The sequence below is a fragment of the Brevibacillus parabrevis genome (genome assembly GCF_022701015.1).
Lineage (GTDB): Bacteria > Bacillota > Bacilli > Brevibacillales > Brevibacillaceae > Brevibacillus > Brevibacillus parabrevis.
The window spans coordinates 1,281,200-1,338,870 of sequence record NZ_CP064090.1 but is presented as its reverse complement, the minus strand read 5'-3'; the positions used below and the strand labels follow the sequence as shown (position 1 = coordinate 1,338,870).

Sequence of the window (57,671 nt, the reverse complement as noted above, 5' to 3'; positions counted from 1 at the left end):
GGGCAATCAATACTTTGTTCAGCTCATCGACATTTGCATTTTCGGCCAGTTTCAACTGATACGTACGTTTGTCTGTGGTCAAATCGCCGAGCGGAATTTTTTCATTTTCCTGTTTGACGGCCATCATTACCTGGCCCCACGTAATTCCGAACTGGCTGAGCTTTTGCGTATCGACCTCGATGCGAACCTCTTGCTTCGGCAAGCCTTCCACCTGGACATCTGCCACGTTCGGAATGGTCCGCAGTTGTTCTTTCCACGATTTGAACATGTCACGCATGCTGTACAGCTGCTCCTGCGTATCCGCTGTAACGGCAAACGTCTGGACAAATGTGCGATTCAAGTCGTCGTTGATGATCGGCTGTTTGGCGTCCGCCGGAAGATCCGCCTCAGCGTCCTTTACCTTTTTGCGCAGCTCATCCCATTTTTGCTTCGGGTCAACGTCGCTTTTCGCTTCCACGATGATAAAAGAAACGCCAAGCGAAGAAGTCGAGGATACGTAGTTCAAGCCTTGAAGCTCGTTGATTTTTTCTTCCAGCTTTTTGGTGACGGTCTGCTCCACCTTTTCCGGCGAAGCTCCCGGGTAAATCGTCGTCACTGTAGCAAGATTGACGATAATATCAGGTGACTCTTGCTTGGGAAGCTGGAAAAAGCTGAGGAAGCCAACCAGCACCACCATAATGAAAAACAGCAGGGTGATCTTGCGCTTCGCAACGATGTACTTGATCACGGCTGCTTCCCTCCTGTCGCCTCAATCGGGTCTCCATCAAACAAACGGTCGACACCTTTGACGATCAGTTGGTCCCCCTCTTTCAGCCCGCTCTTGATTTCCAGTTTGTCGCTTGCAATCTGTCCGATTTCCACTTTTGTTTTCAGTGCCTTCCCAGCAGCATCGACAAACACATGGGCGTCGTCTTTTCCTCTGCTGATGACTGACTCTACCGGAACATAGATGCCGACCTGTCCTTTGATCGTCTTGGTCGCCTTCACCACTTGCCCGGCAAACCAGTCATGCGCAGGGTTGGCAATTTGCACTTCTACACCGATTGTTCCCGTGCTCTGATTCGTAGCGGGGAAAATTTTCGTGACTTTGCCATCCCGTTTCTGGTCGTACAAGTCCAGCGAAACGACCTCGCCTTCCTTCCAGGTAGCTATCTCGCGGTCTGGTACGGGCAGCACGACTTTTAACGTATCGATATTGCCCACTTTATAAACCGGGGTGCCGGAGCCGACCAGGTTTCCGGCGGAAGTGAACTTGGCGATGATCGTTCCATTGATCGGGGAACGAAGCTGTGTTTTGGCCAGTGTGCTGGCGGCTGCTTCCTTGGCAATCACAGCCTGGTTGTATGTAGCGCGGCTCAGTTCCTTGTCTTCCGAACGAGCGCCCTGTGTGACCAGCGAGTACGCCTGCTGGGCATTTTGCAAATCTTTTTGCGCGATCGTCAGTCCGTTTTGAGCCGTCTCAAACTCGCTTTGCGAGATTGCTTTTTGCTGATAGAGCTGTTCAATCCGCTTGAAATCATCCTGCATTTTTTGCAAGGCGACCGTTGCTTTTTCCACCAGCAAGCGCGCCTGAGTCACTTCCTGCTCTCTGGCTCCGTTGTTCACTTTGCTCAAAGTGGCCGCGCTCTGTTGTACCGCTGCGTTGGAGGAAGCTACCTGGAGCGAATAATCCTGGGCATTTACGCGGGCCAACACCTCTCCGGCCTTGACCTTGTCGCCTTCGTTTCTGGCCATCTCGACAAGCCGCCCGCCTACCTCAAAAGAAACGACCGCTTCTTCCAAAGGCTCCAATGTTCCGGACAGCTCGGTCACGGTTACTGCTTGCTCCTTTTTGACAGCCGCCACTACGACTTGTTTGACTTCCTTTTCCGGTGCTGCCGCAGGCTGCTGCTCACTGCATGCCGTCGTTGCGAGCAATCCAATCATCATTACAGATACAAGCCATTTTCTCATCATGACTTCCCCCGCTCCTATGTACCATCACACGATTTTGTATGTTTAGACCCTTCTGATTCCTTGCAGCAAAATTTCTGACGCATGTTCATACAATTGCTCTTCGTCGTCGATGATGGGCACATCGAGACCGACCCGATATTTAGCCATGAACGCATAAAAGAACGTCGAGATGAACATCAAGGCTGCCGTGCACGGATCAGACTTGGGCAAATGTCCCTGCTCCTGAAACTCGGTGAGCTTGTTGCCAAGCACTTCCACAGCCGTCATCGGCAGGCTGCTGAACAGCTTGACGACCTCCGGGTGATTATCCGCTTCGACGATGCAAATCATCAATATTTCTTTTCGCTCCACCAGCAAATGATAGTACGTCCTGGCATAAGTAATGAGCATCTCCTTGACGTTGGCAAACTCGCCCTGCAAGCCTTGCTCCAGTTGCTCCCGCACTTCGAGAATGTCTTTAAGAAGCTCCTCCAGTATCGCCACCTTTGTTTTGAAATGGCGAAAAATCGTCACTTCGTTGACTCCGGCCAACTCAGAAATTTTGCGGGTCGTTGCTCCTTTATAACCTTTTTGCGCCATTAACTGGCGGGCGGCAGACAAAATCCGTTCTCGTGTCTCTTGCTCTTCACCCCTCCCTCCAGAAACGTATTCGATATGGGGCTGATCCATAACGCACCTCCAAAGCCATGCAAGCAATTGCTTTCATTTTCCTATTTTTCCACGCACATTATATCCCGATCATGCATGCATGTAAATACTTGCATGCGCTGTTTGAAAAACAATTTGCTGCCGCATCATCCAAACAAAAAACAAGCTCTCCGCAAGCTTGTTTTTTTGGGGGAAAAACGTCCCGACGCATTCCGGGAAAGTGGGGGTGGCCGCTTCCGGCATTACCGTTTTACATGCTGTTTCACCAGAGAGCCTGGATCGAGACGAAAGTCTTCGGAGCTCTCGACCAGATCGATTTCGCAGCCCGGCCCGATCTCCACATTTTTTCCGCGAACGACCTTGGCACGCGTGTACTCCAAATAAATCTCGTCGCCTTCCACACTATCTACAGACAAGGCGAGCGCACTGTTAAAAATGTGTTTCAACAGCTTGTTGAGCGTACTGCTCCCTGCCTTGCGAACCTCGATGTACTCCCCGCCCATTTCTTTGGCCTCACAGCCGCCGTGCAAGTGAACTTCAATTCGTCCGGCATTCAGCAAGCCTCCGACTGTAAAAGCGCCTTTTGCGGAAAATACCTCCGCTTCGCAGTCACCTGTCGTCTTCAGCATCCCGCGCACTTTCACTTCTTCTCCCGTCATGCTGCCGTGGATTTTCGTGTTTCCATCGACCTTGAGCCTGGTAAAAGCCAAGTCTCCATTCACGTCGAGCTGACCGTATACTTCGATCGTGTCCAGCTCAGCCTTGCCGCTGATCGACGCGTTTCCCTCCACCTTTGCCGAAGCTCCCCGGACATTCCCTGTAATGCTGAGATGCCCTGCACAATGCAGTGTCTCGCACTCCACATCCCCTTTGATTTTGCCAAAGCCTTGGACATCCACTTTGTTATATACGCCACCCGATGCATTCACGGAACCGTGAATGACGAGATCCGGTTTGTTTTCGTTCATCGTCTTCATCCCCTATTCTGCTACATTTTTGCTTTCAACTCTTCGATACATGCAGCCAAATTCAGTCGGGACACGATTTTCACGCCGCTGTCAAAGTGTACCTCTGTAGCACCAGGCACCAGCACAAACGTCGAAATCCCCATTTTTCGCACAAAAATCAATTCGCAAGGCTTGCCCTCAAAGCTCGGATAGTGATCGCACAGCACTTGCAAAAGCCCGCCGCTCTCATCCAGACTCATTTCGCCTGTAATCAGCAGCCGATTCAGCACGTAGACGTATAACACTTGTTCAAAAGAGAACACTTCCGGCTTGCCCTGATACTTCGTATACAACTCCAATGTGTTAGCAGAAACAATGTTTCGCTCCACTAGCTCGTCATAACTGAGCTTCGTCCCCGCCAAATGAGGGGAGAACATGTCTGCCAGCTCATCCAAAGACAGATCGTCTTTCATGTGAACGATTTTGGCGATCCTGGACATGATCTGCTCACGCGGGAAAAAAGTTTCCTGCCCCGTAAAAGTGGCGCGCCGGATGAACCAGTCCTCTGGAATCAGGTTTTTCCGTTTCCAGCGGTACAGTTGCCCGTACGATATTCCTGTCAGCTCCAGCAGCTCCTTTTTCGAGATGAGATTAGGGTCCATGTGAAGCACCTCCAAAATCAATGTAACATAACACTGTTACGTTATTCAACTGCCTATTCTTCTGTACGACAAAAAAACCGGCAGGGCGAGTCCTGCCAGCTTCGTTTTCACCCATGTTCCAACTTGCTTTTGCGCTTTGCCGTTTGAATGCCATCGACAACTGCCAGGAGATACAGCAGCTCGCTAGACAAATTCCGCCTGAATCAGTCGCTTCATATCTGCGGGCACTGGCGCTTCCACAACCAGCTCTTTTTCGAGCAAGGGATGGAAAAAGCGCAGGCTTGCCGCGTGCAGAGCCTGTCTTCGCAACAGTCCTCTCGCTCCGCCGTACATCGTGTCGCCTGCCAGCGGGTGACCGAGGTGGGCAAAATGAACCCGGATCTGATGCGTTCGCCCTGTCTCCAGCCAGACCCGGACAAGCGTCATCCCCTCAGACGCCTGCTTGACTTCGTAATGGGTAACCGCATGGTCTCCGTCATTCGTCACGCGCCGTTTGCTCGGGTGGCGCGGATCGCGGCCAATGGGCGCGTCAATCGTCCCAGTTTTCTGCGGCAGTTGCCCGCTAACCACCGCCAAGTATTCGCGCTGCAAGCCCCCTTCGCGCAGCACCCGATCAGCCAGCTGGTGACCGTAGCTGCTTTTTGCCACCAGAATCGCTCCAGATGTGTCTTTATCCAAACGGTGCACCGGATGAATGCTCGCACTCTCCCCGTTTTTCGCAAACCGCTCAACCAGCGAATGCAACAATGTTTCGGTATGCTCCGGCTTGGTTGGGTGCACCAGCAAACCCGCGGGTTTGTTGGCAATCAACAAATGATCGTCTTCATACAAAATTTCGACCGGAACTACGTGGCTGGCAGGTGGCAACGGCGGTGCAGAAAGCTGCGAGGACCGCTCTGCCTGCTCCTGCCGATCGACTACGCGAACAGCGACCACATCCCCGACCTTCACCTGACGCTGCAAAAAGGGCTGTTTACGGTTGAGCAAAATCCCCTTGCTTCTCGTCAGCCGTTGCATCATTCGTCCCGATACGCTCAGTTTTTGCCGGACTATTTGTTCGACGTTCATTCCGCTGTCTTCTTCTTTGACGATGTATTCCATCCAGTCTTTGCGACTCACGGCTAATCCCTCTGTTCCATGCTTTTTTTCCTATTGTAACAAAAGGACGCCCGCCGCGCCCCATTCCCCTCCTCCCTGCTGACGGCGACTCCAAATCCGCGCATAAAAAAACCACCATGCGATTGCACGATGGTTTTCCCGCTCGCTGTTAGCCTTTCAAATTTTCCGGGTTGAGCCCTTGCAGCTCTGGCAGGACAAACAGGCCGTCTTTGCGGATCAGAACGTCGTCAAACCAGATTTCGCCGCCGCCGTACTCAGGACGCTGGATGTTCACCATATCCCAGTGAATTTGGCTGCGGTTGCCGTTATCCGCATTTTCGTAGGCACGGCCAGGCGTGAAGTGGAAGCTGCCCGCAATCTTCTCGTCGAACAAAATGTCGTTCATCGGATTCAAAATGTACGGATGCACCCCGATCGCGAACTCGCCGATATACCGCGCGCCTTCATCGGTGTCAAAAATTTGGTTGAGCTTCTCCGTGTTGTTGGAGATCGCCTCGACGATTTTCCCGTTCTCGAATGTCAGGCTCACATTTTCAAACTTCGTGCCCATATAGCTTGTGGCAGTGTTGAATGTGATTTTGCCGTTTACAGAATCGCGCACAGGCGCCGTGAAGATTTCACCGTCCGGGATGTTGCGCAGTCCGGAGCAAATGACGTTCGGGATATCCTTGATGGAGAAGCGCAAGTCCGTTCCCGGTCCGACCAGGCGTACCTTGTCCGTGCGATCCATCAATTCCTTCAGTGGGAGAAACGCTTCGTGCATCTTTTTATAGTCAAGGGAGCACACATCGAAATAAAAATCCTCGAAAGCTTCCGTCGACATATTGGCGCTTTGGGCCATCGCTGTCGTCGGGTAGTTGAGCAGCGTCCAGCGAACGTTCGTTACGAGGTAATCGTTCAACTCTTGCATGACGCTTTGGTGGGCACGGCGGCGCTCAACCGGAACATCTGCCATTTCGCTGTCATTGGACGGGCCATTGATCACGATGTACGTATCGAGATCTTTGAACATCGGCTCTTCCCATTTTGCCAAATGAGCGGCACGGTCCGCACTTGCTCCCATCATCAGCTCGCGCTGGATTTGCGGGTCCAATACCCGGACAAACGGATAGGCTCCCTTGGCGTACGCTTGCTTGACCAGTTCTTTGGCCAAAGCGTGCCCCTCGCCGCGCACTTCAATCAACAGCGTCTCCTTCTCCTCCAATCGCACGGAATGGCTGAGCAAGTTCTCCGCCAGCTTGACAATTCGAGTATCCAACATGCAATCTCCCCCTTATCGCGATTCCTATAAAAAATATTTTACTGAATGGGCGAAACTTTTTCAATTACGCGCCGACTTCGTTTTCAGCTTCGTGCTTATCATATCATCGGAACAGCTCAAGCGGGTCAAAAAACGACCCGTTTGGTACAATTCCAAAAAAAGCGAAAATTTCTCTTGCCTAAAATCATTTTCGTAGAGTATCCTAGTCAACAAGAGTTTACCTGTTCAAATATTTTGAAAGACGGGAGTTGAGTTCATGGTGTCTTATGTAGTTTTTCTCGCTTAGGTGGGGCCTTTTGATAAGAGGCCGCTGCCTCTTACCGACCCTACCTATCGTTAGAAACTGCAGGATGCCTGAACCGCTTCCGTCTTTTTCCCGATCAGATTGGCGGGTGCCGATATATGGTGCGAGCCTTTGGTTTTTTGTACCCTTCTTTACAGGTGCAAAGCCTATTTGGTTCCCCGGTTTTTCGGCTTACCTACCACCCTGTATCGTTCGATCAAGCGCAAGCGGAAAAGAGCACTGGCTCTGGCTCCGTTTGCGCTTTTTGTTGTGGAAAACATCCTATCCCTCGCTGTTCGTACGTGTGTGCCAAGTCGTGAAAAAGCCGTGCATCGGGAGGTTTAGCCAAAAAGAGCAGCCGCTTTTCTTTTTCGGAAAAAAAGCGCGGTCACGGCACCTGCCTGCAATTTGAACGGAACAATGAATGGAGGAATTTGTGTCATGCAATGGCGTGCGTGGGATTTGAACTTGAAAGTCCGCCTGTTTGGCGAACTGATCACTCATACTTTTTTCTGGATGTACTTTCCGTTTATGGCTTTGTACTTCAGTGACACATTCGGCAAAGACGTAGCCGGGCTGCTGTTGATGGTGCCCCCGCTGCTCGGGATGCTGTCCAATCTGTTCGGCGGCTATTTGGCTGACCGCGTCGGGCGGCGATTTACCATGCTGCTCTCCATCTTTGCCTCGACGTCGATGTTTGCCCTGTTTGCCTTCTCGCCTTCGCCTTGGGTGGACTACATCGCTTTTATCGGCATCGGGATTGCAGGCGCGCTTTACTGGCCCGCCAGCTCTGCCATGGTTGCCGACCTGACGACAGAAGAAAACAGGCGAATTGTCTTCGCCACCTTTTACACAGCCATGAACATCGGGGTAGTAGCCGGCCCTGTCCTCGGCTCCTTCTTTTTCGTGCATTACCGTCATGAGCTGCTGCTCGCCTGTACGGTCATCGAGCTGCTGTTCGGGCTCGCGATCTTTTTCCTGATCAAAGAGACGCTGCCTGATCACATTCGCCAGGAAAAAGCCAAGGAACGCTTCTCGCTGGCCCAGCAATTCAAAAGCTACGCGGTCATTTTCCGGGATAAAGTCTTTGCCCTGTACATCGGTGCCGGGATTTTGGTCGCCATCTCCTTTATGCAGCTCGACATGTACATGGCGCTGTACATCAAAGAACACGTCTTTGACCAAACGCTGTTTGCCTGGAAAGACTGGAAGCTGACTGTCGGCGGCACGAGCGCTTTTGGCTGGCTGATGGGGTTAAACGGTCTGCTCGTCGTCCTGTTCACACTGCCAGTCACACGCTGGTTCGCACACTGGAGCGACCGCAACAGTCTCGTTGTCTCCTCGATCCTGTACGGCTTCGGCATGTTTTTCATGGCGTTTACAACAAACATCTGGCTCTTGTTCGTCTGTATGGGCGTGCTCACCTTGGGAGAGCTGATCCGCACCCCGGTGGCACAAAGCTTCATCAGCAAATATTCGCCGGAGGACGCGCGCGGACAGTACATGGGCGCTTCTTCGCTCCAATTTTCGATCGGGCGCTTTATTGCCCCGATTACAATCGGACTGTCACAATGGCTCTCGCCACTCAGCGTGTTCAGCGTGATTTTAGCGTTTACGTTGGTCAGTGCCTACTTGTACGTCGTCCTGTTCCGCATGATCCCGTCCAAAGAGACGAACTAGCCGTAATAGAAGCCCCTCTCTCGCATATAGTGATTAGTAGAAACGCTTTGCGAGGAGGGAGCAAGCATGAATCAGCCTAAGCCTAAGGCATTCGCCACTTTCCGGGAAGAGCGCGGCCGAAACTACCGCACTTCGACTTATATTCAATGGGGGCCCGCCTCCGTCACCCGCTCGCTGGGCAGTGCTCTGTTGCTCAATCCGGGGTCGGCGGCTCTTTTCCAGGCAAGGCCCGCCGCTGGCCGAAGCATCATGGGCCAGGTCACTCTCGACCCGACCATGCAGCAGTTGGTTCGCTTTACGGAAGCGATTTACCAGAACCGCCCGCTGGAAGGGAGATTTTATATATTCAACTTGTTTTCCTTGCAAAACCCGTCCGCTTCTGACGCTATCGCCTGCTTCGAGCAGCTCGTGGAGAATGGCGAAACTACACTGGAAGCACAGCTCGCTTCCAGAGAAGAACTGCGAAAGCAGCCGTGGATCATGCTCGGATGGGGTTGCTTGCAAAGAAAATCGCGGCCTCATTTTTCCGCACTAAAAGCCATGTGGCAAAAGCAAATCGCCTCGGCCAGCGTGCCTGCTTTTGGGAAACGCTGTTCCAACGGCCAGGACTACTATCATCCGTGTCCGAGGCTGCATGCCATGAAAGAGCCGCTATTGCGCGACCTGGTTGCGCTCTACCAGCAAAATGTACATACTTTGCCTTCCTCTTTCGTGTAGCAAGCTTTGCCTTATGGAAAAAGAGTCTGTCTCCCGTTCTCACAGGGAAACAGACTCTTTTTTTCTGGACGGCTATGGCAACTCGTTGGCTTCAAAATACTCTTCCCGGTCAAAACGTCCGCGCATCCACTTGTACGTGTCATCATAGATGGCGCGCTTGACTGGGTCTGTGCTTTTTACGGAATCAAGCAATGTTTTGGAGCCGTAGTAATAGGCGTGGATGTTGTTTTTGTCCATCCCCAGCTTGTGGGCAGCGACGAGCTGGTTGTAGTAGGTCTGATAAAATTTCGGATCGTTGTACATTTTCCGATCCCCTTCGATCTCTACGCCCATGCCATACTTGTTGACCACATCCAGCACGCTTTCGATCCGGTCGAGCGGCACTGGTTTGTCACTGTAGAAATTCGGCTGCAAAAATGCGTAGTCGAAAGCCAGCGACTTCCACTCTGCCACGCCTGGCGCCCCGAAGTAAGGAATCCAGTAGAAGCGCAGAGCTTCGTTGTGAACCATGCTCGCCATGTCGCGAATAAGCGCGCGCTCTTTTGGAGCACTATCCTCGATCAACTCGTGGAACCAGTAGATGCCCTCCAGCTTCAAGTAAGCGTAGCCTTCCTTATTCCAGCGCTTTTGCAGCTCCTGGAAGTACCATTCCAACGCCGCTTTGCGGTTCAAATACGCCTGTTCTTCCCCGATGCCCACAGGATTGAACGAAAGCGACGGCTTGTTGTCGGCGATTTTGCCAAAGTCCTTTTGATTCGCGTTCGGATACGGCAGGGCGAGCACGACGTTTTCCTGGGTCGGCGTCGTGTACAGCGTGCCGCGCAGGCGATTGTACTCCCGCATCGCCTGGTTCAGTGCGTCGAGCTGCTTGCCTGTGCCGAACAGGTCGTTCATATAGCCGCGCCATCCGTCTTTCGTGACAGGCATGTCCTGATACGGCAGGAAAAGGATCGTGTCGAACATCTGGTCACGCATGTAGCCGTCAGCCGTACGATAACCTACCATTGGCAGAAAATCTTCCTTCGTCCACGTTCCAAGCTCTCCGTATCCCCCGGAATAAGCGAGCAGCATGTTTTCTACACGGCGTCTTGTGTTTTGTTCGCCTGTTCCTTTTGCCGGGCTTGGCGGTGGCAACAGGACCGCTCCCCCTTGCCAATCGCTTGCGCCACTCGCCCATACTTCCAGTTGGCGGGCAAAAACGAACACGGATACCGGGAACGATACCCGGACATAACGCGCGTTCACATCAGGCAAGCTCACGGACAGCGTGCGCAAGACAAGCTGAGTTTCCGCAGCAGGCACGTCGTGGACAGCCCTTCCGGCGTACGACCACGCTTTGCCGTCACGGGATACTTCTACTTCCATGTATTCCGGCATCAAGATGCCAGATGTTTTTTGCTGTTTGAATGTCAAAGATACGCGTTCCAACGGCTTTGCTTCCTGAAGCGCGACCGTCACCTTGCGGCCGAACTGGCGATTGTACCCTGTCCACTCTTCGGAAGGGGCGACCAATCCGCCTACAGGCCCCGGATATTGCTTTTCCACCTGCTGAAAATACGAGTCTGGCGTTCCGAAAGTAGCTACAGATGTGAAGCTGCCCGGAGCGACATTGACGAGGTCGTCCTGCTCAGCCGGCTTGTCGGCTGCCTCCTCTTCTCCCGTTGACTGTGCTGCATCGGCACCAGTCGCTGGCGAAGTCGTCTCTGTAGATGCAGATGTTTTCGGATCGGTTGTTGCATCCTTGCCCTCTTCTGTTTTCGCGCTGTTGCTGTCTGCCACAGAAGTCGCAGGCTCCGTTCCTTTTGGCTGCTCTTCTGTTGTGACAGGCGGCTTGCCTGCGTCCTTGATCTCTATCGGAACGGTTACGGTCTTATAGCCGACTGTTACCGTCAGATTCCCTTTTCCGGGAGTCGGCCCGGCAACGAATGTTCCATCTGCCAGTACCGTGCCCAGCTCAGGGCGGTCAAAAGCAAAGATCGGAGTAAAGGGCAGCTTGTCTCCTTTTGCCTGCTTGACCTCCAACTGCTCGCTCGTCCCCGCCAGCAAGCTCAGTTGGCTCTTGCCCAGCGTGAAATCAACCTGCTCAGCCTGCTGATAGCGCGCATCGAGCACGCGCTCCGCAATGACTGCCGCCTCCGCACGCGTAACAGTGCCAGCAGGATTGAACTTGCCTTGTGCCCCTTGCATCCAGCGTTGATTGCTTACTTCCTCGACTGCCGCCTTGGCGTAGTCGGCGATCTGGGCGGCGTCGCTGTACACGATATTTTGCGACGCGGCTTTGGGGAGGCCGCTGACCTTCATCAGTCTCGCCAAAATTACGGCCAGGTCTTGCCGGGTCAACGGGTCAGCTCCGCCAAGCGTCTGATCGCTTCTGCCGTTGATCACGCCGAGGTCAGCGAGTCCGTAAACAAATGAGGCATACGGACTTTCTTTTGGCACGTCGGCAAAAACAGCCTGCTCCATCTCCGCTGGCTGAAGGCCCACCACTTTTGTCAGCAATACGGCGATATCTTGGCGCGACATCGTATTTTGCGGATAAAAGCGCCCGTCTCCCTGCCCGTTGATCAGCTGCAGCCCTGCCAGTCGCGTGACGGCTTTTTTCGCATAGCTGTTGCCCAAATCGGTAAATTCCACAGTTTCTTGCGCTGTTTTCCCAGGCTGTGCCGCCTGCTCCGGCTCGCTTTTCGCATACAGCGGCGGAACAGCCTGCACGAGCAAGGTCGACAGCAACAAACAGGCGGAGAGCACTTTGCTCCCGAATTTTCTCTTTCTCATTACAACGTTCTCCTCCAATATGCCCCTTTTACACGGCTTGCTCTGTCTACTCTGTCGGGGAAATCATCGGCTGGCGCGGCGGCTTGGGGCCAAAGAACTGATAGTAGTCCACCTTGATGTTTCCGTTGTAGAGTTTGCGTTTTTTGCTCGCCTTGCGCCCGAAGTGCTCCTCAAACAGCTCATCGGAAGTGATGACGTAAAAAGACCATGTATCCATGGCGGCAAAAGTTTTCCCCATTTCCCCGTACATCTTGCTGACCTGTTTCCACTCTCCCAAGCGCTCCCCGTACGGCGGATTGCAAATCAGATAGCCGTATTTCCGCTTCGTCCGTACATCGCGAACATCCATGCGCTGAAAATGGATCGATTCATCCACGCCCGCCTCTGCTGCATTGCGGCGTGCCACCTTCAAGATCTCATCGTCCATGTCGGTGCCGATAATCTCCAGCTTCTGATCGTATCTGGCCAAATCATGCGTCTCAGCGCGCGCCTCTCTCCAGGCTGTTTTCGGAATGATCGGCCACGCTTCCGAGACAAATTCCCGGTTCATTCCCGGCGCGATGTTTTGTCCGATGAGCGCTGCTTCGATCGGAATCGTCCCTGAGCCGCAAAACGGGTCCATGAAGACGCGATCCGGCTTCCAGCGAGACAGCATGATCATCGCCGCCGCCATCGTTTCCTTCAACGGGGCTGTACCGATCAATTCGCGATAGCCACGCTTGTGCAAACCCGGGCCTGATGTGTCGATAGTCAGCGTCGCCACGTCTTTGAGCAGAGCCACTTCGATTTTGTACAGCGGCCCTTTTTCCTCAAACCACTCGCACTTGTACGTCTTTTTCAGACTTTCCACGACCGCTTTTTTCACGATAGCCTGGCAGTCGGGAACACTGAACAAAGTCGATTTGACTGACTTTCCTTCTACGGGAAACGTTGCATCCTCCGTGATCCAATCCGCCCATGGCAAAGCTTTTGTTTGTTCAAACAGCTCGTCAAATGTAGTCGCCTTGAACTCCCCGATTTTTAGACGCACCCGGTCGGCAGTTCGTAACCACAAATTTGTGCGGGGAATCGCAGAAATGTCTGCGGAAAACGTCACCTTCCCGTTTTCTACCTGAACCGGGCCATAGCCGAGCGCTTTTACTTCCTCTGCTACTACCGATTCCAATCCAAAAGTCGCCGTAGCGATCAATTCTACTTTTTGCATATGTAATCTCCTGTCCGTCCATATTGCTTTGGGGCTTACCCTTATACTATATTACCCGATTTGGCAATATCGTTGGTAATCTTGTGCAAAAACAATACGAAAAGACCCGTCGCCATAAAAACAACGGGCTGGGCATGCCAGCTATCCGATCTGGAAATCATAATAGAATGCAGCTTTATAGAGAAAGGAGAAATCGTCATGCCGGAATTGCCTGAAATGGAAACGTACCGCAGGCTGCTCCATGAGCAAATCTGCGGTGCGGTCATCACCTCAACAGCCGTCCAGCGGGAAAAAACCATCAATCTGCCCCCGGCACAGTTCGGACAGCTTTTGCAAAACAATCGCCTGACGCTTATCGAGCGGCGCGGCAAGCACCTCTTGTTTCACTTGCAAAGCGGCCACGTCCTGCTGCTTCACCTGATGCTGGGCGGTTTTCTCTACTTGGGTACAGCCGAGGACAAGCTCGCTCGGACTGCCCAGGTAACTGTCTTTTTGGGAGAACGAGTGCTGTATTTTCACGGATTGCGGCTCGGTTACTTGCACCTGCTCACTCCCGATCAGATCGACGAAAAGCTGGCCCCGCTCGGCCCAGAACCGCTCAACCCGGAGTTCACGCTGACCCACTTTGAAAAGCTGCTGGAAGAAAAGCGCGGAGTTTTAAAAACAGCCATGGTCGACCAACACTGGATCGCAGGCATCGGTAACTGCTATTCCGACGAAATTTGCTTTCACGCGCGCATACTGCCTACGCGCCGCATCCCCGAACTGACTGCGCCAGAGCGAGCCACTCTCTATCATTCCATGCAGGAAGTGCTTGCAGAAGCGATTCGTTTTGGCGGTTACATGAAACAGCCGTTGTATCGCACCGACGAGTTGACAGGCGGGTTCGACGAGCGTTGCCAAGTGTACGATCGCGGCGGAGAGCCATGCCTGCGTTGCGGACAGCCTATCGTAAAAGACGAGCTATCCTCGCGAAAAGTTTTTTTCTGCACTCATTGCCAGCAATAAGCCAATCAGCGATTGCGGAATCCGATCAAGCTGTTATTCTTGCGCCGTCTCCATCTGCTTGACCATGTACACCTGCTCGGTTTCCGATGGCCCGAAGCCTGCTGACTCCAAAATTTCCAGCAGCAAGCCTTCAGAGGCGCGCAAGTTGAAGGTCGACCACTTGCAGTCCGATGCGTATGGCGCGTACACGTGGGCGAGAGCGGCGCTCAAAATGTTGCGGGCATCGCTGTGGCCCGGCTGAGCCACACATTGGCGCAAAACGACGTTGCTCACTTGTCCCGCTTCATTTACCATGCTTTTGTACAAGGCGTACCCGACCGCCTGCCCCGCTCCGTCTTCGACCATTACTGCCTGTGCGTCCCGCAAGCTTTGCCATTGATTTTGCCAGGCGACATCTCCGTCGTAGAACGGCAGCGCAGTCACTTCCTGAGTGACAATCGGCCTGATCCGATACTCTGGCTTGGTCGCCCCACCGAATGCATGCTCAGGCAGCGGGCCGATTCGTTGCCAGAACAAGAGGCGGTCAACCACCTCGTACCCTTTTTGCTCATACAGGGCTATCGCCTTGCTGTTTTGGCTCATCGCCTCCAAGGTAGCCACCTGCACGCCAGCTTCCTTGTACAGCTCAAGCGTCGCATCAATCAACTGCCGCCCCACTCCTTGACGGCGATATTCGGTAGCGACGCCTGTCCCGCCGTTCCAGGCGACTTTTTTCCCGCCGATCGTTCTCAGTCCGCTTGCCACCAGGCCAATCGGCTCTTCTCCATCAAACGCGACGACAGACAAGCCCATGACATACCCTTCGTTCCCCAAACGCTGCACCAGCATCTCTTCCGTCATCACAATCGAAACGAAATAACCTTCAAAACCTCTGTTCCAAGCTTTTGTCACCTCGGCAAACGTACAGTCGCTCATTCGCTTGATGGTAATCATGCCATCACCTTCCATGATTTTTTCGATAAAATTATTTTAATCGAAAATGCCTAAAAATTCAATCTTTTACACGCGACACAACATCTCTTTTTGTCACTCCCGCTTCGCACATGGTAAGATGGAAAAAATCACTTACCGGGGAGGTTCCTATGCGCAAACAGCTTACTGTCGGTTCTTTGATCGCCGGACGCTCTCCCGTACAGCAACCTGTCTACACTCCTGTTCACACCAACTTGCCTGAGTTGGGCAAACAAGCAGACAGCCGGGTTTTTGCCAAGCCAAACAAGCAAAACAGACCAATCCCGACGGCAAAAGCACGACACAAGCAGGTGCAGATCAAGCAAAACTCTCGAACATTCACAATCGGGCAAGCTCCCTGTCAGACGCTGCTGCAAGCCGCACAGACGCAGGGACAATCGCTCTCTTACAAATGCCAGCAAGGGTATTGCGGAAAATGCAGCGTCCTGGTCGTATCAGGCAACGACTTGCTCACCGCTCCGACCCGGCAGGAACACGAGAAGCTGGACAAAAAGCTCGCGGCAGGCTATCGGCTCGCTTGTCAAAGTGCATTTCGCTCTCCTATTTCAGAGTAAAAGGTGGCCACTGACTGCATGAACACTACACGCATCCTACTTTTCGCAGGCGGAAATCTGGGTGACTGGGCCATCCGTTACATACGCGAAGGCGACTGGCTCGTAGGCGTGGATCGCGGCGCGCTGTTTCTCGTTCGCAACGGCCTGTCGCCACGCTTGTCAATCGGCGACTTCGATTCGGTCACCGCAGAAGAGATGGCGGAAATCGAACGCCACAGTCTGGATGTCTCCGCTTGCGATCCCGTCATGAAAGATTTGACGGACACCGAAATGGCGCTGACCTGGGCCATCGGGCAAAAGCCCCGGGAAATTGTCTTGCTCGGAGTGCTCGGCTCCCGCTTCGACCACACTCTCGCCAATGTCCATCTGCTTGGCAAAAGCTTACAGACAGGAGTTTCCTGCCGCATTGTCGATGAACGCAATGAAATCCGCCTGATCAACAGCCACTGCCAGCTTTCGCAGGACCAATTTACCCACGTTTCCCTGCTGCCTTTGACGATGGAAGTCAGCGGAATTACGCTGCGCGGATTCATGTACCCGCTGGAAGACGCCACGCTGCGAATCGGCGACACGCTGGGCATCAGCAACATACTGGTAGAACAAACTGGGACGATTGATGTACGCACAGGCCAACTGCTCGTGATCAAAAGCAAAGACTGAGCCATAGCAAAAAGGATCTGCGCCGTTCGTTGCAAGCAAGCGGCACAGATCCTTTTTTCCATTTATTCTTCTTCCTCTACATGCATCGGCAATTGCCAATCGATCTCTTCCATTCCCTGCGAACGCAGAAACGCATTGGCTCGGGAAAACGGTCGGCTTCCGAAAAATCCGCGATTGGCCGAAAACGGACTTGGATGCGGCGAAGCGATGATGCAATGTTTCTTTTTGTCGATGAAGGCAGCCTTCTCTTGCGCGTGTTTTCCCCACAGGATGAACACAAGCGGCTTTTCGCGCTCATTCAGCAAATGAATGATTTGGTCGGTAAACGTCTCCCAGCCGATGCCTTTGTGCGAATTTGGATTGCTCGCCCGCACCGTCAGCACCGTGTTCAACATCATGACTCCCTGCTTGGCCCAATGGCTCAAGTAGCCATGCTCAGGAATGGCGCAATTCAAATCGCTTTGCAACTCTTTGTAAATATTCACGAGAGATGGCGGCGGTTTGATTCCCGGCTTGACCGAGAAGCTCAAGCCATGGGCTTGTCCCGGCCCGTGATAAGGGTCTTGTCCCAAAATTACTACTTTTGCCTGTTCGTAGCTGGTCAGATGAAGCGCTGTAAAAATGTGATACATATCCGGGTAAATGGTCTGTGTCTGATATTCTTCCTTCAAAGTCTGACGGAGCTTCAAGTAATACGGTTTCTCGAACTCCCCAGCCAATACGGGAGCCCAGTCATTTTGCAAAATAGCCATTTTCCTCACCTTATCCGCTAATCTTTCTATTACCTTACCACAAAGTGACCTTTCACTGAATCATCGTTTCAACCTGTTTGTCCGTCTGGGACCAGGCGCGGCTAGTCCTACCTTTTCTCCCATTCGTAGTCTATGTTTCCTATTACCCTCGTTTGATAGCTTTTCTCCCATGATCTTTGACATAATGTTTTCTGGGAAGATTTAGACAAAGGGAGAGGTTTTTCGACATGAAATGGGACTTGAAATCATTTTTTGGGGGAATTATCGTCGGCTCGGCACTCTTTTCCGGAATCGCAATCGCGGCTCCAGCTTATCCGGATGTGGCTGAAGGCACAAATACGCCTTTTACTTACTACTTCGAAGGCGTGCCAAAGTCTCCGAGCAGCGACGTCCAAGGTATCATGTACAAAAACTCTGTGTACGTACCGATTCGTTTCGTGGCAGAAAACTTGAACAAGCCAGTCATTTACGATGCCAAAACGAAATCGATTTTTATCGGTAAACTGCCAGTTGCCAAAATGTACTCGAAAATGGAAGCGGTTGAACTGGTCAAAAAGAAATATGCAGGCAGCCTTACACCTACACACGTAGTCGAATATGACCACGATGACGAAAAAGGGCACTATGTCATTCAAGTGTACCAAACTGTAGTAAACAATTTCCAGTCCGGAGACAGCTACACCAGCACGTACGGATGGTTCGTCGTGAACCCGAATACCGGAGAAGTGAAGTCGTTGCTGTAAGCATGCACTTATTCTTTTATATAAACAACGAAGGACAGCGGCCTGTAGGGGAGCCGCTGTCTTTTTGCTTTCCAGTAACTGGACAACTTTCGATTGACTTTGAAAATCACTCTCCATACGATGAGTAAAGACAGCAATCAATCAGTGGAAGGGTGTTTGGCTCATGATGGTCGAAATCAAAACATACGTGGTACAGGAAGGCTTCTCCGATGAAATCGTCAAAAGCTTCAGCGAACCAGGCGTGGTAGAAAAAGCTCCGGGCTTTGTGGACTTGAGCATTTTCGTGCAAAAGCCGCGCAAAGACGAAGAAGAAGTCGTAGTCATGATTCGCTGGGAGTCGAAAGAAGCTTGGAAACAGTGGGAATTGAGCGAGCCGCATCTCGAAGGACACCGCAAAGCGCGCGAGCAAAAGCGTCCCGAGTTCATCATCAACTCCAAGAGCGGCCATTACGAACTGAAAGCGATCAAACACCCGGAACAGCAGCAAGTCTAACTGCCTGCCCGACATAAACAAGCCTCGTTTCGCAGAAAACATCTCGAAACAGAGGCTTGTTTTATATATCAAGGTTGTACTTTTCCATCTTCCGGTACAAGGTAGAAAGACTGATTTGCAGCTCGCTGGCAATCGCCGCTTTGTCTTGACGGTACGCGCTGCTCGCCAAATATTTTTTCAGAACAGAGCGCTCATAATCAGCCAAAAGCTGTTCCAGCCCCGCCCCCGCCTCATCTGCTCGCCCCGGCTCTTCCTCCGCAAGCAAATATTCCGGCAAACTCTCATGGTCAATCAGCGATCCATCCGCCATGTTGACCATATATTCCACGGCGTTTTCCAATTGCCGGATGTTTCCCGGCCAATCGTATGCGGCAAGCCTGTGAACGAGCGAAGCGTCAAGCTCCAGCCTGCCCTTTTGCAAAAGTGTCCCGTACCGATGCAAAAAATGCTGCAAGTACAGCGGGATATCTTCCCGGCGCTCGCGCAACGGCTTCAGGCGAAGCGGGATGACATTCAGCCGATAGTATAAATCTTCGCGGAACGTCCCTTCCTTGACCATGCTCTCCAAATCTTTGTGAGTCGCCGCGATGACCCTGACGTCGATCTCCAGCGTCTTCACGCCTCCGACCCGCTCTACCGTTTTTTCCTGGAGAACACGCAAAAGCTTGGGCTGCAAAGACAGCGGGATATCCCCGACCTCGTCGAGGAAGATCGTGCCTTTGTGCGCCAGCTCGAATTTTCCCGGCTTTCCTTCGCGGCGAGAGCCTGTAAACGCTCCGCCCTCATAGCCGAACAGCTCGCTCTCCAGCAGCGTTTCGGGAATCGCCGCGCAATTGATTGCGACGAACGGCTGTCTGCTGCGCGGCCCCTCGCTGTGAATCGCTTTTGCCAGCAATTCTTTGCCCGTACCGCTCTCTCCGCGCAACAAAACAGTAGAGATGCTGCCCGCCACCTTCTTCGCCTTGGCGATCACGTCCCGCAAGCCTGTATCTGCCCCGATCAGTTGGGCGAAGTACACAGGCTTGACGACTGCCTGCGGCATTTCCTCCTGGATGTTGCAGCCTTTTTCCCGTTCGGCATCCAGTTCCAGCAGCTTGTGTTCGATCAGCGAACTCGTGTGCTGCAAAAACGGCATCCACTTTTCCGAGTGGTGCAGCATCTTTTCCTTTTGCTCAGGCGAAAAGCCGATGATGCCGATGACCCCGACCGTCTTTTCCCGCTTGTGTACCGGGAAGCCGATTGTTGCAAGCTCCCTGCATTGCTGCAAAAATTTGCAGTTCATGCACTGGGAGTCGTTCTTTTTCATGTCAAAAATCATGCCTGGCTGTCCAGTCTGCAAAATCATCCGGAAAAACGATCCTTCCGGCGCAGGCAGCCCGATCAAATCCGAATAGTAGCCTGTGCCGCTCACCCGAATCCCTTGTTCATCCAGAATGGTGACATCCAGCCCCAGCACCTTGGAAATATTGTCTGCGTATGATTGAATGAATTTCTCTATCCGGGAAAATTCGGTCATGGTCGATCCTCCTGCCTGTCACGTTCCTTACCCTCTCGCAGCAGCCTCCGCCACAGGGACGCAGCGTAGCGCCTGCTCCAGATCAGCAATGATGTCCGTCGCATCCTCCAGCCCGGTTGAAAGGCGAATCAAACCGTCTGTAATGTTGAACTTCAGACGATCCTCCACCGGAATGGAAGCATGAGTCATCGACGCGGGATGCTGCACGAGTGTTTCCGGGTCTCCTAAGCTAAACGATATCATAGCGAGACGCAGCGCGTTAATGAAAGATTTGGCGGCGTCATACCCTCCCTTGACCTCGAAGGAAACAATTCCGCCCATCCCCGCCATTTGCCGCTTCGCCAGCTCATGCTGCGGATGGGATTCCAGTCCAGGGTAGTAGACGTGCGCGATCGCCGGGTGCTTTTCCAAGTATTCCGCTACAGCTTGCGCATTTTGACAATGTTGGCGGACGCGCAGGCCCAACGTCTTCAATCCGCGCAAAATCAGGAAGGCGTCCCATGCGTTCAAGTTTTGCCCCAGATCGCCCATGATGTTTTTGCGCATGAACTGTATTTGCTCTTTGTTCGCGACAATAAATCCGGCGATAACGTCCCCATGCCCGTTCAAATATTTGGTCGCGCTATGGACAACCACATCGGCTCCCAGCTCCAACGGCCGCTGGAGATAAGGCGTCATGAACGTATTGTCGACAATCACGACGATGCCTCGTGCGTGCGCCAAACGGGACAATGCCGCGATATCGAGGACTGTCAGGCACGGGTTGGAAGGCGTCTCAATGTACAGCACGCGGGTGTTGGCCCGGAAAGCCCGCTCCACTGCCTGCAAATCGGTACAATCGACGAAATCGGTCGCAATGCCGTAACGCGGCGCCATTGTAGTAAGAAACTTGTAGCTGCCTCCGTATACATCCCGCGTACACACCACATGGTCGCCTTGCTGCAAAAAGGCAAGCAGCGCCCCGGAGATCGCTGCCATTCCGCTGGATACGCCCAAAGCGGCCTCCCCGTTTTCCAACGCTGCAATTTTTTGCTCCAACGTCTCGATCGTCGGATTGCCGTACCTGCCGTAATACGTTCCGCCCCGCTCCCCGGCCACGCAGGCAGCAGCGGAATCCGCATCGGGAAACGCATATGCGACCGCAGGCACGACAGCTGCCGTGACCGCCCCCGTTTTCGGGCAAGGCTCTTGAGCCGTATGAATAATAGCAGTGTCCAGCTTCCAGTTGTTCGTTTTCATCATTGTCTCTCCTTTTGGCGATCCTCTCGCTCATCACTGGCAAATCGTAATAGCAAGGAGCGTGCCAACGAAAAAACCGCATGAAACCGCGATATTCTCGCTTTTACGGCTCACGCATTTTCTCATTTTCGCGAAAAGGTTTTGCTTCTATACGAAAAAAAGCCGTCATATAAACCGACGGCTTTTCGCAAATTCGCTAAATCCATTTTGCAATCGTAACAAAATACAGCTACACCAGCATGCCGCCACCGCTCTGCCGATACTTCAAAATGCCCTCGGCTGCCCGGTACGACAGCGCCCCCATCGTGCCCGTCGGATTGTAGCCGCTGTTGTGAGCAAAAGACGATGCGCCGACGACAAACACATTTTCCGCGTCCCACATTTGCAAGTAGTTGTTGACCGCCGAAGTTTCCGGCGATGCCCCCATGATCACTCCGCCTGTATTATGCGTGGATTGGTACGGGGTAATGTCGTAAGGGCCAAGCTTGCCGCGCACCTCGATTTTGTTGGCGCCCATTTCCTTGAGAATGTCCCCGCATTTGTCGGACAAAAAGGCAGCCAACTGCCTGTCCTGCTCCTCGAAGTCGAACGTAATGCGGATCAGCGGATCTCCGAACGCGTCTTTGTACGTCGGATCGAGATCGAGAAAATGGTAACGGAACGGCATGGAGGCCCCTTGCGCCCCGACATTGATCGTGCGGTTGGCGTATTTGAGCGAGGCTGCCTTAAATTCCTTGCCCCAGCTTGGCGTGCCTTCCGGAACCGTATTGTTGGCGATCGGACGTTGCCCGTACTGGGAGACGCTAATGTTGGCGCCATGAATGAAATTCAGGCTGGAGTGGTCAAAGTTGTCGCCGTTGTAGTCATCGAGCACCATGCCGAGCGAGCCGGCACCAGCGTAATTGTTGAACTCCTTTTCCTCGAAAAAGCCCGTGGCTCCGCCTTTCATAACCTGGTAGCAGTAGTTTTTTCCAATCACGCCTTTGCCCGTAGTCGGATCGTACGGTCGCCCCAGCTTGGACATCAGCAGCAAGCGCGAATTGTTGAACACGTAGCTCGTCAACACGACGATGTCAGCAGGCTGTTCAATTTCTTCTCCAGTCGTCACGTCCGTGTACAGCACACCTGTAGCTTTGTTGCCCGTATGTAAAATGCGGCGCACGTGGGAATGGGTGCGGATTTCGAACTTCCCTGTCTTCTTCGCCACAGGGATAACCGTGACAACCGGGTCTGCTTTTGCCCCGTACTCACACCCAAAACGCTCGCAGTAGCCGCAATATTGACAGGCAGCCCGGGAAATTCCGTCCGGATTCGTGTACGCCTCCGACAAATTCGCGGATGGGAGCGGATAAGGATGCAGGTTCAGCTTTTTCGCCGCTTCCTCGAACATCTTCATGCTGGGCGTGCTTTTCATCGGCGGCGTCGGATAAGGCTGGGAACGTTTGCCGCCAAGCGGATTTTCCGAACCCGATATGCCCGCCATCCGCTCGAACTTGTCAAAGTAAGGCTCCAGCTGGTCGTAAGTGATTCCCCAATCCTGAATCGTCATGCCCTCGGGAATTTTCTTTTGCCCGTAGCGCTCGACTGTCTTGCTGTGAATCTCGAAATCATACGGCAAAAACCGGAACGTGTGGCCATTCCAGTGAACGCCCGAGCCGCCAAGCCCTGTTCCCAGCAAAAAAGAACCGTATGAGCGCATCGGCAGCGCCCGCACGTTCGGATTGCTGCGGAAGGTGATCGTTTCCTTGGACAAATCCTGCATCATTTCATAGCGAAGCGCGTAGCGCAGTTCATCGTGCACCATGAAATAGTCTTCTGTTTTCCGCTCTTTGCCGCGCTCCAGTCCGACGACCGTCAGCCCTTGCCTCGTCAGCTCCGAAGCGATCACGCCCCCGCCCCAGCCCACACCGACGATTACCACATCCACTTTGGGCAGTTTTCTGGCCATATGCTTCACCCCGTCTGTCAGTGTTGATGATCCCGCAAGCTGAGCGGCTCCATCTTCACGAATTTGTCTTGTTCGATGATTTGTGTGTAGGCCATTTGATTGCCTGGGTAATTTTTCAATCGCCAGCCATCCATATTTTTATTGCCGCCGTACAGCGGGTCTGAGTAAATTCCTTCGATGGTGCTGGCTCGCAGCATTTTGAAGAAGGCGCTGGCCGAAATCGTCGTCAGTTTGACATCGTCCTTTTCAAAAGCCTTCAACACGGCATCCTGCTGCTCAGCCGTAATCTCGTAAAAGCGCTTGCCATGCGCAGCTTGGCTGTAGTTGTTCAGCTCCTGAATGCCGATGTCGAAAATCTCCCGCCGCTTCAACCTTCCCTGGTAGCCTTGGGTCACCTCTCCCGAATAAAACGGACCTTGCATGTACTCACGAGAGTTGAAGCCCCAATCGCCCGCAAGCTGGTGATCGATGAAGTAGGCTGCACCAAGTGCCTTTGCGCCCGGTCCAAGCTCGTCTTCCGGGAAAATCCGCTCACAGGCGGCATCCACCACTTTGAACTGTTCCGGGCTGAAATACATCAACGCCTGATTGTAATCGGCAGCAGGAGCCGGTGTCGCCCCCGGTTGTGGCGGTGCTTCCGGCTTGCGTAGCAGACTGCCTGCCACTCCGCCCACGACCAGACCACCGAGCACAAGCCCTGTGTTTTTCAGAAAATGTCTCCGTGACACTGGCTGCTCATGTTTGTTGTTGGATTCTGCCAAATCTACCACCTCCAGTTGTCTCTATCCCATGGTTTGCGCATTTTCGCGACAGGCTAAACGCATTTCGCGGAAATTTTCCCAGCATGCTCCACACATAATTTCCAAAACACATTCAAAGGATATGGTTACCAATACAGCAAGCATAATTTGGAGGGATACTGATGAAGCGCTTTGGAACATGGGCAGGCAGAGCCGGAGTAGGCATTGCCCTGCTGCTCACCGCCTGTAACAACCAGGCCGCCCCGCAAGAGCCAGCCAGAACCCAAACTGTACACCCTGCTGGAATGGGCGAGACGGTCATTCCCAGCGTAGACCGGGACAAAAAGCTGACAACCAACTCTCATGGCACGACATTTAGCGGCATGGGCCACGGTCTGTACAGTTCGATCGGAAGCTCGCATTTGCACAGCGGCGGCCCTTCGACCAAGCTGGAGGCGCAACTCGGCGCGGCAGGCGTCCACGGTGTACAAGCGTTAATCGTCGGCGATTGGGTTTTCCTGGCCCCAACCACTGCCAACCAAGCCTCCATCAACTCTATCGACCCGATGCAAGCCCACTTGCTCGGCAGCTATGCGGGCAGCAGCAGCCGAGGAAACGACACGCCGAGCGGGCTGGCTGGACAGCAGGCAAGAAACAACACGACAGGCGTGCTTGGCACCAGCGATCGCTCTGCCTTGTTTGCCCAGGCGCGCACCGTAGTAGAACGTTCGTATGGAACGGACGCGCAAGTCTGGACAGTCAGCTCGAAAAAAGGCATAGAAGCATTGGAAAAAGTCAAAAAGCATTTGCGGGACAAAAAAGGGGACAACAAAATGGCGGACGAGCTGGACAAGCTGTTCCGCGAGGCAAAACGATAGACAAAAGCACAAAAAGAAAAGGGGCAAGCAGATGCTTGTCCCTTTTAGCGATGCAAAAACAGGTTGATTTCATTCACGGTTTCATCCGGATGCGTCACCATTAGCAAATGCAAGGAATTGGCGATCGTCCTCACCTGCGCTTGCGGCACAGCGCTCCGGTATTTGTCGACCGCTTCCCGGAAGAAAGGCCGCTGCGCTTCATCCGGCAAGTGATTTTCATCTGCCAGAAGCAACAGCACCGGACACGTCAGCTGCCGAAACAGCTCATCCAGATCATATGTCGCGTACTGATGAAAGTAGCTGTCAAACGCCTCCCGCGGCAAACGGTAGCCAAAGCCGCCGTCCTCCTTGCGCACAAGCTCTGTGCTCATCCAGCCTGCCGGAAGCTTCCTCCCGCCATACCTTTTGGCAAATTGCCTTTCCGCTTCCTCTACCGTTTGAAACCGGGTTGATGACAAGCGCTCAACTGTAGGATCATGCTCAAAGCCCGGCATCGCTCCCAGGGAGTAGTAACCGCCATCGAGCAACACCAGCGAGGCAATCCGCTGCGGTTCGCGGACCGCGAGCATTTGCGCAGGCACGGCCGAAAACGAAGCCGCCACAATCGTCACTTGGCTCAGCCCTTCCTGCTCCAGCAGACAGGCCAAGTCATCGACGATCCGCTCAAAAGTAAACGGGCCGCGATCCGTAGAGTTGCCATGACCGCGCAAATCGACCGCCACCACCCGGTAATGCTTTGCCAGCTCGGGTAACAGCCAAGCAAACAGGTGCCGCGTATTGCGAATCGCATGCAGCAGCAAAAGCGCCGGAGCATCTGCATGGCCTGACACACTGTACTCTAGTCGCCCGGCTTCGACCTCTACATGTTTGACCTGCTCAACTTTCATGGCTTCCTCCCCTGTCAAATTCGTCCCGGAATGAGGACGCCAATATGCTCGGGATGCACCCGGGCGATGTAAAACAGCGAGGCAACCGCACAGACACCTGCCAACAGCATGACGACCTCCGCCTTTTTCCAGCGCTTGCTGCGGTAAAACCGATGCTGGCTGTTCCTGATCTGAAAGCCTTTGGCATCGAGCGCATTGGCGATCAGCTGCACGCGCTTCAGCGAACTGAAAATGAGCGGAACTAGCAAAAACCCGTATTTTTTGATGCGCTCAAAAACATTGCCTTCCACCGTCGACATCCCTCGCACCATCTGTGCTTCGCGGATCGTCGCCAGATCATTTTTCACCAGCGGAATAAAGCGGAAAATAAGCGACAGCAAGTAACTGACGGAAAACGGGACGCCAAGCCCGCGCAGGCCCATCGCAATCTCTCTCGGCGAAGTGGAGAGCAAATAGTACATCGACAAAAGCGCCACATTCGCCAGGCGCAGCCCCATTCCCAACGCCCAGAGCACGCCGATATCGGTTACTTGCAGCGGGTAATTGATCAATGGAACGCTGCCGCTCCAGTACGCTACGCCTACGTTCGTGAACGGCAGCCATGTAATCGCCGCGAAAACCGCGCCTACTCCGCCCACCAGCGCGTACGCTTTGACCATCGAGCGTTTCCACCCCAGCCTGGCGATCAGCACCAGATTGCACAGCCAGACCACAGCCAGCGCTCTCGGGTCTTGAAACAGAAACGGCAGCAGGCCAAGCAGAAGAAACATCAGCAAAACGAAGCTCGGATGGGCATGCTTCATCGCCATTGCCCACCTCCCGCGATTTTTTGAGTCATTTGTTGCAAAGTGAGCGGAAGCGGCCCTTTCATCCCCGCCGCTTCGCCAAACCGATAAACAGCGGGTGCCTCCACCTGCGCGGATGCCAAAATGTCAGGCGCAGCAAACACGCTTTGCGGATCGCCGTCACACACCAGACTTCCCCGATGCATGACCAGCACACGCTCGGCGTATTCCGCCACCAGACGCATGTCGTGTGTAATGACGATGATCGTGTGACCAGCTGCATGCAAGCGGCGGACAAGCTCCATCATTTCCAGCATCCCCCGATAATCGAGTCCCGTAGTAGGCTCGTCCAGCACGATGACCTGAGGCTTCATCGCCAAAATCGAAGCAACGGCAATCTTTTGCCGCGTGCCTTTGCTGGAAAAGTAAGGCTCTGCCTCGCCCATTCCGCCTAATCCGACGGCTTCAAGCGCCTCGTTCACCGCTTGCTCGATCTTTTCCGCAGGCCAGCCCATATTTTTCGGACCAAAAGACACCTCTGCCGCTATCGTAGAGTGGAAAATTTGATGGTCAGGGTTTTGATAGCAATAGGCTACCGTGCGGGCCAGTTCGGCGGTCGACATCGTTTTCGTGTCGCAGCCGTTCACTTTTACGCTGCCTTTGCTCGGTTTGTACAAACCGTTGCAATGCTTGGCGAGCGTAGTTTTTCCCGAGCCGTTTCCCCCGATGATCGCGACGAACTCTCCTTGCCGTATCTGCAAGGATACTCCGTTCAATACCGGCTTTTCCCGGTCGTATCCGTACCAGACATCGTCCAGTTCAATTACGCTGCTCACACGCTTCCCTCCCGAACAAGCTGTGCCTCTCTGTATCGCGCAGCCAATTCCTCAACCGTAAGCGGCAACGGGCCTGCCGTTTCGGCAAGCACGCCTTCGCGGCAGAGCAGATGGTAGAGGCGGATGACATCAGGGACAAAAATGCCGTGCTGATCGAGCACATCTGTCCGGGCAAAAAAGTCTCTTACAGGCAAGTTGAGCACAATCTGCCCTTTTGCCAGCAGCACCAGACGGTCGCAAAAAGTGGCCAACTCCTCTGTCGCATGAGAGGATACGACGATGGTCATCTGACTTTCCTGCTTCAACCGTTGCAAGAGCGCGAATACTTCTCGCGCTCCCAATGGATCAAGCTCGGATGTCGGTTCGTCCAGAAGCAATACTTGCGGGCCATTCGTCAGGGCAGACGCGATTGCTACACGTTGCTTTTCTCCCCCTGACAATTCAAAAGGAGAGCGATCGGCAAACCCGGGAAGACCGACCAGTTGCAGCACTTCTGTGATTCTTTGCTCGATTTGCTCATCGGAGCACCCGACATTTTCCAGCGAAAACGCAAGCTCTTCTTCAATCGTCAGCCCGATAAACTGTGTCTCCGGGTCTTGGAAGACAACGCCCTGCTGCCCTTGCGCCTGGCGTTTTCCCGCAAACTGGCCTGCGTAATTGGCCGGGATCAACCCCGCAAGCGCCAGCAAAAGCGTCGTCTTTCCCGCTGCCGCCGGGCCAACCACCCCGACTACTTCGCCCGGATACAAGCAAAGACTCACATCCGTAAGCGCCGGGGTCGGAGAATCTTCGTAGTGCCAATGTACCTCTTGCAGTTGCAACAGCGGTTCCTGAATCACTGGGCGATCCTGCTTTCAGGCCCGAGATAGCTGTATTCCTGCAACGGTCGTCCGCGATACAGACCGGAACGCTTCACAAACGGGTACAGCAGCTTCAACAGGATCGGGCCGAGAATCGCCGTCGAGATCGCCTGGTTCAAAAACACAGTAGGAATAAACAGAGAGGCAATCGCCATCGGCGTCAGACCGAGCGCCACATTGACCAAAATCGCGCACGCCACGACAGCAGAGCTGATCAGAACGACGAACACAAAATATTGCAGGAAGCTGCGTTTGGTTTTCAGCGCCGGGTGACTCACCGTGAGAAAGCCGATGAAGCCTCCCAAAAAGTTGGAGAAAAAGCCGACGGCAACCGCATGTGGCGGTGCTCCTCCGGTCAACAGGTCGCTGACCATATTGCCAAAAGCAAGGCCAATGCAACCTGGCAAGCCGAACAGCATGCCGAAAACAGGCTGCAAGGCATTCGCCGGACGAATCGGTACGGAAGGAATGAGCTTGATATTAGCCAGCATGATAATGGCAACTGCATATAATGCCGCTGTAACGACAATCAGCACGTAATCGACTGTCGTCCATTGGCGGCGAAACAATGAAGTCTGCATCAAAATGTACCTCCTTTATGTCAATTGCTAACGTTTGGAATATTGCCTGATGCCAGTTTACTCCACACCTTTTTTGGCGTCTACCAAAAAACCCGCTCCCGCACTTGTTATAGAAAAGTTGAATAAACAAAAGCCTCCCCATGCGCACTCGCAGCACAGGAAGGCTTTCTTCAAGCAAGTATCGTCCTATTCCTCAAACTTCATCAGTTCCAGTTTGGCGCCTTTGATTTTGACCAAATAAAGCAAATACACAAGCCCGACAAACGTCCACAAAAGTCCCAATATCATCGATTTCGCATGGAGACTGCCCCACAAAAATGCGAGAAAGGCTGTCCCGATCAGCGGAGCCAGAAAATACCCCCACCAATCCGTCGCACGCTTTTCTTGTTTTTGTCTCAGGAAGTAGGCAATGACGCTCAGATTGACGAAGCTGAACGCGATCAACGCTCCAAAATTAATAAAGGACGTAGCCGTCAGCAAATCGAGATACAAGGCAGCCAGCATCAGCGTTCCGACCAGCAGCACGTTAAGCAGCGGCGTCTTCAGTCTCGGGTGTATGTAGCCAAACCACTTTTTCGGCAAATAACCATCCCGGCCCATCGCGTACAACAGCCGCGTTACACTCGTCACCGACACCAGACCGGAGGCGAGCGTCGAAGACAAAGCAGCCGCCAAAAAAATCAGCTGAAAGACGGAGCCTCCGATAAACAGGGCGATTTCTGCGGAAGCTGCTTCCGGGTCAGACAATACGGAAACATCGGGAAACAGCGATTGCATGAAATACGAAGCGGTAATGAACAACGCTCCCCCGGCCAGTGCAACCAGCAAAATTCCCCGGGGAATCGTCTTTTTCGCATCTACCGTCTCCTCTGTCAGCGTAGTGACGGCATCAAAGCCTAAAAAGGAAAAGCAGAGGATCGATGCCCCCGACAGCAGAGCGACTACCGACAAATCAGCAGAAAGGAACGGACGAATGTTCAGCACCTGGCCCAGCCCATCTCCATTGATCAAGCCACGGATAGCCAGTCCGGCGAACAAAATAACGACGGCGATCTGAAAAAGCACCAGAAACGAGTTGACGGATGCCGTTACTGTCACGCGAAATACGTTTAATAAAGTAATCAGGACAATAAACCCGATAATCCACCACGTGGTCGGCACATCGGGAAATACGGACGAAAGATACACACCCGTCAGCAAAGCGTTGATCATCGGCAAGAACAAATAATCGAGCAGCGAGGCCCACCCTACCAAAAACCCGGCATACGGATGAATCGTTTGCTGCGTGTACGTATACGCTGTCCCGGCCGACGGGAAGACGCGAACCATTTTCCCGTAGCTCGCCGCGGTAAACAAGATGGCCAGCAAGGTCACTGCGTAAGCGGCAGGAACATGCCCCCCTGTTTCTTCGGCAACGATGCCAAACGTATCAAAAACGGCCATTGGAGCCATATAGCCAAGGCCAATGACGACGATATGCCACAACTTCAAGCTGCGTGTAAGCTCTGCACTCCCATTCACTGTCTGTCCTCCTTCTGTTACACGACACGAATAATTATACACGCGAATGAGAAAAGTTCCACCATTTGCGCACCAAAAAACGCTGTTGCACACGGTTCCCCATGCCGCAACAGCGTTTGGTTTTCAGGCTTGATATGCTTACGCTTTTGGCAGTTCAAACGAGCTTTTCAGCGAAACGATCCGGTTGAAGACCAGTTTGTCCGCCGTCGTATGCTTCGGATCGACATTGAAGTATCCGTGACGGAAAAATTGGTATTTGTCCTGCGGCTGCGTTTCTTTCATGTTCGGCTCGACGAATCCGTTCAGCACTTCCAGCGAATTTGGATTGATGTTGTCCAGGAAGCTTCCTTCCGAATCTTCGTCATCCATAATCAGTGGCTCGTACAGGCGAAATTCAGCCGGAACTGCCTGAGAAGCTTCTACCCAGTGGATTGTTCCTTTTACCTTGCGGCCAGTAAAGCCGCTGCCGCTCTTGGTTTCAGGATCGTAGGTGCAGTGCAGCTCGATGACGTTTCCGTCGGCGTCTTTCACCACATCGTTGCATTTGATGAAGTACGCGTGCTTCAGGCGAACCTCATTTCCCGGGAACAGGCGGAAATACTTGCTCGGCGGGTTTTCCATGAAATCGTCCTGCTCGATGTAGATTTCGCGGGAGAACGGAATTTGGCGATTGCCCATCTCCGGGTTCTCCGGGTTGATCTCGGCTTCGAGCATTTCTACCTGGTCTTCCGGGTAGTTCGTAATGACGACTTTGAGCGGATTCAAAACAGCCATCGTGCGCGGCGCTTTCAGCTTCAAGTCTTCGCGAATGAAATGCTCCAGCATTTTCGCGTCTACCGTGCTGTTGCTGCGCGCTACCCCGATCTCGCGGGCAAACGTGCGAATCGCTTCAGGGGTAAAACCGCGGCGACGGAAGCCGGCAATGGTCGGCATGCGCGGATCGTCCCAGCCATCTACCACTTTCTCGTCCACGAGCTGTTTCAGCTTGCGTTTGCTCATGACGGTGTTGGTCAGGTTCAAACGGGCAAACTCGTACTGGCGCGGAGTATTTTCCATCTCGCACTCGCTGATGACCCAATCGTACAGTGGACGATGGTCTTCAAATTCAAGTGAACAGAGCGAGTGGGTAACGCCTTCAATCGCATCTTCCAGCGGATGGGCGTAGTCGTACATCGGGTAGATGCACCATTTGTCGCCTGTGTTGTGATGGGTCGCATGAGAAATACGATAAATCACCGGATCGCGCATGTTGATGTTCGGAGAGCTCATATCGATTTTCGCACGCAACACTTTTTCCCCGTCCTTGAACTCGCCATTGCGCATGCGAGCAAACAGGTCGAGGTTTTCCTCCACAGAGCGGTTGCGGAACGGGCTGTCTACCCCTGGTTCTGTCAAAGTTCCGCGCAGCTTGCGCATTTCTTCGGCAGGCAAATCATCCACGTAGGCTTTGCCCTTTTGGATCAGCAACACCGCACGCTTGTACATTTCTTCAAAGTAATCCGATGCAAAAAACAGCCCGTCCCATTCAAAGCCGAGCCACTGTACATCTGTTTTGATTGCTTCCACGTACTCTGTGTCTTCTTTCACCGGATTGGTATCGTCAAAACGGAGGTGGGCCTTTCCTTTGAACTCGCTTGCCAGCTCAAAGTTGAGGCAGATGGCTTTTGCATGTCCAATATGAAGATACCCGTTCGGTTCCGGCGGAAAGCGGGTAATGACTTCCTTGACCTTGCCTTCTTGCAAGTCGTCAATCACGATATTGCGGATAAAATTGGATGACGCTACCTTGTTTTCCAATGAAATCAACCTTTCACTTCACCTTTACATTCCATAATACTGATTCTCTTCCCAGAGTTCAACAAAATCGGGCCGTTGTCCGGCCCGCTGTCTCTACCATTCCTGCTCTTTTTGCCATTGGGATTGCGGCTGGCAGTACAACGAAATGATAGAGTCGAGGGAGCGACGCTGCTCGGTTATGCCGCGAATAATTTTCAAATGCTTGGGTCGAACCAGGTGGAGCAGCGGCTGTTCAACATGATTGAACCGGGCGAAAGCTTCAGCTGCGACCTCATCCCACTGCCGGTAATAGCGCAGCAAGTCATCAGGCATCACCCGCGATCGATTCGTCCCCGGCTCCGGCAAGCAATCAAACGGTTCATCCAGATTCAGCGTACCGTAATCATCGGTCAGCTCTTCCCCCGGCAAAATGTCTCTGGCAGCCAGCTCCAAGTCGTACATCGTCGCCACGCAGGTCGCATGGAAGCTGTGGTTCACAAATCGGGCCTTATCCCAGCACAAGATGTATTTTCCAAACTGATTTTTGAAGGAATACTTCTGCACATCCTGCTTTCTCAATGGGTCCAGTTTTTCCACATATGTCGGGTCCAATACCTGATCCAGGTCATCCTGTGCCCAGACAATCGTGCCTTTCGGGATCAATTTTGTCGCAAAAACACCGTACCCGATTTCATCGTTGATATAGCGAAGCTCCGTATCGGGATGCATCATGGCCTTGATTCACTCCTTGGCAAATGTGCGTTTTTACCATCATAAGCAGTTCGGCCAATAGTGGTGTGTGAATGTCGGGAAAAACGCACAACTCCCTGTTCCTCCCTTTTTTTCTAGATTAAAAAAATTTTTCTTATTTACCCCAATCGACAAATAGTCTATATTATTGACAAACGGATGATTAGGAAAATTTTCCTGTAACAATTGAATCAGTTTTCTATTATCAACTGGATGCGTTACCCATTGATATCGAAACGGCAAACCCGGGGAAATCCGGCGACGCAAAGCTAGAGGGGCTACCTCCGCACAAGCGGGCATGCCAGCCAGCTACCGAAGTATTGGTGTAGGACAAGACCAATGATCCTATATCATTGGTCTTTTTTTGCGCAACAATTGTCTATTTTTGTCCATTTATGTATTTATGTGTAAAAATATTCATTTTCAGTTAAGGAGGTGAGGCTGCGAAAAGCTGTCGGATTGTTGGAATCGTTCATCAAACATACAAGGAGGCTTCATACGATGTCATTCTGGAAGAAACTTTCTACTGTCGCATTGACTACTGCAATCGGCCTGGCAACCCTGTCTCCGGTTCAAGCAGCTAATCGGCCAACATCAATGTCGCCAAACGCAATGGTAACAACACCACACTATCTGGCTACAGCAGCAGCCCTGAAAACATTGGAAGACGGCGGCAACGCTGTAGATGCCGCCATCACCGCCGCTTCTACTCTCGCCGTCGTCTACCCGCATTACACAACGATCGGCGGAGATAACTTCTGGCTCATCTACAACGCCAAGACCAAGGAACTGAAAGCGCTGAACGGCAGCGGACGAGCTGGCGAAAAAGCAACGATCGACTACTACAAAGGCAAAGGCTACGAAAAAATTCCTTCCCGCGGCTACGAGTCTGCCAATACGGTGCCAGGCGTTGTTTCTGGCTGGTGGGAAGCGTACAACTACGCGCACAAAAGCATGGGCAACAGCAAGCTTCCGTGGCACAGGCTGCTTGAACCGGCGATCGGATACGCTGAAAATGGATATCCCGTCTCACCAAACCAGGTTTATTGGACAAAATACGCCATCGATCCGAACGATAACGATTTGAAAAACCTCCAGCGCTTTGAAGGGTTCCGCAAAACCTTCCTGAAGCCGAACGGAGAGCCGTATGCGCCTGGCGAAATCCTCAAGCAAAAGGACCTTGCCAAAACTTTGCAAATCATTGCGAAAAAAGGAGCAGACGGATTTTACAAAGGCGAAGTCGCCAAAAAAATCGTAGCGGATATGCAGAAAAACGGCGGGCTGCTCACCTTGAAAGACTTTGAAAAGCACACCTCCACATGGGCAGAACCGATTACAGTCGACTACCGCGGCTACAAGGCTTACAACGTACCGCCCAACTCCCAGGGCATGGCTTCGCTCTCGATCTTGAACGTGTTGAACAACTTCGACCTCAAGAGCATGGGCGAAGGGACGCCGGACTACTACCACACGATTGTAGAAGCCACCAAGCAAGCTTTTGCCGACCGTGACAAATGGCTGACAGACCCTGCTTTCGTCGACATTCCGGTGGACGAGCTGTTGTCCAAGCAACACGGCAAAGATTTGGCTGCACGCATCGATATGAAGCAAGCGGCAAAAGCAGTAGAGCCGCTCGATCCAAAAGGGGACACTACTTGGTTTGGCGTCGTGGACAAGGACGGCAACGCCGTTTCGATCATCCAGAGCCACTATTTTGACTGGGGTTCCGGTATTGTAGCAAAAGATACTGGCGTCCTGTTGCAAAACCGTGGAAGCTACTTCTCTCTCGATCCGAAACACATTAACCACCTGGAGCCTGGAAAGCGCACCTTCCATACGATTAACCCTGCCATGCTCTTCAAAGGGGACAAGCCTTACCTGCTTTACGGAACACAAGGCGGCGAAGGACAGCCACAAACGCAAGCGGCTCTCGTAACGCGTATTGTCGACTTCGGCTTTAGCGTACAGGATGCGATCGAGGCTCCAAGATGGCTGCACGGACGCAACTGGGGCTCCGCCTCCAACAATTTGAAAGTCGAAAGCCGGATTCCGCAGGAAGTGTTGGACGAACTCGTGAAGCGCGGACATCCGGTTGAAAAGCTGGAAGCAGCCTATACAGATGCGATGGGACAATCCGGCGCCATTTTGATCGATCCGCAAACGAACGTGAAGTTCGGCGGCGCAGACCCTCGCGGGGAAGGCGCAGCAATGGGATATTAACCGATGGTCAGGCTGCTGAATCTTCTCAGCAGTCTGGCTGTGTCTACTCTGTGCGGGCAGCGTTCCTTGCCTCGCGCAGTTGAATCAACCACCAATTAGGAGTGGAGAGCCTATGTCTTTTTTCAACAAACTCAGAAATAAAATGATCCTGTGGTTTCTTGCCGTAGCGGTCATCCCGCTTGCTGCCGTTTCCTTTTTTATTACAAACAGCTTTTCAACCATTTTGATCGATAAGCAAAAATCGTCTTATGTGGACCTGACTTCAAGTACAGCTATGGCCATGGACCAGTATCTCGATCGGCGCATGACGGAAATTCAGGTGCTGGCCCGCACCTCTGATATTCAATCTGTCGACGCGGCAGCCAAAAATGAGTTTATCCGCAAGTTTACCGAAGAAATGAAGCTGTACGATGGCAATACGTTTATTTCAAGCGATGGAAAAGTAACCGCTGACACCTTCCCGAAAAGCGTCGGGATCGACCTCGGCGAGCGGCAATTTTTCAAAGACGGCATGCAGGGCAAGCCCAGCTACTCCGATGTCCTCGTCGCCAAAACTACGGGCAATCGCTCGATCATTGTCGCTTCCCCTGTCAAAGGAAAAAACAATGAAGCGCTCGGCGTATTGACCGGACTTGTCAACGTGGATCATTTCGCAGCCACGTTTCTCGCAAATTTGAATGTAGGCAATGACGGCTATCCGATTCTGGTGGACAACAAGCATCAGGTGCAGTACCACCCCAACCAGGAGCTGATCGGAAAGCCGCTTGAGGAATCGGCCCTGCCCCAGCCTTTGCAGGACATCCTGAAAACAGGCGCTGCGGAAAAAGGCTCATACAGCTACACGGATCAAGGCAAGGAGTATGTCGTCACTTACTCTCCGATCCCCAAAACCAACTTTGGCCTGTACTTGCATATTCCTGTTGAATCGATCACCGCTGGCGTCTCTGCTGTCAGCAACAACGTCATGCTGATCGTCTTTGCCGTAGTCGCAGCGGTCATCGCCATTGCCTATGCGATCTCCCGGCAAATCACCCGCCCGATCGTCGAGGTTGCCGCTGTGGCAAACCGGATTTCCGAGGGGGAGCTGACCGTATCCGCCTTGCAAATTCGCTCGCAGGATGAAGTCGGTCAACTGTCTCAATCGGTCAATTCCATGGTCCACAACCTGCGCACGATCATTCAGCAGGTCAATGATACGGCTACTGATCTGGCCTCTTCCGCAGAGGAGTTGTCGGTCAACGCCGAGCATACCAGCAAGGCAACGGAGCAGATCGCCATTACGATCCAGGAAGTCGCGTACGGCGCCGAGAAGCAGGTAAGAAGCGTGGAAGACAGCGTGAACGCCATGCAGGTAGTATCACAGGGCGCGGAAAAAGTCGCCACCAACGCACAGCACGCGGACGAATCCGCATTGAGCGCCTCCCGCATCGCCGTGGAAGGCAATCAAGCTTTGCAAGTCGTGATCAGCCAGATGCAATCGATCGAAAATACGGTCAGCAACATCGCAGACATCGTGAAGCGCTTGGGGAACAGCTCGCAGGAAATCGGACAAATCGTCCAGGTCATTACCGCTATTGCCGAGCAAACCAATCTGCTTGCCTTGAACGCTGCAATCGAAGCCGCCAGAGCAGGCGAGCAAGGACGCGGGTTTGCTGTTGTGGCAGACGAAGTACGCAAATTGGCCGAGCAGTCTGCCCAATCTGCCCAGCAAATCAAAGAACTGATTACGGCGATTCAGGTTGAATCGAATCAAGCCGTCTTGTCGATGGAACAAGGAACAAACGAAGTTGCGATCGGACTGACAGTAGTGAACAATGCTGGCAAGTCTTTCGAGCAAATCCAGGATGCTGTCGCACAAGTCGCCAGCCAAATCCAGGAAGTGAAGACATATTCCGAGCAAATGTCGGCTGGAACCCAGAAGGTAGTAGAGTTGGTCAGCGGCATTGAGGAAGTCGCCGAAAATTCGGCAGACGGAACGCAAAGCGTTTCTGCCGCCACAGAAGAACAGCTGGCTGCCATGGAAGAAGTGAACTCCTCCGCTGCTTCCCTGGCCCGCATCGCCGAAGAACTGCAATCTCACGTAAGCCGCTTCAAAATATAGCGAGGCAATCAAAAAACCGCCGGGCAGCAGCATCCGGCGGTTTTTCTTGCTTCAAAGCGATCAACAAAATCTATGAGCTGCCACTGGTAGCGATAGCGGAGCAAGCTAATAAAAGCACACTCGCGCTTGCGCTTCCACTTTATTCCTGCAATGATGATAGCAGAAAGCTATTCTTATCGCGAAAGGCGGGGAAACGATGAGTTCTTCCGGTCCTATCTCTACTCCTTACTTTTCTTTGCAGCCTGTTGCAGAAGGCGTGTACGCCGCTATTGCTGTCCGTGGCACCGGAGCAATGGCTAATGCCGGAATCATTGATTTAGGCGATCAGGTAGTCGTCTTTGACTCCATGTACACGCCACAGGCAGGCCAAGCATTGCACAATGCGGCTGTCCAGCTATGCGGAAAACCCGTCACGCTTCTGATCAACTCTCATTTTCATCTGGACCACACTGGCGGCAATCAGGCATTTCCAGGTGTTCCGATTCTCTCCACCGCCAAAACGCGTTCGCTCACCTATGAGCGCACGACCCAATTTTTGACCTTTGCCAAAGCGCACCCTGATTACCCGCTGACGGTCAAACAAGCTTTGGAACAAGAAACGGACGCTAAAAAGCGGCAAGAAAAAGAATATGAGCTGGGCGAGCTGCTCGCGATGGACGCTGCCCTTCCGATACTGGTTCCCACTCTCGCTACCTTGACCTTTCACGATTCGATTACATTGCACGGCAGCAAGCGCTCTGCTGTCCTGCGCTCGCTGGGAAACGGTCACAGTCCCTGTGATTCCGCCCTTTTCCTTCCCGATGACGACATCCTGTTTGCCGGAGATTTGCTGTTCACAGGCGCACATCCAAGCATCATGACCGGGAATGTTCCGGAGTGGATCAGCATTTTGGATGCTCTCCTGCAAGACTGCCCAGCGCTGATTGTACCCGGACATGGCCCGGTAGCAGACAAGCAGGCTGTACCCCCTTTTCTCATGCCAAAAGCCGCCGGATATGTCTCCGACGGCTTTTCCTTTTGCCTGGCTTACACAAATTCCAGCATCCGGTCAGGATGGTTGGTGCAAATTTGTACATCAGGATGCCAGGACATGACCTCGCGAATGTGCGCAGGCTCATCCAGCGTCCAGGCAATCACCTTGAAGCCTTTTTCGATGGCGGCTACGGCAAGCTCTTTGTTCAGGAAAGGGTAACCCATGGACAAAATGCTGGCACCTGCCTCCTCCAGTTGCTCCAGCATGAGCACAGGACGGCCGTAGATGATCAGTCCCGTCTCGATTTGCTGATCGAGAGTGCGAACATGACGAATCAGCTCATGGTCAAACGACGTCAAGCAAACTTCCTGCTTCATCCCGTACTGTTCGAGCAGCGCGAGCACTTTTTCGGCAATGCCGGGGTACATGTCGCTCGTCGCCTTCAACTCGATGTTCAGCCTGCAGCGGCCCTTGACCGCAATCAGCGCTTCCTCCAGCGTCGGGATTTTTTCGCCTGCAAACTTTTCGTCGAGCCATTTGCCCGCATCGAGCTGGCGAAGCTCCTCCAATGTGTGGTCCTTGACCAGACCGCTTCCGTTCGTCGTGCGCTCCAGCGTAAAGTCGTGGATCAGCACGGGAACGCCATCGGAAGACAGCTGTACGTCAATCTCCATTGCCTGTATAGCCGGCTCTGCCAACGCCAGTCGAATTGCCGTCATCGTATTTTCCGGGGCTTTGCCTGACCATCCTCGATGCGCCATACATATATTCATGTCGCAAACTCCTCTCTTGTTTGTGCCGCCTTTATTTTTTCAGCAGCTTGCTGCCTTTGTCCGTCGCATTTTGCAGCGCTTCATCAATGGTCGCCTGTCCAAGCATCGCACGTTGCAGCTCTTTTTGAATGACATCCTGCAATTCTTTGTAGCCAGGTGCCATTGGGCGCGGGTAACCGTATTGCAGCTGGTCTACTGCTACTTTGAAGTTCGGATCTTTTTCATAAAATGCCTTCATCTCTGGTGAATCTACGGCAGCGGTCGTCACAGGCATGTAGCCGGATGCGATGGACCATGGTACGGTTTGCTCTGTATCGGTCATCCACTTCATAAATTCCCATGCCGCTTTCTTTTCGGCATCAGAAGACTTCGCCAGCATGACCAGGTTCGCTCCGCCCGTTGGCGTACCGAAGTTTTTGTTTGCTGGCAGGAAGGCTGCTCCCATGTCAAATTTGGCATTTTTCTTCAATTCCGTCAAGGAACCTGTCGTTGTGAAAATCATGCCCACTTTTTGATTGAGGAAATCTTGCTCGGCGACATCCCACGCATTGTAGTTTTCGCCTGGAGGGTTTTTCATCAAGCCTTCCTTGACCATTTTCGTCCAAAGTTCAAGCGGCGCTTTGCCTGACTCGTTGTTCAAGGTCAGCTCCTTGCCGTCTTCGCTCAAAATGTTGCCTCCGCTCTGGAAGACGAGCGCTTCGTAGAACCAAATATCAACAGGGGTCGAGAAGCCGTAGCGCGTGACTTTGTCGCCTTCTTTTTTCACCAGCTTTTGCGAGTAGCTGATCAGCTCATCCCAGGATTTCGGCCCGTTCGGATCGAGACCCGCTGCTTTCAGCATGTCGCGGTTGATGTACAGAAGCGGCGTGGAGCGGTTGAACGGCACGGCGTACAGTTTGTCTTTCCAGTAAGAGTTTTTCATCAGGCCGGGAATGTACTTTTTCTCATCGCCTTGCGAGTACGGAGTCAAATCTTCCAGCACTTTCGCATCAGCGAAGGCAGCGATCGAAGCGATCTCTACCATCGTTACATCAGGGTTGTTTCCGGCGGCAACCGAAGCCAGAACTTTGGAGTGGTTATCCTGATACGCGCCCTGGTACGCCGCTTTTACCTTAATATCTTTATGTGACTCGTTGAACTTTTTGACCATGTCCTCAATCGTCTTGCCGCGAACACCGCCGAGCGCATACCAGAAATCGATCTCGACAGGCCCGTTGCTTGCTGCTGTTTCCGTTGCCGGCTTCGTTGTGTTTCCTGTGCTTGCAGCCTGTTCCTTGCCTGTAGAACCGCACCCGGCAAGCACTCCTGACAAGCCTAGAGCTAGTGCACATAGAATCGTTCCTGTCTTTTTCATCGCCTTCATGATTTGGTTTCCTCCCACATGGTTATCTATTATTTGGATTGATAGACAAACGCTTTGATAATGTGGCGCTGGGCCACGAAGAAAATAACGAGAATCGGCAGGATGAGGATCATGTTCCCCGCCATCATGACGTTCCAGAGAGTGCCTCCGTCCGACATGCGCAAGCTGGAAATCCCGACAGGCAATGTGCGTACTTCGTCGCTGTTGGTCATGATCAGCGGCCAAAAGTAGTCATTCCAGTGATAAATAAAGCTGAAAAGTCCAAATGTGACCAGCACTGGCTTCGCCATCGGCACCATGATCGTCCACATGATTTTCCACTCTGACGCATTATCCAGTCGCGCTGCTTCAATGACTTCGTCCGGCACCTGCATGAACGCCTGGCGAAGCAGGAATATCCCGAATGCGCTGGCTGCGTACGGCAGAATCAGCGACCAGAGCGTATTGACCAGCCCCCAGCCGCTCAGCTGCACGTAGATCGGCAAAAAGATAATGTATCCCGGAATCATCAAGGCCACCAGCACAAGCCCAAACAGCAGGTTGCGGCCGGGAAACTGGTAGCGGGCAAAAGCGTACGCCGCAGGTACGGCGGTCAAAAACTGCAAGATCAAGATCGCCACGGCAACTACAATGCTGTTCACCGTAAACATCAGGAACGGCCCTGACTCCCAGGCTTGGACAAAATTGCCCCACTCCCACGTCTCAGGCAACAAGGTCGGCGGAAACTGTCTGACTTCCGACATGTCCTTGAACGCTGTGGAAGCCATCCACAAAAAAGGAAAGACGAACAGCAGCGCCACAACCAACAGCCCGGCCCATTCCACTGTTTTCAAAGAAATTGCACCCACTCGTTTCATGTTGCTCCTCCTTTCTTTCGGGAATCGTCATCGGTAGTGGACGCGTTTGGACATGAACAGGAAGTACAAGGCAGTCAAAACTCCTACGATGAGCAAAAGAATGACAGAAGCGGCAGCAGCAAATCCCCCGTTGTAGTAGTCCATTCCTTGCTCATAAATGTAGTAGACCAGCATATTGCTGCTGTTGATCGGCCCGCCTTGGGTCATGATGGCAATCGTATCGAAAGCATGGGACGACGAAATCATGTTGATGATGAACAAAAAGAACATGGTGGGCGACAGCATCGGTATGGTAATGCGAGTCAAAGTCCGCCACCACGGCGAACGATCGAGGGCGGCCGCTTCGTAAATATCCCCCGGAATGCTTTGCAGCCCGGCAATGAAAATCAGCGTGTTGTAGCCCACGCCTTTCCAGACGTTCACGAGGATCAGCGACAACAACGCACTGCTCGGGTCTGTCAGCCACGTGTAGCCTGGCAGACCGACCGCTTCGAGTACAGCGTTCAATAGCCCGAATTGCGGGTCCATCAGCCACATCCACAACATGGAGACAGAAACAAACGAAATAATGTGCGGACTGAATACGGTAGCTTGGATGATCCCGTACATTTTCGCCTTTTTGTTGAGCCAGAGAGCGAGCAAAAAGGAGATTCCCAAACTGATGCCCACGGTTGCAAAAGTGAAAACGAGCGTATTTGTCAGCACCTGCTGAAATTCCTGGTCAGCAACCAGCTCCGTGTAATTTTGCAGCCCGACCCATTCCATCGCTTCCAGATTAATCAGCGACCAGTCTTGAAAGCTCAAATAAATGATCGAACCAATCGGGTAAAAAAAGAACAAAATGAAGCAGATCATGGCAGGTGTCAAATACAAGTACGGGCGAAGACGCGTCATCATATCCGGGCGAGATGTTGGCCTGGAAGCTGCTTGTGCCCGCACCTGGCCGGTATCCGGCAGCTCGTGGGCAGTTGCCGCCTTTCGCATCAGTTCACCCCTCCTGCAAGTGCGGATACTTGACCTCGTTCAGCCAGTCGACCCACTTTTTTTCCGCTCACGCGATCAAAGATGTACACATGCGGCTTTGCAACCGTTACGGTAACGTTTGAACCATACTGTCCGATTTCCTCGGTTTCCGTTTTGACGATGACTCTGCCTTTTTCCGTCTCCACGTGGAACAGCGTGTCCGAGCCGAGTATTTCCCGGGAGACGATTTGCCCTTTTGCCGTCCACATCTCTTCCGCAGAAACCGGAGAGACGGAGGCTGGCAACAACACGGCCTTTTCCGGGCGGAATCCCCACAGTTGGTCACTTCTGCCCTCTGCCGGCACAATGTTCATCGGGGGAGAACCGATAAACTGGGCGACGAACAGATTTTCCGGCTCCTGGTACAAGTCCATCGGTGCCGCGACCTGCATGATGTTGCCGTCGCTCATCACGACGATCTGATCGCCCATCGTCATCGCTTCCACCTGGTCGTGCGTCACGTAAATAAATGTGCTGCCCAGTTGCTTGTGCAAACTCGTCAGCTCCACGCGCATCTGGTTCCGCAGCTTCGCGTCCAGGTTGGAGAGCGGCTCGTCCATGAGGAACACCTTTGGCTTTTTCACCATGGCCCGCGCTAGGGCGACACGCTGACGTTGGCCGCCGGAGAGCTGGGAAGGCTTTCTTTTAAGAAAGTCCGCCAAGCCGACAATCTCGGCAATTTCCTTCACCAGCACGTCGCAGTCTTTTTTCGACGTTCCCCGGTTTCTCAAGCCGTAGGCGATGTTGTCGTAGACGTTCATCGTCGGATAGAGCGCGTAGTTTTGGAACACCATGGCAACATCGCGCTTTCCCGGAGGCAGAGCGTTCACAGACTGGCTCCCGATGAAAATTTCCCCGTCTGTAGCCGTTTCCAGACCGGCAATCATCCGCAAGGTCGTCGATTTTCCGCACCCGGACGGGCCAACCAGCACCGTAAAGGAGCCGTCGGGAATCACGAGATTAAGCCCCTTGACCACTTTCTGGTTCTGAAACGTTTTCGTTATCTGTTGCAGCACCACTCTTGCCATCTTTTTCATCTTCCTCCTTGCGCCTTGGCAGCCATCATGTCGGTGACAAACGATTCGAAATCGGCGTAGCGGTAATCAGGCGTGGCATAGAGCCACTCTTCCTGCCCGTACCACTCCAGCACCACGGACGAGACGCCACCCGCGACTGCCGCGAGCACATCGTAGCGGCTATCGCCGACCATCATCGCCTGCTCGGGACGACTGCCCATACTGGCGAGCGCTTTGCATACAGGCTCGGCTGACGGTTTTCCTTTGGCGACGTCGTCCACGGCCACTACGACTTCGAACAGCTTGTCGATCCCCGCCTGCTTCAGTCCGGCCAGCGCAAATTCCCGCTGCTTGTTAGTGACCACCGCCAGCTGATAGCCTGCCTGCTTTAATTTTTCCAGCCCTTCTTTTACATAAGGAAACAGCCGAACATGCCGGGCGTGGTTCTCACGCACGTAGGCAAAATACTTTTCCAGCACTTCTTGCTTGTCGGGCACACCTGCCGCTTGTGCGACGGCTGCCAAAAAATCGTCGAACGACTCGCCAAAACGCGCGAGCAGCTCTTCCCGGCTGAAGTGACCCGGTGCGTACTCTTCTGCTGTATAGGCGACTGCATCAATGACTGCATCCCGGCTGTCCAGCAGGGTCCCATCCAGATCAAACAGCAACGCTTGAATCATGCAAAAAACTCTCCTTCCACAAAAGGGGGTTACCGACTGACACAGCAGTCGCTCCATGCTGCAATACTTCCTCCATCTGCTCCCGCTTGCGGATCAAACCACCAGCGATGATTGGAATATCAATCACGCGCTTGTACTCTTCGATATACTCTGGCAGCAGTGCCGGCATCAGCTCGACGGCGTCAGGCTGGGTTTCAGCGAGAGACGACAGCCCGGATTTGAGCGAGTCGCTGTCTACGAGGAACAGGCGCTGGATTGTCAGCAAGCCTTGCTTTTTCGCCAGCTTGACCAGCGTGTTGCGCGTGGTCACAATCCCGTCCGGCTTCACGTAATGCGCCAAAAAGGCGATGCCTTCCCGGTCGTAGCTGATTCCCCCGATTCTTTCGAGGTGAAGGAACACCGGGATCTTTCTGTTTTTGAAAAAGTCTACATAGCCTTTGATGACCCCGATGTTGCCGATGGAGAGCACGGCGGCGCTCACATTGGCCTCTGCCGCTTTTTCCAGGTACTTCGCTTCTTTTACGGAAGCAATCAGCTTGTACTCTTCCAACCTGCCGTGAAACTGCTCCTGATTCATTCGTAAGCCTCCTTTGCGAACGACAAAAAAACCCAACGACATGACAATTGCACAAGCATACTTGAGGAAAGTGCTTGGAAAGGCTGTCGGGGGTTTCTCCATGACTCCAACCGAAGGGGAATGTTCACTTGTCATTTTGAATGGTACTCCTTCAGCGTTAAGACAACTTGAAGCAATTGTTAAAAAAGGGCAAAGATCGTGTAAGGATGCAATTGACGAGAATCATGAAACGGGAGTATGATCCATCTATATTCAAATAATCAAATATTCGAATATACGAAAAGAAGGGTTGCTACCATGAAGTGGGCCGCTAGATTTGAGGGCTACAATACGCAAGCATTCAGAAAAGACTGCGTGTCAGGATTAATCGTAGGCATTATCGCTATTCCGCTCGGCATGGCGTTCGCCATCGCTTCCGGTGTCAAGCCGGAGTACGGGATTTACACCACCATCATCGCAGGGACGCTCATCTCGCTGTTCGGCGGTTCCCGCTATCAGATTGGCGGGCCGACTGGCGCCTTTATCCCGATCCTGTTCGCCATCGTCATGCAGTACGGCTACGCGGATTTGCTGCTCGCGGGCTTGATGGCGGGGATTATGCTCGTCCTGATGGGCGTTTTGCGGCTGGGCGGACTGATCAAATTCATTCCTCGCCCGGTCACAATCGGGTTTACAGCAGGGATTGCCGTCATTATTTTTACCGGGCAGATCGCCAATTTCCTCGGTCTATCGGACATACAACGGCACGAGGACTTTTTGTCCAACATGAAAGAAGTCGTCGTCCACCTGCATACAACCAGCTTCTACAGCCTGGCAACCGCCTGCCTCAGTCTGGCGATTATATTGATTACACCGCGTTTTGTGCGCAATGTGCCTGGCTCGCTCGTCGGTCTGGTCATCTCCAGCGTCATTGCCTTTTTCTTTTTCGCAGGAAAGGTCGCGACGATCGGCTCGACCTTCGGCGAAATTCCGAGCACACTGCCTGGCTTCCATTTTCCCGAAATCACGCTGGAGCGCGTCCAAAAATTACTGAGTCCTGCCCTAATCATTGCTATACTAGGAGCAATAGAGTCTTTACTGTCTGCTGTCGTAGCTGATGGCATGACCCGCAGTCGCCACAACAGCAACAAGGAATTGATCGGGCAAGGCATTGCCAACATCGTGACGCCGCTTTTCGGCGGGATTCCCGCTACGGGCGCGATTGCCCGGACCGCGACCAATATTCGCAGCGGCGCTGCCTCGCCCATGTCCGGCATCATCCACGGGATGGTCGTACTGCTCATCCTCGTGCTGCTGGCGCCTTACGCCTCGCACATTCCACTGGCGAGCATGGCTCCGATCTTGATGCTGGTCGCCTGGAACATGAGTGAGCGCAAGGAATTTGCCCACATCCTCAAAGCAAAAACAAGCGATTCGCTCGTGCTTGTGATCACGTTTGTTTTGACCGTCTTCACCAATCTGACTACCGCTGTCGAGGTAGGACTGGTGCTTGCTGTGCTGCTGTTTATCAAAAGGATGCGCGACAGCCTGCAAGTCGCCAAAGTGCTGCCCGACCCTTCTTTGAAGCACGAAAAAGTCATGCCGCATATGGTGTCGTCCCAGCACGATTGCCCGCAAATCAACATCTACACGATTGAAGGGCCGCTGTTTTTCGGGGACGCCGACTTGTTTGAAAGCTCGCTTGCGAACACGTTGCAGCACCGCCCCAAGGTCTTGTTGCTGCGCATGGGCAAAGTGCCATTTTTGGACATGACAGGCGAAGCCAATTTGTCCCGGACGGTAAAGCAAGCCATGAGTCAGGGAACGACCGTGCTGATCTCGGGCATTCAACCTGCTCCCAAACAAATTTTGCAGCGCACGGGTCTGTATGCAAGCATCGGGGAAACGCACTTTTTCGACCACACCGGAGAGGCAATCGAATATGCGCTTCATCGGCTGGATACGAACAAATGCCTGGGCTGCAAGCACTTTGCGTTCCGGGAATGCACGAGCCTGTCCGACACCCGCATACAGCAGAGCTGCGCCCAACAACAAACATCCACTACGTCCACATGACGAAAAGATCGGAGGAACCTGCTATTGAATTTGGAGCTACAGCAATTTAAAGCGAACTTCTTCAAAGCGCTGGGTCATCCCCTGCGGATTCGGATTCTGGAGCTTTTGGCGGAGGGAGACAAAAACGTGAACGAGCTGCAAACGCTGATCGGCAGTGAAGGCTCGGCCGTTTCCCAGCAGCTGGCCATTTTGCGCAACAACAATATCGTGTACGGAACAAAAGACGGCAACAAAGTCACTTATTCTTTGCGCGACCCGATGATTATCGAGCTTTTGGGCGTCGCCCGGCAAATTTTCAACAACCACCTGATCGATACGATCTCGATGCTGGATCGCTTCAACGAAGAATAGCTTTTCACTCCGGAAAAGCTCCAGAAAAAAAGCCCAGGACCATTCACAGTCTTGGGCATGTTTATGTGATTAGATTAGGAAACAGCCACCAAAGCATCCAGCGCAATCAACGCTTCCGCCTCAATCGCTTTTGCCATCGCATCGGTATGCGGGTTGTACGAAGCAAGCAAATCGGCATCCGCATAGCCGTCAATCGCCAAAATCGCTCCGGCCTTCATTCCGCGCAATGCCGCGATGACGAACAGGGCGGAATTTTCCATCTCGACCGCGAGTACCCCGGCTTTTTGGTACAGCTTGTGCGGAAACTCCAGAACGCCACTGTAGAACACATCCAGCGTCAGCGTAATTCCCTCTGCTACGGGAAGTCCGGCCTCGTTTGCTTCTGCTGCTGCCACCAGTGCATCCGCCACGCGGCGATTGGCGACTGCCGGGAAACCCGGAGGAACGAGCTGGCTGGTCAGTCCGTCCTGACGCACGACAGCCGAGCTGATGACGAGGCTGCCAGGCTCGATTTCTTTTTGGTACGATCCTGCCGTACCTACGCGAATGATGACCTGCACGCCACCTTTTGCCAACTCCTCAAAACATACGGCAGCACCCGGCGAACCGACGCCGTGGCTGACTACGGCAACCTCCGTGCCTTTCCACGTCCCGGCATAGCTGTGATACTCGCGATTTTCTCCGATGGACCGATGGTTGTCCAGCTTGGCGGCAATCAAGGCAGCCCGTTTTGGATCTCCACATACGATGACGCGCTTCGGCAACTGTTCCGGATCTACTTTCAGGTTCGTAAGCATCTCAATCAAACTCCTTTTTCTCCCATTCGTCTTCGGGAATCGGCAGCGCTTCACCGGAGAACCGCTCTTCGCGGAACGGGTCTGCGATCAGGTGAAAGCCGTTTTGCTCCCAAAATCCGGGGGTGTTTTCCGAAATAAACTCAATGCCTCGCAGCCACTTCACGCTTTTCCAGAAGTACAGGTGCGGCACAGTCAGGCGCAAAGGCCAGCCATGCTTGTCCGTCAGCGGCTCTCCGTCGAAGGAGTGGGCCAACAGCACGTCAGGGCGCATCAAGTCAGCGAGCGGCACGTTCGCCGTATAGTCGTGATCGCCGTGCAGCATGACGTACGATGCCTGCGGCACTACCCCGATTGCCTGCAAAAAGTCGCGGAACCGCACGCCTGTAAACGCATTGTCAAAACGCGACCAGCGCGTCACGCAGTGAATATCGCTGGTCACGGTGACTTGCGGCATCTCCATGATTTGCTCGTAGCTCAGTGTAACTTCGCGATCTACCTCGCCAAACACGCGCAATGTCCATTCCTTCATGTCGTAAACCGGGACTTCTCCCTCATGCAAAATCGGAAAGCGCTCGGTCAAAATTTGCCCCGGCGGAAGCCTTTTTGCCAGTGCCGGGTCGACTGCGGGCACTTTCATCCGTTTGATCCGATCTGCCTTGTTCATGTTGCGTACCCCCTTTTCTTCGTTGACTGTTCTTTGTTAACGGGTGCTCTGCTGATTGTTGCTCGCCGCCTGCATGCGCTCTTTCAGGAAGAACATCGCAGCAACCGTGAGCAAATACGGCAGCATGGAAGTGAATTGCGTTGGCAGCGAGAAGCCTTGCAGACGAATGCTCAGCGCATCCATCAAGCCAAACAAAAAGCTCGACGCCAGTATTCCGACTGGATGGGACTGCCCCATCATCATCGCCACCAAAGCGATAAAGCCGCGTCCGGCGGTCATGCCCTCGGAGAACATCGTCACCTGGCCCAACGAAAGCTGTGCCCCTGCGAGTCCGCACAAAGCGCCGCAGATGACGATAGCCAGCACCTGCAAGCCCGTTACTTTCAACCCGAGGCTGCGAGCCGCAACCGGATTCGACCCAACGGCAAGAACCCGAAAACCAGTGACAGTCTTGTAAAAGAACACATAAAGCGCAATCGCAGCCAAAAACGCGAAATAAACAAGCGGAGAATGCCCGGAAAATACCTCGCCGACACCCGGAATATCTTTGATCACAGGGATGTCCCACTTCGGCAAGCCCGCCATATCTTTATCGTAAAAAGCCCCTTTGACGCCAAAAATCGCCCGCAGCGCAAACGTCGTCAGACCGAGCGCGAGGAAATTGATCGCTACCCCGACGACGATCTCGTTTGCTTTGAGCTTGATCGTCATATAGGCAAACAACAGAGCGAACAAAACACTCGTCGCCGCCGCAATCAAGATCGCCAGAAACAAATTCCCGGTAAAGTGATTGCCAACAATCGCGGAGAAGGCTCCGGCCAGCACCATGCCTTCCAGCCCCACATTAAAAATGCCTACACGCGAGCACAGCGCTCCGCCCAAAGCAGCCAGCAATATCGGTGTCACCATGCGAATGGTAGAACTGACGAGGGACCAATCAAGCAGCTCCATGCGATTCTCCCCCTTTTGCTTTCCGCTGTTTCCACCAGTCGTAGCTGAATTTTGCCGAAATAAACAGGATCAGCACTGCCGAGATGACGCTTGCCAGCTCCAACGGCACGTCTGTGTTCCGCTCCACGCCCATCGCTCCAGTCTGAAAAGCAGCCAGCAGGATCGAAGTAAAAATAATCCCGACCGGATGGGAGTTTGCCAAGAGCGTCGCCATCAGGCCCGTCCAGGCGAAGTTCGGTACAGTCAAAGCGCCATCGACAAAACGGTAGTGCGCCCCCAGCACCTCGACCGTCCCTGCCAGGCCCGCCAGACCACCGCTGGCAAACATGCCTGTCAGCATGACGCGGATGCGGTTGATCCCCCCGTATTGAGCGAACAACGGGTTTTGCCCGAGCATTTTCACTTCATAGCCGAACGGCGTAAAGCGGATGACCCAGAACAGGATCAAAGCGCCGACAATGGCAAACAAAAACCCGGCGTGCACGCTCATCCCTGCGAACAGCTTGGGAAGCCAGACGCTCTTGTCCAGCATGACCGTTTGCGCCAAAGCTGCCGAGCCAGTCCTGTCCCGAAACGGCTCCGTGACCAGATAGCTGGCAAACAAGACGGCAATGTAGTTGAACAGCAAGGAAGAAATCAGCAGCGGAATCCGAAACCGCGCTTCCATGATGCCCGGCAGTAGCCCCCAAAGCCCGCCAACGGCCATTCCCGTCACAATCGCAGCCACCAGCTTCACGATTCCCGGCGCCGGCAAGTAAATGGCTACCAGCGTAGCACTGATAGCGCCAAGCACCATCTGTCCTTCTGCCCCCAGGTTGAATACTCCCGCCCGAAAAGCAAGCGACAGCCCCAGGGCGATCAGCATGATCGGTGTTGCTCTCGCCAACGTGGAAACGAAGAAGTAAAAGCTTCCGAATGCTCCCTTCCACATTTCCTGATAGGTGCCCAAGATCGATTCCCCTACCGATGCGATGACGAGCGCCCCGATCAACAGGCCGATGACAATCGCCAAAAGCGGCTGAACCAGTGATTTACACAGCTCTTTGATTGCTGCCATGAACGCTTCCTCCCGCCATTAACACGCTGATTTTTTCCTCGGTTGCCTCTTTGCGCGAAAGCTCTCCGGCGATCCGCCCTTTGTACATCACCAAAATGCGATCCGACAGCGCCAAAATTTCCGACAGCTCGGATGACACCAGCAAAATTCCGTCTCCTGCGTTGCGCTTGTCGATCAGCGCCTGATGGATGTACTCCATCGCTCCGATATCGACACCGCGCGTCGGCTCGGCTGCGATCAAAAACGGGGTTTCATGCCCCAACTCCCGCGCGACGATCAGCTTCTGCAAATTTCCGCCCGACAAATTCCCGGCAAGCTCCTGAAGCTGCCGCGAACCAGTCTTGATCGCGAATCGCTCCACCCAGCCAGTCACAACCTGGCGAAAAGCTTCCCGCAGTACGATGCCGCGCCGATTGAATGCAGGCTTGCGCTGATAGCCCATCAACGCGTTCTCTTCGACACTTTCCAGCTTGGCGGTTCCCCACATATAACGATCCTCGGGAATATGGGCCAGACCCGCTTCCCGGATTGTCGCCACAGATTTGTTGGTGACGTCCTTGCCGCCCAGCCGCACTGTTCCCTCCTGTGCCGCCCGCAAACCGCTCACGGCTTGCAGCAACTCGGACTGTCCGTTGCCAGAAACTCCGGCAATTCCCACGATCTCGCCGTGATGGACGGTAAAGCTGACCCGGTCGAGCAACGTCTGCTTTTCGCGCACCGACAAATTTTCCACCTGCAAAAGCGGTCCCTGCTCCAAAGCGACGCGCTCACTCAGCTCTTGCAGCTCGCGGCCGACCATCAACCGGGCCAAATCGTCCACATTTGTCTGCTCACGCGCAACCGTACCCGTCACCTTGCCGCCGCGCAGCACCGTGATGCGGTCCGCTACCTCCATTACTTCTTGGAGCTTGTGCGTAATCAAAATCACGCTTTTCCCGCTCTCCGCCAGATTGCGAATCGTTTGCAGCAAGTCGCGAACCTCCAGCGGAGTCAACACAGCGGTCGGTTCGTCCAGCACGATGATGTCTGCGCCCTGGTACAGCACTTTCAAAATCTCGACCCGCTGCTGTTCTCCCACCGAGCAATTGGACACTTTTGCCTGTGGATCAATCGGAATACGGAACTTTTCGCTTAGCTCGCGCACCTTTTGCACAGCGTCATGGCGGCGGAAAAACCCGGCCTGCTGCGGTTCGTAGCCAATCACGATGTTTTCTGCCACGCTGAACTCGCCGAACAGCATGAAGTGCTGGTGCACCATCCCGATTCCGTTGCCGATGGCGTCCTGCGGCCCGCGAAAAGCGACCGGCTTGCCGTTTAGCACGATATCGCCGGACGTAGGCTGCTCCATGCCGTACAACATCCTCATCAACGTCGTCTTGCCCGCTCCGTTCTCACCGACGATCGCGTGCACTTCTCCGGCAGCAAGCGAGAACGAGACCTTGTCGTTTGCAATAAAATCTCCGTATTTCTTGGTCATGGCGCGCATTTCCAAACGATAGGTCATCCTTGCTCCCCCTTCTTTACGCTTTCCTTTCGCATATAAGGAAGACCGACTACACAGCCGTAGTCGGTCACAATCAAGCTCTGTGCACTAGCTTTTAGAACGAATCCGGCACTTTGCGGGTACCAGCAATGATCTCTTCACTGATCGCTTTTACTTTGTCCACAACTTCCTGGCCGATGAAAGCGTTCAGCGGTGTTTTGCTTTCGTGAGTCACATACGTTACGCCTACGCCTTTTTCTTTCAATCCGTAGTTGACGACACCTGGTTTGAAAGAACCTTCCACAAACGATTTCACAGTTTCATACGCTGCTGCGTCTGTCCCTTTCAGTTGGGACAATACGATGTGCTCAGGGTCAATCGTCGTGCGGTCAACGTCTTGTCCTGCTGTAAAGAAGCCTTTTTCCTTCGCGGCTTCGAATACGCCGAGATCGCCTACCGCAGCTGCTCCGTTGATGAAGTCAGCGCCTTTGGATGCTTGCAGCAGAGCCAGCTCTTTCGCTTTTGCCGGGTCAGTGAAGCTGCCCACGTAGTTTACCAGAAATTCTGCATTCGGATTGGTCGATTTCAAGCCTTCCTGGAATCCGCCTGTCCATTTTTTCAGAAGCGGAATGTCCATTGCGACAACCATGCCGACTTTGTTTGTTTTCGTGGCAAGACCTGCCGCCACCCCCATCAGGTAAGCTGCTTCCTGCTCGCGGAAAGTAACGCTGCGCACATTTGGCAAATCGACTACTGTATCAATAATCGCGAAGTTGCGATCAGGGTTTTCTGCGGCTACTTTTTTCAGTGCGTCTTCTGCTTCAAAAGAAGAAGTGATGATCAGGTCGTAGTTTTCCGCTACGGCTACGCGCAAGTTCTCTTCGATCGCACCATGGTCAGTCGACTCGATGCTTTTTACTTCCGCGCCAAATTCTTGTCCTGCTTTTTTCGCGCCCTCGTCCATTTGCTGGAAGAATGGGTTCACGCCGATTTTTTCAGGCAAAATCAAGGCAACGCGTTTCTTCGCTGCACCTTCTTGTCCTGCGGCTTGCTCTTTCGGCTTATCCGTCGATGCGTTCCCGGCAGGTGCATTCCCGCCTGCTGAACAACCCGCAGCCAAAACAGCAAAAGTAGTCAATGCCAACAACAACTTCTTCATGGTGTCTTTCTCCCCTATCTGAACGTTCTCCGTTTTCTCTATCCTAACCATAATGTACGGTTTTTCGACAAAAAGATCAATACCAAACACGAATATTTCACATTAAAATTATTTTATTGTTCGTTATTCTCCCTCTGTCCATCCTCCCCTTCTAACGAAAAAAAACTCTTCCCGAAGGAAGAGTTTGCGTCCGAAGCCGTCCTCTTCCTCATCTGTCAAAACCCCGGTACAGGTTTTGCAGGAATTGGCACCTTTCTGTACATGTCTCGCATGTCCAGTGGTTGCCGGGCTTCATAGGGCCAGTCCCTCCGCCGCTCTCGATAAGGTAGATCATCTATTGAGTTACAATGAACTTATTCTAGCAGAACGCTCTGAAAAAGCAATTGTTTTTTCAGATTGTTTCCGCCAGTTTGTTTATTTCGTTTGAAAGGTTTGCTGGAGTCGATGCGACAGGTTGCTAAGCTCACCCAGCTCTTCGGTAATTTCCCGCACCTTTTGATGCTGATTTTCTGCGGTGGCAAAAAGCTCTTCCAGGTTGGCAACCGATTGTTCGGTGACGGCCGTAATCGTCGACATCTCCATCGCCACTTCGCCTGAACGCATTTTGACCCGGTTCATGCTGGAACCGACATGCTCGGCCGCTTGCAGGAATGCCACCATGCCGGAGCGCACTGCCTCGATCGAAGCCACCGTTTTTACAGCCAGCTCCTGTCCTTTGGCTACAGACGCCTCTCCGTTGCTGATTTGCTGCACAGCGTTCTCGCTCTCCTGATGGAGCGATTTGAGAATTTCCGTAATCTCCTGGGTAGCGGTCGCGCTTTGCTCAGCCAGCTTGCGCACTTCGTCAGCTACTACAGCGAAACCGCGTCCATGCTCGCCAGCCCGCGCTGACTCGATGGCGGCGTTGAGCGCCAAAAGATTTGTTTGCGTAGCAATCTGGTTGATCGCTCCCACGATTTCTTCTACCCGGTTCGCCTGGCGATTGAGCTGGTGAATCGTCGCAGCAGCCACATTGACCGCAGACACGATCTGTTCCATTTGCTGTGAAAGCTCGTTCATCATGCCCACGCTGTCTTTCAGGCGCTGGTTGTTTTGATCGGACTCGCTCTTCATCGCATTCGTCTGCGTCGTTACCGCCACGATCTCCTGGTCGATCGACTGCACCTCTTCTTCGATCTTCACAGTCGAATTGGCCTGCGATTCCATGCCAGTCGCAACTTCGCGAAACGCAATCATCATCTCGTCCGTATTGCGTTTCGTTCCTTCGGCATGCTCGTGCACATGCTCTGTCGTGCGGTCAATCTGCCCCGTCATCTGTTGAATATGTACGAGCATTTCTCCCAGACGGCGTTCTTTTTCCTCTGCTTCCTGTCGGGCGATATTCGCCTTGCTGAGAGAAGCTTGTCCAGCCAGACAGAGGTACGTTACAGCCCCCATCATCATGAGGATCGCTACAATCCGCAGCACCAGATTCAGTTCCGTGAAGTCGCCGCTAAAAATTTCGTAGGAGCCTGTATAAAAGCCGACCAGAGTCACAACAATCTGCGCGATTCCCGCCGACACTACCAGCTTCCAGTCGAGGTAGGCTGCCAAAAATCCCATGACAATGAATGCGAGAAAAGTTACCTCTGGATAGGTAGTAAAGTGATCGAATGAGATCGCGTAAAACATGAGTCCAATCGCTACCAGGTAACGAATGACATGACTGTCCCTTTTGATGAAGTAAAACGGTGACACAATGAGGGTGACCAGCAATCCGAGGGACGTCACTTTCCAGAAGTTTGCATCGACCTGATAAGCAATCAGTCCCGCCATCCACAGGTGGTTCCATAGGATAAAAATCATAAAGCCTTCTTTGTCCGTCAAGGTGTTACGAACCAATTGAATCATAAGTGCCCCCCTTTTCCTGTTACTTATGTATCGGATTCTTTAACCATTATATCGCGTGCAGATTGACTAATTTGTGAAAAAAGTGAGAACAGCCAAAACGATTGGAGAATAGGCTACTATCATCTCCCCTTATTTTAAGCTATTTGGAAAGGAACTGGAACTGTGGAAGAACAACTCAATCTGTTGCCAGCCACTGTGCTGACGCGGACCATCAACCGTCCGAACACCACGATTTACTACCCGCAGCTGGCAGGGCTGGCCAACCAGCAGGCGGAAAAAGACATCAACCGGGCCATTTTGCAAACGGTGCAAGGCTTGATCCACGAGCAGCAACGAGTGCAGGTGCCGGGAAATACACAGATGCAAGGCAGCTTTGAAATCAAGACGAATGAACGCGGCATTTTCAGCGTGACACTCAGCAACTACGCGTACACCCCGCAAATGGCTCACGGAATGACTTTTCTCGGCTCTGTAACAGCCAATACCCAGACAGGCAAGCTCTACACCTTGCGCGATCTGTTCAAGCCAGGCAGCGACTACGTCACGGTCCTGTCGGAAAACATCAAGCGACAAATCAAAGAGCGCGATATTCCTACTTTAGGTAATTTTACCACAATCAAGCCAGATCAGGACTTCTATCTCGCAGACAAATCGCTTGTTATTTATTTCCAATTGTATGAAATCACGCCTTATTACGTCGGGTTTCCGATGTTCCCGATCTCCGTCTACGACTTGCAGTCGATTATAGACGAATCTGGCCCGCTCGGCATTTTGTCCGCCAGTTAAAAGTAGTGAACAACTGAACGCAAAATCGTGTGTGCACAAAGCTGAGCGACGGGGAACGACTGTCATCAGCTTTGTTTTTTGTTCGGAAGAATGCCTTTTTTACATTCGAATAAACATTTACTTATATGTCATTACCTGCTACTATTTTATTTGTACATATTTACTTAAGCAATCAAGCGCATCGTATCGAACCAGTTTTTTCTGGAGGTCTGATATTCATGCAACACTACGGTCACAAGATCGGCCAAACTGCCAGAGTTTTCAGTAAAACCTTGAATGGAATCATGTCGCCCATGGGATTATATAGCTCGCAATGGAGCATCATTCTCTGCCTGCACTACCGCAGCTCGCTGACGCAGGTGCAGTTGAGCAATTACTTGAACGTGGAGGCCCCTACCATTACGCGGACATTGACCCGGCTGGAGGAAATGGGCTGGATCATCCGCTCCGAGGGTGACGACAAGCGCGAACGGTACGTCTCGCTCTCGCCAGCCGCTATCGAGCGCTTCCCCGAGTGGCTGCAAGCTGCCCGCGATCTGGAAGACGTCGCCCTGCGCGATTTGGATGAGAGCGAGTTGGCTGTCTTTAATCGGGTGCTGAAAAAGATGACGGAAAACTTGAATACGATTGCATAAATTGAACCGAGATTCATTATCCACAGAAAATGACTTTGTCGACAACAATTCCATTCGACAAAGTCATTTTTTTGAGACGTTTTTATTTTGCACAAACTGAACTACCATGTCTACAAACCAATATAGCAGTGAATTAATAAGCGCAGGTTTCCAGAGCACGCTTGAATATGAGATAAATGAGACGAAGTTTAAATCATTGCTCTGGTTTATAAAAAGCAAAAATAGGGGGATAAACAAGAGGGGGGTTAGAACAAGAAAGGTAATCATTACTTGTAAGAAAGCACCTGCGATCCATCGTGCATGTACTAATTGACTAATAATAGTATCCGCTAATAAAGACACGGGTAATGACACTGTTAAAAAGACTGTAGCTACAACAAAGCCATAAATAACAAAGTACAATACAGGTTTATTAAAATTTAAAATGATATACAGCAAAATAGAAATCGGCGTGGCAAGCAAGACAACACTGTACTTTGACAGCATGGCATCCTTCTCCATATTTTTGACGTAAAAGGAGACAGCGCAGCTCACTGACCCATCTCCAATTTCATTTATTTCCCAATATTAAAGAAACTGTCTAATGGAGGAAACAGCATATTGAAATCTTTATGAGCAGTTCCATATTTAAGTACCCATTGGTTGTTACCTGGTTGTATAATAAAAAATTCATGGCTAGGAGCCAGATCATTTCCGCCATCGATTGTATATCCACCAGCGCCCCAAAATTTACCCCGATAATAGTAATCAATATCCGGTCCAGGCACTAGACCGTTTGGTGCAGCATGTTCAAAAATAAATTCTACCTTACCATTCTTTTGATCGACGATAGGTTCATACTTGAATTTGATATTTTTATCACTAGCAGTGGCTGTATTCACCAAGTTGTGATTTGCGTCATAACCCTTAGTAGGGTGAACATCAATATTTGTAACGCCGACTGTTGCTCCGGTTCCATTGCTTGAACAAAATATGCAAACTCTTACTTCAGTATGCGTTCGATAGCGCCTATCCTCAGCATCAAATCCCCTATCGCTTCCATCTCCACCAAAATATGCGTAAGTAGAGTCTGGCCAAGGATTAGGTACAAAGTTCTCTGGAATGAATGTTCTATATCTCAATTGCCATTTCTTGGGGGCTGGAACTGGTTCAGCAATAAACTGCTCTTCACTTAAATCCACTTCTCTAATTATTGTCATTGTCTGATAAAAATTGTCCTGTTTATTCATGCTAGCTGCATCTATACCACTATTCTTCATTTCCTGAATCTTATCTCGTTTCAATGCATCGCTCATTGGTCTCGCGCCAACGATTTTATAAGTATATTGCTCACCCGCTTTAACCTCTTCGTCGACAACTCGACTATCTGTAGTTTCTTGCAAGAATTTTTCATCCCGATAAACCTTATAATTCTCTACACCATCAATATCTGGCCAATCTATTACTACCATCTTATTGTTTGTAATTGTATCAACTTGTAAGTCAGTTAAAGGATTTTGCTTTACTTTT

At 52.6% G+C, this 57,671-nt stretch carries 53 protein-coding genes, 1 pseudogene and 2 riboswitches (2 of these 56 running past the window's edge); of the genes and pseudogenes, 15 read left to right on the top strand and 39 right to left on the bottom strand.

The genetic code is table 11. From position 1 onward, the window contains the following. The 7 genes from IRJ17_RS06405 to IRJ17_RS06375 all read right to left on the bottom strand — a co-directional run. A protein-coding gene (locus IRJ17_RS06405; RefSeq protein WP_173596347.1) for an efflux RND transporter permease subunit crosses the window boundary here: on the bottom strand, nt 1–727 show its beginning. It extends 2,384 nt beyond the left edge of the window; the window shows 727 of its 3,111 coding nt (coding positions 1–727); the start codon lies at nt 725–727; its stop codon lies off the left edge, out of view. Next, complete coding sequence (locus IRJ17_RS06400; RefSeq protein WP_173596346.1) at nt 724–1,956, bottom strand: efflux RND transporter periplasmic adaptor subunit; 1,233 nt, start codon at nt 1,954–1,956, stop codon at nt 724–726. The genes IRJ17_RS06405 and IRJ17_RS06400 overlap by 4 nt, the downstream gene beginning before the upstream one ends. A gap of 42 nt (nt 1,957–1,998) precedes the next feature. Continuing rightward, entirely contained in the window at nt 1,999–2,625 is a 627-nt protein-coding gene (locus IRJ17_RS06395; protein ID WP_063228934.1) for a TetR/AcrR family transcriptional regulator, read from the bottom strand. Between the two features lie 221 nt (nt 2,626–2,846). Then, a complete protein-coding gene (locus IRJ17_RS06390) occupies nt 2,847–3,572 on the bottom strand; it encodes a polymer-forming cytoskeletal protein (protein WP_229049764.1) in 726 nt (241 codons plus the stop codon). Nucleotides 3,573–3,592: 20 nt separating this feature from the next. After that, nucleotides 3,593–4,213, bottom strand: a complete 621-nt coding sequence (locus IRJ17_RS06385; protein WP_242773836.1) for a YhbD family protein — start codon at nt 4,211–4,213, stop codon at nt 3,593–3,595. 183 nt (nt 4,214–4,396) lie between these two features. After that, nucleotides 4,397–5,332: an RluA family pseudouridine synthase gene (locus tag IRJ17_RS06380; RefSeq protein WP_242773834.1), complete on the bottom strand. Its 936-nt coding sequence runs from the start codon at nt 5,330–5,332 to the stop codon at nt 4,397–4,399. 148 nt (nt 5,333–5,480) lie between these two features. Continuing rightward, on the bottom strand, nt 5,481–6,593 hold the full coding sequence (locus IRJ17_RS06375; protein WP_173599048.1) for an aminopeptidase: 1,113 nt from the start codon (nt 6,591–6,593) through the stop codon (nt 5,481–5,483). A gap of 724 nt (nt 6,594–7,317) precedes the next feature. On the opposite strand from IRJ17_RS06375, the gene IRJ17_RS06370 reads away from it, so the two are divergent. Together IRJ17_RS06370 and IRJ17_RS06365 are read left to right on the top strand one after the other, a co-directional pair. Next, nucleotides 7,318–8,556, top strand: coding sequence for an MDR family MFS transporter (locus IRJ17_RS06370; RefSeq protein WP_122962544.1), 1,239 nt, complete (start codon nt 7,318–7,320; stop codon nt 8,554–8,556). Nucleotides 8,557–8,622: 66 nt separating this feature from the next. Then, nucleotides 8,623–9,273 (top strand): DUF1643 domain-containing protein, encoded by a 651-nt coding sequence (locus tag IRJ17_RS06365; protein ID WP_122962543.1) that lies wholly within the window; start codon nt 8,623–8,625, stop codon nt 9,271–9,273. 72 nt (nt 9,274–9,345) lie between these two features. Here the strand turns inward: IRJ17_RS06365 and IRJ17_RS06360 are convergent, their stop codons facing one another. Continuing rightward, the gene (locus tag IRJ17_RS06360) at nt 9,346–12,048 is read right to left on the bottom strand and encodes a DUF4855 domain-containing protein (RefSeq protein WP_242773832.1); all 2,703 of its coding nucleotides are present in this window, start codon (nt 12,046–12,048) and stop codon (nt 9,346–9,348) included. A gap of 46 nt (nt 12,049–12,094) precedes the next feature. Further along, nucleotides 12,095–13,252 (bottom strand): THUMP domain-containing class I SAM-dependent RNA methyltransferase, encoded by a 1,158-nt coding sequence (locus IRJ17_RS06355; RefSeq protein WP_122962541.1) that lies wholly within the window; start codon nt 13,250–13,252, stop codon nt 12,095–12,097. 198 nt (nt 13,253–13,450) lie between these two features. Between IRJ17_RS06355 and IRJ17_RS06350 the strand changes: the two genes are divergently transcribed. Then, nucleotides 13,451–14,260: an Fpg/Nei family DNA glycosylase gene (locus IRJ17_RS06350; RefSeq protein ID WP_173599052.1), complete on the top strand. Its 810-nt coding sequence runs from the start codon at nt 13,451–13,453 to the stop codon at nt 14,258–14,260. A 33-nt stretch (nt 14,261–14,293) separates the two neighbouring features. On the opposite strand, the gene IRJ17_RS06345 is transcribed toward IRJ17_RS06350, so the two are convergent. Beyond that, nucleotides 14,294–15,193 (bottom strand): GNAT family N-acetyltransferase, encoded by a 900-nt coding sequence (locus IRJ17_RS06345; protein ID WP_173599053.1) that lies wholly within the window; start codon nt 15,191–15,193, stop codon nt 14,294–14,296. A 149-nt stretch (nt 15,194–15,342) separates the two neighbouring features. Between IRJ17_RS06345 and IRJ17_RS06340 the strand changes: the two genes are divergently transcribed. Both IRJ17_RS06340 and IRJ17_RS06335 read left to right on the top strand, forming a co-directional pair. Continuing rightward, a complete protein-coding gene (locus IRJ17_RS06340; RefSeq protein ID WP_173596339.1) occupies nt 15,343–15,786 on the top strand; it encodes a 2Fe-2S iron-sulfur cluster-binding protein in 444 nt (147 codons plus the stop codon). A gap of 18 nt (nt 15,787–15,804) precedes the next feature. Beyond that, entirely contained in the window at nt 15,805–16,446 is a 642-nt protein-coding gene (locus IRJ17_RS06335) for a thiamine diphosphokinase (protein WP_242773815.1), read from the top strand. Between the two features lie 62 nt (nt 16,447–16,508). On the opposite strand, the gene IRJ17_RS06330 is transcribed toward IRJ17_RS06335, so the two are convergent. Further along, entirely contained in the window at nt 16,509–17,198 is a 690-nt protein-coding gene (locus IRJ17_RS06330) for a uracil-DNA glycosylase (RefSeq protein ID WP_122962536.1), read from the bottom strand. A 227-nt stretch (nt 17,199–17,425) separates the two neighbouring features. Between IRJ17_RS06330 and IRJ17_RS06325 the strand changes: the two genes are divergently transcribed. Both IRJ17_RS06325 and IRJ17_RS06320 read left to right on the top strand, forming a co-directional pair. Further along, nucleotides 17,426–17,941 carry a stalk domain-containing protein gene (locus tag IRJ17_RS06325; RefSeq protein WP_122962535.1) on the top strand — a complete coding sequence of 172 codons (516 nt, stop codon included), beginning with the start codon at nt 17,426–17,428 and terminating at the stop codon, nt 17,939–17,941. 163 nt (nt 17,942–18,104) lie between these two features. Continuing rightward, complete coding sequence (locus IRJ17_RS06320; RefSeq protein WP_122962534.1) at nt 18,105–18,434, top strand: antibiotic biosynthesis monooxygenase family protein; 330 nt, start codon at nt 18,105–18,107, stop codon at nt 18,432–18,434. Nucleotides 18,435–18,495: 61 nt separating this feature from the next. On the opposite strand, the gene IRJ17_RS06315 is transcribed toward IRJ17_RS06320, so the two are convergent. The 4 genes from IRJ17_RS06315 to IRJ17_RS06300 form a co-directional block, all read right to left on the bottom strand. After that, nucleotides 18,496–19,950 (bottom strand): sigma-54 interaction domain-containing protein, encoded by a 1,455-nt coding sequence (locus IRJ17_RS06315; protein WP_242773813.1) that lies wholly within the window; start codon nt 19,948–19,950, stop codon nt 18,496–18,498. 27 nt (nt 19,951–19,977) lie between these two features. Continuing rightward, nucleotides 19,978–21,189, bottom strand: coding sequence for a trans-sulfuration enzyme family protein (locus IRJ17_RS06310; RefSeq protein ID WP_242773803.1), 1,212 nt, complete (start codon nt 21,187–21,189; stop codon nt 19,978–19,980). Nucleotides 21,190–21,418: 229 nt separating this feature from the next. Then, complete coding sequence (locus IRJ17_RS06305) at nt 21,419–23,137, bottom strand: GMC family oxidoreductase (protein ID WP_122962531.1); 1,719 nt, start codon at nt 23,135–23,137, stop codon at nt 21,419–21,421. A gap of 17 nt (nt 23,138–23,154) precedes the next feature. Further along, on the bottom strand, nt 23,155–23,898 hold the full coding sequence (locus IRJ17_RS06300; RefSeq protein WP_122962530.1) for a gluconate 2-dehydrogenase subunit 3 family protein: 744 nt from the start codon (nt 23,896–23,898) through the stop codon (nt 23,155–23,157). A 161-nt stretch (nt 23,899–24,059) separates the two neighbouring features. Between IRJ17_RS06300 and IRJ17_RS06295 the strand changes: the two genes are divergently transcribed. Beyond that, entirely contained in the window at nt 24,060–24,755 is a 696-nt protein-coding gene (locus IRJ17_RS06295) for a hypothetical protein (RefSeq protein WP_242773800.1), read from the top strand. 44 nt (nt 24,756–24,799) lie between these two features. Here IRJ17_RS06295 and IRJ17_RS06290 read toward each other — a convergent pair whose 3' ends face one another. The 8 genes from IRJ17_RS06290 to IRJ17_RS06255 form a co-directional block, all read right to left on the bottom strand. Then, nucleotides 24,800–25,642 (bottom strand): alpha/beta fold hydrolase, encoded by an 843-nt coding sequence (locus IRJ17_RS06290; RefSeq protein WP_242773797.1) that lies wholly within the window; start codon nt 25,640–25,642, stop codon nt 24,800–24,802. 14 nt (nt 25,643–25,656) lie between these two features. After that, complete coding sequence (locus IRJ17_RS06285; protein WP_242773793.1) at nt 25,657–26,451, bottom strand: energy-coupling factor transporter transmembrane component T; 795 nt, start codon at nt 26,449–26,451, stop codon at nt 25,657–25,659. Next, nucleotides 26,442–27,263 carry an energy-coupling factor ABC transporter ATP-binding protein gene (locus IRJ17_RS06280; protein WP_217022092.1) on the bottom strand — a complete coding sequence of 274 codons (822 nt, stop codon included), beginning with the start codon at nt 27,261–27,263 and terminating at the stop codon, nt 26,442–26,444. The genes IRJ17_RS06285 and IRJ17_RS06280 overlap by 10 nt, the downstream gene beginning before the upstream one ends. Further along, nucleotides 27,260–28,102 carry an energy-coupling factor ABC transporter ATP-binding protein gene (locus IRJ17_RS06275; protein WP_173599062.1) on the bottom strand — a complete coding sequence of 281 codons (843 nt, stop codon included), beginning with the start codon at nt 28,100–28,102 and terminating at the stop codon, nt 27,260–27,262. Before IRJ17_RS06275 ends, IRJ17_RS06280 begins: the two co-directional genes overlap by 4 nt. Then, nucleotides 28,099–28,704, bottom strand: a complete 606-nt coding sequence (locus tag IRJ17_RS06270) for a QueT transporter family protein (protein ID WP_122962525.1) — start codon at nt 28,702–28,704, stop codon at nt 28,099–28,101. The genes IRJ17_RS06275 and IRJ17_RS06270 overlap by 4 nt, the downstream gene beginning before the upstream one ends. Nucleotides 28,705–28,890: 186 nt before the next feature. After that, nucleotides 28,891–30,225: an APC family permease gene (locus tag IRJ17_RS06265; RefSeq protein WP_242773790.1), complete on the bottom strand. Its 1,335-nt coding sequence runs from the start codon at nt 30,223–30,225 to the stop codon at nt 28,891–28,893. Between the two features lie 138 nt (nt 30,226–30,363). Continuing rightward, on the bottom strand, nt 30,364–32,031 hold the full coding sequence (locus IRJ17_RS06260; RefSeq protein ID WP_373926260.1) for a glutamine--tRNA ligase/YqeY domain fusion protein: 1,668 nt from the start codon (nt 32,029–32,031) through the stop codon (nt 30,364–30,366). A gap of 84 nt (nt 32,032–32,115) precedes the next feature. Further along, complete coding sequence (locus tag IRJ17_RS06255; RefSeq protein WP_063228910.1) at nt 32,116–32,733, bottom strand: SET domain-containing protein; 618 nt, start codon at nt 32,731–32,733, stop codon at nt 32,116–32,118. Nucleotides 32,734–32,979: 246 nt separating this feature from the next. Continuing rightward, a riboswitch (cyclic di-GMP riboswitch) is annotated at nt 32,980–33,068 on the top strand. A 184-nt stretch (nt 33,069–33,252) separates the two neighbouring features. On the opposite strand from IRJ17_RS06255, the gene ggt reads away from it, so the two are divergent. From ggt to IRJ17_RS06240, 3 genes and pseudogenes are all read left to right on the top strand, one after another. Beyond that, complete coding sequence (gene ggt, locus IRJ17_RS06250; protein ID WP_063228909.1) at nt 33,253–34,971, top strand: gamma-glutamyltransferase; 1,719 nt, start codon at nt 33,253–33,255, stop codon at nt 34,969–34,971. A 112-nt stretch (nt 34,972–35,083) separates the two neighbouring features. Further along, entirely contained in the window at nt 35,084–37,072 is a 1,989-nt protein-coding gene (locus tag IRJ17_RS06245) for a methyl-accepting chemotaxis protein (protein WP_242773788.1), read from the top strand. A gap of 196 nt (nt 37,073–37,268) precedes the next feature. After that, a pseudogene (locus IRJ17_RS06240) lies at nt 37,269–37,949 on the top strand (MBL fold metallo-hydrolase); the annotation flags it as partial. Between the two features lie 149 nt (nt 37,950–38,098). Here the strand turns inward: IRJ17_RS06240 and IRJ17_RS06235 are convergent. From IRJ17_RS06235 to IRJ17_RS06205, 7 genes are read right to left on the bottom strand one after another with little or no spacing between them, the layout of a single operon-like run. Next, a complete protein-coding gene (locus IRJ17_RS06235) occupies nt 38,099–38,818 on the bottom strand; it encodes a glycerophosphodiester phosphodiesterase (RefSeq protein WP_242773786.1) in 720 nt (239 codons plus the stop codon). A gap of 31 nt (nt 38,819–38,849) precedes the next feature. Then, complete coding sequence (locus IRJ17_RS06230) at nt 38,850–40,181, bottom strand: ABC transporter substrate-binding protein (protein WP_122962518.1); 1,332 nt, start codon at nt 40,179–40,181, stop codon at nt 38,850–38,852. Nucleotides 40,182–40,210: 29 nt separating this feature from the next. Further along, complete coding sequence (locus IRJ17_RS06225) at nt 40,211–41,038, bottom strand: carbohydrate ABC transporter permease (RefSeq protein ID WP_122962517.1); 828 nt, start codon at nt 41,036–41,038, stop codon at nt 40,211–40,213. 27 nt (nt 41,039–41,065) lie between these two features. Next, nucleotides 41,066–42,022, bottom strand: coding sequence for a carbohydrate ABC transporter permease (locus IRJ17_RS06220; protein ID WP_173596333.1), 957 nt, complete (start codon nt 42,020–42,022; stop codon nt 41,066–41,068). Continuing rightward, entirely contained in the window at nt 42,022–43,089 is a 1,068-nt protein-coding gene (locus IRJ17_RS06215; protein ID WP_122962656.1) for an ABC transporter ATP-binding protein, read from the bottom strand. The genes IRJ17_RS06220 and IRJ17_RS06215 overlap by 1 nt, the downstream gene beginning before the upstream one ends. 5 nt (nt 43,090–43,094) lie before the next feature. Beyond that, nucleotides 43,095–43,757, bottom strand: coding sequence for an HAD family hydrolase (locus tag IRJ17_RS06210; RefSeq protein ID WP_173596331.1), 663 nt, complete (start codon nt 43,755–43,757; stop codon nt 43,095–43,097). Next, a complete protein-coding gene (locus tag IRJ17_RS06205) occupies nt 43,735–44,334 on the bottom strand; it encodes a glycerol-3-phosphate responsive antiterminator (protein WP_122962514.1) in 600 nt (199 codons plus the stop codon). Before IRJ17_RS06205 ends, IRJ17_RS06210 begins: the two co-directional genes overlap by 23 nt. A gap of 297 nt (nt 44,335–44,631) precedes the next feature. Between IRJ17_RS06205 and IRJ17_RS06200 the strand changes: the two genes are divergently transcribed. Then, nucleotides 44,632–46,389: a SulP family inorganic anion transporter gene (locus IRJ17_RS06200; protein WP_122962513.1), complete on the top strand. Its 1,758-nt coding sequence runs from the start codon at nt 44,632–44,634 to the stop codon at nt 46,387–46,389. A gap of 24 nt (nt 46,390–46,413) precedes the next feature. Then, on the top strand, nt 46,414–46,740 hold the full coding sequence (locus tag IRJ17_RS06195) for an ArsR/SmtB family transcription factor (RefSeq protein WP_122962512.1): 327 nt from the start codon (nt 46,414–46,416) through the stop codon (nt 46,738–46,740). A 74-nt stretch (nt 46,741–46,814) separates the two neighbouring features. Here IRJ17_RS06195 and IRJ17_RS06190 read toward each other — a convergent pair whose 3' ends face one another. From IRJ17_RS06190 to IRJ17_RS06160, 7 genes are all read right to left on the bottom strand, one after another. Continuing rightward, a complete protein-coding gene (locus IRJ17_RS06190; protein WP_122962511.1) occupies nt 46,815–47,537 on the bottom strand; it encodes a nucleoside phosphorylase in 723 nt (240 codons plus the stop codon). A 1-nt stretch (nt 47,538) separates the two neighbouring features. After that, nucleotides 47,539–48,201, bottom strand: coding sequence for a sulfite oxidase-like oxidoreductase (locus tag IRJ17_RS06185; RefSeq protein ID WP_122962510.1), 663 nt, complete (start codon nt 48,199–48,201; stop codon nt 47,539–47,541). A 36-nt stretch (nt 48,202–48,237) separates the two neighbouring features. Continuing rightward, nucleotides 48,238–49,152 (bottom strand): ABC transporter permease, encoded by a 915-nt coding sequence (locus IRJ17_RS06180; protein ID WP_242773767.1) that lies wholly within the window; start codon nt 49,150–49,152, stop codon nt 48,238–48,240. Next, complete coding sequence (locus IRJ17_RS06175; protein ID WP_122962508.1) at nt 49,139–50,209, bottom strand: ABC transporter permease; 1,071 nt, start codon at nt 50,207–50,209, stop codon at nt 49,139–49,141. The genes IRJ17_RS06180 and IRJ17_RS06175 overlap by 14 nt, the downstream gene beginning before the upstream one ends. Further along, nucleotides 50,184–51,713, bottom strand: coding sequence for an ABC transporter ATP-binding protein (locus IRJ17_RS06170; protein WP_173596326.1), 1,530 nt, complete (start codon nt 51,711–51,713; stop codon nt 50,184–50,186). The genes IRJ17_RS06175 and IRJ17_RS06170 overlap by 26 nt, the downstream gene beginning before the upstream one ends. Nucleotides 51,714–51,807: 94 nt before the next feature. Then, nucleotides 51,808–52,851 carry a BMP family lipoprotein gene (locus IRJ17_RS06165; RefSeq protein WP_242773765.1) on the bottom strand — a complete coding sequence of 348 codons (1,044 nt, stop codon included), beginning with the start codon at nt 52,849–52,851 and terminating at the stop codon, nt 51,808–51,810. Nucleotides 52,852–53,056: 205 nt separating this feature from the next. Next, nucleotides 53,057–53,178, bottom strand: a riboswitch (SAM riboswitch). A gap of 87 nt (nt 53,179–53,265) precedes the next feature. Further along, the gene (locus IRJ17_RS06160; RefSeq protein ID WP_122962505.1) at nt 53,266–54,741 is read right to left on the bottom strand and encodes a methyl-accepting chemotaxis protein; all 1,476 of its coding nucleotides are present in this window, start codon (nt 54,739–54,741) and stop codon (nt 53,266–53,268) included. 162 nt (nt 54,742–54,903) lie between these two features. Between IRJ17_RS06160 and IRJ17_RS06155 the strand changes: the two genes are divergently transcribed. Continuing rightward, complete coding sequence (locus IRJ17_RS06155) at nt 54,904–55,527, top strand: DUF3298 and DUF4163 domain-containing protein (RefSeq protein WP_122962504.1); 624 nt, start codon at nt 54,904–54,906, stop codon at nt 55,525–55,527. A gap of 218 nt (nt 55,528–55,745) precedes the next feature. After that, complete coding sequence (locus tag IRJ17_RS06150; RefSeq protein WP_063228891.1) at nt 55,746–56,162, top strand: MarR family winged helix-turn-helix transcriptional regulator; 417 nt, start codon at nt 55,746–55,748, stop codon at nt 56,160–56,162. A 63-nt stretch (nt 56,163–56,225) separates the two neighbouring features. Here IRJ17_RS06150 and IRJ17_RS06145 read toward each other — a convergent pair whose 3' ends face one another. After that, nucleotides 56,226–56,648: a hypothetical protein gene (locus IRJ17_RS06145; protein ID WP_242773763.1), complete on the bottom strand. Its 423-nt coding sequence runs from the start codon at nt 56,646–56,648 to the stop codon at nt 56,226–56,228. A gap of 68 nt (nt 56,649–56,716) precedes the next feature. After that, a protein-coding gene (locus IRJ17_RS06140) for a fibronectin type III domain-containing protein (RefSeq protein WP_242773761.1) crosses the window boundary here: on the bottom strand, nt 56,717–57,671 show its 3' portion. The gene runs 362 nt beyond the window's last position; 955 of the gene's 1,317 nt are visible here — the last part of the coding sequence; its start codon lies beyond the right edge, outside the window; it ends in the stop codon at nt 56,717–56,719.

Bases quoted from the DNA above. Each gene is read 5' to 3' on its own strand.
- IRJ17_RS06400 (WP_173596346.1), bottom strand. From the start codon at position 1,956: ATGATGAGAAAATGGCTTGTATCTGTAATGATGATTGGATTGCTCGCA.
- IRJ17_RS06395 (WP_063228934.1), bottom strand. From the start codon at position 2,625: ATGGATCAGCCCCATATCGAATACGTTTCTGGAGGGAGGGGTGAAGAG.
- IRJ17_RS06390 (WP_229049764.1), bottom strand. From the start codon at position 3,572: ATGAACGAAAACAAACCGGATCTCGTCATTCACGGTTCCGTGAATGCA.
- IRJ17_RS06385 (WP_242773836.1), bottom strand. From the start codon at position 4,213: ATGGACCCTAATCTCATCTCGAAAAAGGAGCTGCTGGAGCTGACAGGA.
- IRJ17_RS06375 (WP_173599048.1), bottom strand. From the start codon at position 6,593: ATGTTGGATACTCGAATTGTCAAGCTGGCGGAGAACTTGCTCAGCCAT.
- IRJ17_RS06370 (WP_122962544.1), top strand. From the start codon at position 7,318: ATGCAATGGCGTGCGTGGGATTTGAACTTGAAAGTCCGCCTGTTTGGC.
- IRJ17_RS06365 (WP_122962543.1), top strand. From the start codon at position 8,623: ATGAATCAGCCTAAGCCTAAGGCATTCGCCACTTTCCGGGAAGAGCGC.
- IRJ17_RS06360 (WP_242773832.1), bottom strand. From the start codon at position 12,048: ATGAGAAAGAGAAAATTCGGGAGCAAAGTGCTCTCCGCCTGTTTGTTG.
- IRJ17_RS06355 (WP_122962541.1), bottom strand. From the start codon at position 13,252: ATGCAAAAAGTAGAATTGATCGCTACGGCGACTTTTGGATTGGAATCG.
- IRJ17_RS06350 (WP_173599052.1), top strand. From the start codon at position 13,451: ATGCCGGAATTGCCTGAAATGGAAACGTACCGCAGGCTGCTCCATGAG.
- IRJ17_RS06345 (WP_173599053.1), bottom strand. From the start codon at position 15,193: ATGATTACCATCAAGCGAATGAGCGACTGTACGTTTGCCGAGGTGACA.
- IRJ17_RS06340 (WP_173596339.1), top strand. From the start codon at position 15,343: ATGCGCAAACAGCTTACTGTCGGTTCTTTGATCGCCGGACGCTCTCCC.
- IRJ17_RS06335 (WP_242773815.1), top strand. From the start codon at position 15,805: ATGAACACTACACGCATCCTACTTTTCGCAGGCGGAAATCTGGGTGAC.
- IRJ17_RS06330 (WP_122962536.1), bottom strand. From the start codon at position 17,198: ATGGCTATTTTGCAAAATGACTGGGCTCCCGTATTGGCTGGGGAGTTC.
- IRJ17_RS06325 (WP_122962535.1), top strand. From the start codon at position 17,426: ATGAAATGGGACTTGAAATCATTTTTTGGGGGAATTATCGTCGGCTCG.
- IRJ17_RS06320 (WP_122962534.1), top strand. From the start codon at position 18,105: ATGATGGTCGAAATCAAAACATACGTGGTACAGGAAGGCTTCTCCGAT.
- IRJ17_RS06315 (WP_242773813.1), bottom strand. From the start codon at position 19,950: ATGACCGAATTTTCCCGGATAGAGAAATTCATTCAATCATACGCAGAC.
- IRJ17_RS06310 (WP_242773803.1), bottom strand. From the start codon at position 21,189: ATGAAAACGAACAACTGGAAGCTGGACACTGCTATTATTCATACGGCT.
- IRJ17_RS06305 (WP_122962531.1), bottom strand. From the start codon at position 23,137: ATGGCCAGAAAACTGCCCAAAGTGGATGTGGTAATCGTCGGTGTGGGC.
- IRJ17_RS06295 (WP_242773800.1), top strand. From the start codon at position 24,060: ATGAAGCGCTTTGGAACATGGGCAGGCAGAGCCGGAGTAGGCATTGCC.
- IRJ17_RS06290 (WP_242773797.1), bottom strand. From the start codon at position 25,642: ATGAAAGTTGAGCAGGTCAAACATGTAGAGGTCGAAGCCGGGCGACTA.
- IRJ17_RS06285 (WP_242773793.1), bottom strand. From the start codon at position 26,451: ATGGCGATGAAGCATGCCCATCCGAGCTTCGTTTTGCTGATGTTTCTT.
- IRJ17_RS06270 (WP_122962525.1), bottom strand. From the start codon at position 28,704: ATGCAGACTTCATTGTTTCGCCGCCAATGGACGACAGTCGATTACGTG.
- IRJ17_RS06255 (WP_063228910.1), bottom strand. From the start codon at position 32,733: ATGATGCATCCCGATACGGAGCTTCGCTATATCAACGATGAAATCGGG.
- ggt (WP_063228909.1), top strand. From the start codon at position 33,253: ATGTCATTCTGGAAGAAACTTTCTACTGTCGCATTGACTACTGCAATC.
- IRJ17_RS06245 (WP_242773788.1), top strand. From the start codon at position 35,084: ATGTCTTTTTTCAACAAACTCAGAAATAAAATGATCCTGTGGTTTCTT.
- IRJ17_RS06235 (WP_242773786.1), bottom strand. From the start codon at position 38,818: ATGAATATATGTATGGCGCATCGAGGATGGTCAGGCAAAGCCCCGGAA.
- IRJ17_RS06230 (WP_122962518.1), bottom strand. From the start codon at position 40,181: ATGAAGGCGATGAAAAAGACAGGAACGATTCTATGTGCACTAGCTCTA.
- IRJ17_RS06225 (WP_122962517.1), bottom strand. From the start codon at position 41,038: ATGAAACGAGTGGGTGCAATTTCTTTGAAAACAGTGGAATGGGCCGGG.
- IRJ17_RS06220 (WP_173596333.1), bottom strand. From the start codon at position 42,022: ATGCGAAAGGCGGCAACTGCCCACGAGCTGCCGGATACCGGCCAGGTG.
- IRJ17_RS06215 (WP_122962656.1), bottom strand. From the start codon at position 43,089: ATGGCAAGAGTGGTGCTGCAACAGATAACGAAAACGTTTCAGAACCAG.
- IRJ17_RS06210 (WP_173596331.1), bottom strand. From the start codon at position 43,757: ATGATTCAAGCGTTGCTGTTTGATCTGGATGGGACCCTGCTGGACAGC.
- IRJ17_RS06205 (WP_122962514.1), bottom strand. From the start codon at position 44,334: ATGAATCAGGAGCAGTTTCACGGCAGGTTGGAAGAGTACAAGCTGATT.
- IRJ17_RS06200 (WP_122962513.1), top strand. From the start codon at position 44,632: ATGAAGTGGGCCGCTAGATTTGAGGGCTACAATACGCAAGCATTCAGA.
- IRJ17_RS06190 (WP_122962511.1), bottom strand. From the start codon at position 47,537: ATGCTTACGAACCTGAAAGTAGATCCGGAACAGTTGCCGAAGCGCGTC.
- IRJ17_RS06185 (WP_122962510.1), bottom strand. From the start codon at position 48,201: ATGAACAAGGCAGATCGGATCAAACGGATGAAAGTGCCCGCAGTCGAC.
- IRJ17_RS06180 (WP_242773767.1), bottom strand. From the start codon at position 49,152: ATGGAGCTGCTTGATTGGTCCCTCGTCAGTTCTACCATTCGCATGGTG.
- IRJ17_RS06175 (WP_122962508.1), bottom strand. From the start codon at position 50,209: ATGGCAGCAATCAAAGAGCTGTGTAAATCACTGGTTCAGCCGCTTTTG.
- IRJ17_RS06170 (WP_173596326.1), bottom strand. From the start codon at position 51,713: ATGACCTATCGTTTGGAAATGCGCGCCATGACCAAGAAATACGGAGAT.
- IRJ17_RS06165 (WP_242773765.1), bottom strand. From the start codon at position 52,851: ATGAAGAAGTTGTTGTTGGCATTGACTACTTTTGCTGTTTTGGCTGCG.
- IRJ17_RS06160 (WP_122962505.1), bottom strand. From the start codon at position 54,741: ATGATTCAATTGGTTCGTAACACCTTGACGGACAAAGAAGGCTTTATG.
- IRJ17_RS06150 (WP_063228891.1), top strand. From the start codon at position 55,746: ATGCAACACTACGGTCACAAGATCGGCCAAACTGCCAGAGTTTTCAGT.
- IRJ17_RS06145 (WP_242773763.1), bottom strand. From the start codon at position 56,648: ATGCTGTCAAAGTACAGTGTTGTCTTGCTTGCCACGCCGATTTCTATT.